49 protein-coding genes and 4 tRNA genes (1 of these 53 running past the window's edge) are annotated in these 57,671 nt (G+C 36.4%); 22 read left to right on the top strand and 31 right to left on the bottom strand.

Translation table 11 applies throughout. The annotated features are described in order from the left end of the window. The 12 genes from ACEYOS_RS10170 to ACEYOS_RS10115 form a co-directional block, all read right to left on the bottom strand. A protein-coding gene (locus tag ACEYOS_RS10170; protein WP_373710026.1) for a histone deacetylase crosses the window boundary here: on the bottom strand, nucleotides 1–2 show a 2-nt sliver of it. 901 nt of this gene lie to the left of the window's left edge; a 2-nt sliver of its 903-nt coding sequence is all that appears in the window; the start codon is cut by the window's left edge — 2 of its three bases fall inside, at nucleotides 1–2; the stop codon falls past the left edge of the window. A 95-nt stretch (nucleotides 3–97) separates the two neighbouring features. Next, nucleotides 98–1,528, bottom strand: a complete 1,431-nt coding sequence (locus tag ACEYOS_RS10165; RefSeq protein ID WP_373710025.1) for an aspartate aminotransferase family protein — start codon at nucleotides 1,526–1,528, stop codon at nucleotides 98–100. Between the two features lie 239 nt (nucleotides 1,529–1,767). Next, the gene (locus ACEYOS_RS10160) at nucleotides 1,768–2,022 is read right to left on the bottom strand and encodes a carboxymuconolactone decarboxylase family protein (RefSeq protein WP_373710024.1); all 255 of its coding nucleotides are present in this window, start codon (nucleotides 2,020–2,022) and stop codon (nucleotides 1,768–1,770) included. Then, nucleotides 1,989–2,204 carry a carboxymuconolactone decarboxylase family protein gene (locus ACEYOS_RS10155; RefSeq protein ID WP_373710023.1) on the bottom strand — a complete coding sequence of 72 codons (216 nt, stop codon included), beginning with the start codon at nucleotides 2,202–2,204 and terminating at the stop codon, nucleotides 1,989–1,991. The genes ACEYOS_RS10160 and ACEYOS_RS10155 overlap by 34 nt, the downstream gene beginning before the upstream one ends. Before the next feature lie 112 nt (nucleotides 2,205–2,316). Beyond that, nucleotides 2,317–3,447, bottom strand: coding sequence for a chromate efflux transporter (chrA, locus tag ACEYOS_RS10150; protein ID WP_373710022.1), 1,131 nt, complete (start codon nucleotides 3,445–3,447; stop codon nucleotides 2,317–2,319). A gap of 8 nt (nucleotides 3,448–3,455) precedes the next feature. Next, the gene (locus ACEYOS_RS10145) at nucleotides 3,456–4,166 is read right to left on the bottom strand and encodes a VIT family protein (RefSeq protein WP_373710021.1); all 711 of its coding nucleotides are present in this window, start codon (nucleotides 4,164–4,166) and stop codon (nucleotides 3,456–3,458) included. A gap of 71 nt (nucleotides 4,167–4,237) precedes the next feature. Beyond that, nucleotides 4,238–5,155, bottom strand: a complete 918-nt coding sequence (locus tag ACEYOS_RS10140) for a metallophosphoesterase (protein WP_373710020.1) — start codon at nucleotides 5,153–5,155, stop codon at nucleotides 4,238–4,240. 53 nt (nucleotides 5,156–5,208) lie between these two features. Continuing rightward, complete coding sequence (locus tag ACEYOS_RS10135; RefSeq protein ID WP_373710019.1) at nucleotides 5,209–5,718, bottom strand: GNAT family N-acetyltransferase; 510 nt, start codon at nucleotides 5,716–5,718, stop codon at nucleotides 5,209–5,211. Nucleotides 5,719–5,824: 106 nt separating this feature from the next. After that, nucleotides 5,825–7,183, bottom strand: a complete 1,359-nt coding sequence (hemN, locus tag ACEYOS_RS10130; protein ID WP_373710018.1) for an oxygen-independent coproporphyrinogen III oxidase — start codon at nucleotides 7,181–7,183, stop codon at nucleotides 5,825–5,827. A 161-nt stretch (nucleotides 7,184–7,344) separates the two neighbouring features. Further along, nucleotides 7,345–7,716 carry a DUF2255 family protein gene (locus ACEYOS_RS10125; RefSeq protein ID WP_373710017.1) on the bottom strand — a complete coding sequence of 124 codons (372 nt, stop codon included), beginning with the start codon at nucleotides 7,714–7,716 and terminating at the stop codon, nucleotides 7,345–7,347. Between the two features lie 3 nt (nucleotides 7,717–7,719). Further along, nucleotides 7,720–8,736 carry a WD40/YVTN/BNR-like repeat-containing protein gene (locus ACEYOS_RS10120; protein WP_373710016.1) on the bottom strand — a complete coding sequence of 339 codons (1,017 nt, stop codon included), beginning with the start codon at nucleotides 8,734–8,736 and terminating at the stop codon, nucleotides 7,720–7,722. A gap of 94 nt (nucleotides 8,737–8,830) precedes the next feature. After that, nucleotides 8,831–10,516 carry an amino acid permease gene (locus tag ACEYOS_RS10115; protein ID WP_373710015.1) on the bottom strand — a complete coding sequence of 562 codons (1,686 nt, stop codon included), beginning with the start codon at nucleotides 10,514–10,516 and terminating at the stop codon, nucleotides 8,831–8,833. A gap of 236 nt (nucleotides 10,517–10,752) precedes the next feature. On the opposite strand from ACEYOS_RS10115, the gene ACEYOS_RS10110 reads away from it, so the two are divergent. After that, nucleotides 10,753–11,361, top strand: coding sequence for a Crp/Fnr family transcriptional regulator (locus ACEYOS_RS10110; RefSeq protein ID WP_373710014.1), 609 nt, complete (start codon nucleotides 10,753–10,755; stop codon nucleotides 11,359–11,361). 283 nt (nucleotides 11,362–11,644) lie between these two features. Next, nucleotides 11,645–11,956, top strand: coding sequence for a rhodanese-like domain-containing protein (locus ACEYOS_RS10105; protein ID WP_373710013.1), 312 nt, complete (start codon nucleotides 11,645–11,647; stop codon nucleotides 11,954–11,956). A 72-nt stretch (nucleotides 11,957–12,028) separates the two neighbouring features. On the opposite strand, the gene ACEYOS_RS10100 is transcribed toward ACEYOS_RS10105, so the two are convergent. The 3 genes from ACEYOS_RS10100 to ACEYOS_RS10090 all read right to left on the bottom strand — a co-directional run bounded on the left by ACEYOS_RS10100 (nucleotide 12,029) and on the right by ACEYOS_RS10090 (nucleotide 14,969). Next, nucleotides 12,029–13,876 carry a Xaa-Pro dipeptidyl-peptidase gene (locus tag ACEYOS_RS10100; RefSeq protein WP_373739024.1) on the bottom strand — a complete coding sequence of 616 codons (1,848 nt, stop codon included), beginning with the start codon at nucleotides 13,874–13,876 and terminating at the stop codon, nucleotides 12,029–12,031. Between the two features lie 392 nt (nucleotides 13,877–14,268). Then, nucleotides 14,269–14,478 (bottom strand): DoxX family protein, encoded by a 210-nt coding sequence (locus ACEYOS_RS10095; protein ID WP_373710011.1) that lies wholly within the window; start codon nucleotides 14,476–14,478, stop codon nucleotides 14,269–14,271. Between the two features lie 143 nt (nucleotides 14,479–14,621). After that, nucleotides 14,622–14,969 (bottom strand): DoxX family protein, encoded by a 348-nt coding sequence (locus tag ACEYOS_RS10090; RefSeq protein WP_373710010.1) that lies wholly within the window; start codon nucleotides 14,967–14,969, stop codon nucleotides 14,622–14,624. Between the two features lie 197 nt (nucleotides 14,970–15,166). Here ACEYOS_RS10090 and ACEYOS_RS10085 point away from each other — a divergent pair, with 197 nt between their 5' ends. The 5 genes from ACEYOS_RS10085 (at nucleotide 15,167) to ACEYOS_RS10065 (ending at nucleotide 21,715) form a co-directional block, all read left to right on the top strand. Further along, the gene (locus tag ACEYOS_RS10085; RefSeq protein ID WP_373710009.1) at nucleotides 15,167–16,465 is read left to right on the top strand and encodes a TolC family protein; all 1,299 of its coding nucleotides are present in this window, start codon (nucleotides 15,167–15,169) and stop codon (nucleotides 16,463–16,465) included. Nucleotides 16,466–16,688: 223 nt separating this feature from the next. Beyond that, the gene (locus ACEYOS_RS10080; RefSeq protein ID WP_373710008.1) at nucleotides 16,689–17,765 is read left to right on the top strand and encodes an efflux RND transporter periplasmic adaptor subunit; all 1,077 of its coding nucleotides are present in this window, start codon (nucleotides 16,689–16,691) and stop codon (nucleotides 17,763–17,765) included. 45 nt (nucleotides 17,766–17,810) lie between these two features. Then, nucleotides 17,811–21,050: an efflux RND transporter permease subunit gene (locus ACEYOS_RS10075; RefSeq protein WP_373797570.1), complete on the top strand. Its 3,240-nt coding sequence runs from the start codon at nucleotides 17,811–17,813 to the stop codon at nucleotides 21,048–21,050. Between the two features lie 125 nt (nucleotides 21,051–21,175). After that, complete coding sequence (locus ACEYOS_RS10070; protein ID WP_373710006.1) at nucleotides 21,176–21,481, top strand: hypothetical protein; 306 nt, start codon at nucleotides 21,176–21,178, stop codon at nucleotides 21,479–21,481. A 27-nt stretch (nucleotides 21,482–21,508) separates the two neighbouring features. After that, a complete protein-coding gene (locus tag ACEYOS_RS10065; protein ID WP_373710005.1) occupies nucleotides 21,509–21,715 on the top strand; it encodes a DUF2892 domain-containing protein in 207 nt (68 codons plus the stop codon). A gap of 400 nt (nucleotides 21,716–22,115) precedes the next feature. On the opposite strand, the gene ACEYOS_RS10060 is transcribed toward ACEYOS_RS10065, so the two are convergent. Together ACEYOS_RS10060 and ACEYOS_RS10055 are read right to left on the bottom strand one after the other, a co-directional pair. Beyond that, nucleotides 22,116–22,439, bottom strand: a complete 324-nt coding sequence (locus tag ACEYOS_RS10060) for a GIY-YIG nuclease family protein (protein WP_373710004.1) — start codon at nucleotides 22,437–22,439, stop codon at nucleotides 22,116–22,118. 376 nt (nucleotides 22,440–22,815) lie between these two features. Next, nucleotides 22,816–23,394: a DUF3365 domain-containing protein gene (locus tag ACEYOS_RS10055; protein ID WP_373710003.1), complete on the bottom strand. Its 579-nt coding sequence runs from the start codon at nucleotides 23,392–23,394 to the stop codon at nucleotides 22,816–22,818. Nucleotides 23,395–23,578: 184 nt separating this feature from the next. On the opposite strand from ACEYOS_RS10055, the gene pnuC reads away from it, so the two are divergent. From pnuC to ACEYOS_RS10030, 5 genes are all read left to right on the top strand, one after another. Beyond that, a complete protein-coding gene (gene pnuC / locus ACEYOS_RS10050; RefSeq protein ID WP_373710002.1) occupies nucleotides 23,579–24,259 on the top strand; it encodes a nicotinamide riboside transporter PnuC in 681 nt (226 codons plus the stop codon). Between the two features lie 36 nt (nucleotides 24,260–24,295). Beyond that, on the top strand, nucleotides 24,296–24,892 hold the full coding sequence (locus ACEYOS_RS10045) for a hypothetical protein (RefSeq protein ID WP_373710001.1): 597 nt from the start codon (nucleotides 24,296–24,298) through the stop codon (nucleotides 24,890–24,892). 197 nt (nucleotides 24,893–25,089) lie between these two features. Continuing rightward, nucleotides 25,090–25,866: a diaminopimelate epimerase gene (gene dapF, locus ACEYOS_RS10040; RefSeq protein ID WP_373710000.1), complete on the top strand. Its 777-nt coding sequence runs from the start codon at nucleotides 25,090–25,092 to the stop codon at nucleotides 25,864–25,866. A 15-nt stretch (nucleotides 25,867–25,881) separates the two neighbouring features. Next, nucleotides 25,882–26,919, top strand: a complete 1,038-nt coding sequence (gene mltG, locus ACEYOS_RS10035; protein WP_373739022.1) for an endolytic transglycosylase MltG — start codon at nucleotides 25,882–25,884, stop codon at nucleotides 26,917–26,919. Between the two features lie 117 nt (nucleotides 26,920–27,036). Continuing rightward, on the top strand, nucleotides 27,037–29,559 hold the full coding sequence (locus ACEYOS_RS10030; RefSeq protein WP_373709998.1) for a TonB-dependent receptor domain-containing protein: 2,523 nt from the start codon (nucleotides 27,037–27,039) through the stop codon (nucleotides 29,557–29,559). 72 nt (nucleotides 29,560–29,631) lie between these two features. Here the strand turns inward: ACEYOS_RS10030 and galE are convergent, their stop codons facing one another. From galE to ACEYOS_RS10010, 4 genes are read right to left on the bottom strand one after another with little or no spacing between them, the layout of a single operon-like run. Further along, nucleotides 29,632–30,648: a UDP-glucose 4-epimerase GalE gene (gene galE / locus ACEYOS_RS10025; RefSeq protein WP_373709997.1), complete on the bottom strand. Its 1,017-nt coding sequence runs from the start codon at nucleotides 30,646–30,648 to the stop codon at nucleotides 29,632–29,634. A 55-nt stretch (nucleotides 30,649–30,703) separates the two neighbouring features. Further along, entirely contained in the window at nucleotides 30,704–31,123 is a 420-nt protein-coding gene (locus ACEYOS_RS10020; protein ID WP_373781457.1) for a transposase, read from the bottom strand. A 12-nt stretch (nucleotides 31,124–31,135) separates the two neighbouring features. Beyond that, the gene (locus ACEYOS_RS10015) at nucleotides 31,136–31,288 is read right to left on the bottom strand and encodes a hypothetical protein (RefSeq protein WP_373784551.1); all 153 of its coding nucleotides are present in this window, start codon (nucleotides 31,286–31,288) and stop codon (nucleotides 31,136–31,138) included. Between the two features lie 47 nt (nucleotides 31,289–31,335). Then, nucleotides 31,336–32,463, bottom strand: a complete 1,128-nt coding sequence (locus ACEYOS_RS10010; RefSeq protein ID WP_373748042.1) for a DegT/DnrJ/EryC1/StrS family aminotransferase — start codon at nucleotides 32,461–32,463, stop codon at nucleotides 31,336–31,338. A gap of 390 nt (nucleotides 32,464–32,853) precedes the next feature. Here ACEYOS_RS10010 and ACEYOS_RS10005 point away from each other — a divergent pair, with 390 nt between their 5' ends. Beyond that, a complete protein-coding gene (locus ACEYOS_RS10005) occupies nucleotides 32,854–34,458 on the top strand; it encodes a S8/S53 family peptidase (protein ID WP_373747918.1) in 1,605 nt (534 codons plus the stop codon). A gap of 151 nt (nucleotides 34,459–34,609) precedes the next feature. On the opposite strand, the gene ACEYOS_RS10000 is transcribed toward ACEYOS_RS10005, so the two are convergent. Further along, nucleotides 34,610–37,153, bottom strand: a complete 2,544-nt coding sequence (locus ACEYOS_RS10000; protein ID WP_373709993.1) for a phosphoenolpyruvate carboxylase — start codon at nucleotides 37,151–37,153, stop codon at nucleotides 34,610–34,612. A gap of 91 nt (nucleotides 37,154–37,244) precedes the next feature. On the opposite strand from ACEYOS_RS10000, the gene ACEYOS_RS09995 reads away from it, so the two are divergent. Both ACEYOS_RS09995 and ACEYOS_RS09990 read left to right on the top strand, forming a co-directional pair. Next, nucleotides 37,245–38,579, top strand: a complete 1,335-nt coding sequence (locus tag ACEYOS_RS09995) for a PDZ domain-containing protein (protein WP_373709992.1) — start codon at nucleotides 37,245–37,247, stop codon at nucleotides 38,577–38,579. After that, complete coding sequence (locus ACEYOS_RS09990) at nucleotides 38,569–39,108, top strand: hypothetical protein (protein WP_373709991.1); 540 nt, start codon at nucleotides 38,569–38,571, stop codon at nucleotides 39,106–39,108. Before ACEYOS_RS09995 ends, ACEYOS_RS09990 begins: the two co-directional genes overlap by 11 nt. On the opposite strand, the gene ACEYOS_RS09985 is transcribed toward ACEYOS_RS09990, so the two are convergent. The 4 genes from ACEYOS_RS09985 to glgB all read right to left on the bottom strand — a co-directional run bounded on the left by ACEYOS_RS09985 (nucleotide 39,093) and on the right by glgB (nucleotide 44,914). Continuing rightward, on the bottom strand, nucleotides 39,093–40,055 hold the full coding sequence (locus tag ACEYOS_RS09985) for a L,D-transpeptidase (protein ID WP_373709990.1): 963 nt from the start codon (nucleotides 40,053–40,055) through the stop codon (nucleotides 39,093–39,095). The genes ACEYOS_RS09990 and ACEYOS_RS09985 overlap by 16 nt on opposite strands. 172 nt (nucleotides 40,056–40,227) lie before the next feature. Next, nucleotides 40,228–41,220, bottom strand: a complete 993-nt coding sequence (locus ACEYOS_RS09980; protein WP_373739207.1) for a DMT family transporter — start codon at nucleotides 41,218–41,220, stop codon at nucleotides 40,228–40,230. Between the two features lie 157 nt (nucleotides 41,221–41,377). Then, on the bottom strand, nucleotides 41,378–42,784 hold the full coding sequence (locus ACEYOS_RS09975; RefSeq protein WP_373709988.1) for a glycogen synthase: 1,407 nt from the start codon (nucleotides 42,782–42,784) through the stop codon (nucleotides 41,378–41,380). 30 nt (nucleotides 42,785–42,814) lie between these two features. Next, nucleotides 42,815–44,914, bottom strand: a complete 2,100-nt coding sequence (glgB, locus tag ACEYOS_RS09970; RefSeq protein WP_373709987.1) for a 1,4-alpha-glucan branching protein GlgB — start codon at nucleotides 44,912–44,914, stop codon at nucleotides 42,815–42,817. Nucleotides 44,915–45,151: 237 nt separating this feature from the next. Between glgB and ACEYOS_RS09965 the strand changes: the two genes are divergently transcribed. After that, nucleotides 45,152–46,288, top strand: a complete 1,137-nt coding sequence (locus ACEYOS_RS09965; RefSeq protein WP_373709986.1) for an alpha/beta hydrolase-fold protein — start codon at nucleotides 45,152–45,154, stop codon at nucleotides 46,286–46,288. A 9-nt stretch (nucleotides 46,289–46,297) separates the two neighbouring features. Here ACEYOS_RS09965 and ACEYOS_RS09960 read toward each other — a convergent pair whose 3' ends face one another. Beyond that, nucleotides 46,298–46,708 (bottom strand): hypothetical protein, encoded by a 411-nt coding sequence (locus ACEYOS_RS09960; RefSeq protein WP_373739208.1) that lies wholly within the window; start codon nucleotides 46,706–46,708, stop codon nucleotides 46,298–46,300. Nucleotides 46,709–46,913: 205 nt separating this feature from the next. Between ACEYOS_RS09960 and ACEYOS_RS09955 the strand changes: the two genes are divergently transcribed. Next, nucleotides 46,914–49,055, top strand: coding sequence for a S46 family peptidase (locus tag ACEYOS_RS09955; RefSeq protein ID WP_373707656.1), 2,142 nt, complete (start codon nucleotides 46,914–46,916; stop codon nucleotides 49,053–49,055). 151 nt (nucleotides 49,056–49,206) lie between these two features. After that, nucleotides 49,207–49,725: a transposase gene (locus tag ACEYOS_RS09950; protein WP_373797569.1), complete on the top strand. Its 519-nt coding sequence runs from the start codon at nucleotides 49,207–49,209 to the stop codon at nucleotides 49,723–49,725. A gap of 205 nt (nucleotides 49,726–49,930) precedes the next feature. Here the strand turns inward: ACEYOS_RS09950 and ACEYOS_RS09945 are convergent, their stop codons facing one another. From ACEYOS_RS09945 to ACEYOS_RS09930, 4 genes are all read right to left on the bottom strand, one after another. Further along, complete coding sequence (locus ACEYOS_RS09945; protein WP_373707654.1) at nucleotides 49,931–51,355, bottom strand: hypothetical protein; 1,425 nt, start codon at nucleotides 51,353–51,355, stop codon at nucleotides 49,931–49,933. A gap of 93 nt (nucleotides 51,356–51,448) precedes the next feature. Then, a complete protein-coding gene (locus ACEYOS_RS09940) occupies nucleotides 51,449–54,364 on the bottom strand; it encodes a M16 family metallopeptidase (protein WP_373707653.1) in 2,916 nt (971 codons plus the stop codon). A gap of 54 nt (nucleotides 54,365–54,418) precedes the next feature. After that, a complete protein-coding gene (gene aspA / locus ACEYOS_RS09935) occupies nucleotides 54,419–55,822 on the bottom strand; it encodes an aspartate ammonia-lyase (RefSeq protein WP_373707652.1) in 1,404 nt (467 codons plus the stop codon). 114 nt (nucleotides 55,823–55,936) lie between these two features. After that, nucleotides 55,937–56,953, bottom strand: coding sequence for an N-acetylmuramoyl-L-alanine amidase (locus tag ACEYOS_RS09930; protein ID WP_373707651.1), 1,017 nt, complete (start codon nucleotides 56,951–56,953; stop codon nucleotides 55,937–55,939). Nucleotides 56,954–57,085: 132 nt separating this feature from the next. Between ACEYOS_RS09930 and ACEYOS_RS09925 the strand changes: the two genes are divergently transcribed. The 4 genes from ACEYOS_RS09925 (at nucleotide 57,086) to ACEYOS_RS09910 (ending at nucleotide 57,634) form a co-directional block, all read left to right on the top strand. Then, nucleotides 57,086–57,172 (top strand) — tRNA-Ser (locus ACEYOS_RS09925). A 22-nt stretch (nucleotides 57,173–57,194) separates the two neighbouring features. Continuing rightward, nucleotides 57,195–57,269: transfer RNA gene (locus tag ACEYOS_RS09920), tRNA-Pro, on the top strand. Between the two features lie 80 nt (nucleotides 57,270–57,349). After that, nucleotides 57,350–57,423: transfer RNA gene (locus ACEYOS_RS09915), tRNA-Arg, on the top strand. 136 nt (nucleotides 57,424–57,559) lie between these two features. Then, a tRNA-Pro gene (locus ACEYOS_RS09910) sits at nucleotides 57,560–57,634 on the top strand. The last annotated feature ends 37 nt before the right edge of the window (nucleotides 57,635–57,671 follow it).

Here is a 57,671-nt window from a genome sequence, read left to right as displayed (position 1 = left end):
ATTTATTTTTTTATATTTTCGAATATTCTGATTTGTCAAAACCTCGTTTCTAGGCGAATAGTTAAAGATTAAAATTTTTAATCTAAGTATATTTTGTTTAGCAATTTACTTTCGCCAAGCAACGCTGAATCATTTCTACAGCTTCATCAACGGTTTCTTTTTTAGTTCTAAAAGCCAAGATAGCGATCCGAATAACGAAACGATTATCGATAATAGAGGAAGATAAAAATACAGAACCGTCCGCGTGAATTGCATCCATCAGCTGTTTATTATTTTCATCAACATCATTTTCAAAAGGATACCAAAAATAACTGACCGATAAATCCGGTTCTGGTCCTAAACAAAAACCAAGTTCAGCCAATTGATTTCTAAAATAATGAACCAGTAATAATTTTTCTTCCAGACAGGCGATGAACGGCTCAATCCCATGCATTTGCAATGGCAACCACACGCGAAGTCCTCGGAAATGTTTGGTTAGTTCTGGAGAAACATTAGCTGGACTTTTCAACATTTCTTCTTGCGCTCCATCTTGCATATAATTCGCCGTGTAATAATTAGAGTGCAAAACCGCAGCACTGTCTTTAATCAAAACCGCGCCAACACCGTAAGGAAGAAACAATCCTTTGTGTGGATCGATAATCATGGAGTCTGCTTTTTCAATTCCTTTGAACAGTTCTTTTTTGGAAGTCATGATAAAAAAGCCACCGTAAGCTGCATCCACGTGAAACCACATTTTGTAATTTTTTGCGATGCCGGCAATTTCATCTAAAGGATCGATCGCTCCAGTATCGGTAGTTCCCGCCGTTGCCACAACCATGAAAGGTTGAAGTCCGGCGGCGATGTCTTTTTGAATCAATTCTTCTAAAGAATCAGTTTTAATTTTATGATTAGAGTCCAGAGAAATATAGCGAATCACAATATCTTCCAATCCAATAATGCGTAAGGCTTTTTGGGTAGAATGATGAACCTGCTCACTTAAATAAACAACATTTTTTTGAACGAATTCATTCTTCACTTTGTGATGATCCCGTGCCGCAATAAAGGCAATTAAAGTCGAAATAGAACCTCCTGACGACAAACATCCAACCGAATTTTCAGGAAATGAGAACACGCTTTTCAGCCAGTTAATCACTTCATTTTCAATCATCGCAGCACCGGGAGAGGCATAATGAACACTGGCAAAAGGATTGGTAATGGCAGCGATAAAATCTGCAAGAGCCGCAGTAAAAACTCCACCACCTGGAATATAACCCAAATGCTTTCCAGACGCTGCGTTGATTCCTGTTTCAGCAACTTGCTTTTGATATAATTCCAAAAGTTCTGGGAGCGATCTTTTCTCGTTGGTAATTTCTAATGACGTAGCTTCTTTATCTTGAAAAGCTTTAACCGTAGAAAGTCCAGCTATAAATTGATTCGCATAATCAGTTACGGTATCAATCATTTCCAAACGCTCTGGTTCGGGCGTTTCGAGCAGTTGACTGGATTTATTTAATTCTGTTAGTTGTAAGAGAAGTTCTTCGGTGTTCACAATATGAATTGGTTATTCAGTGAAATAAATTAATGGATTAAAAAGATAATTTTTTTTACCGCAAAAGAGACAAAAGTTTTACTTTGAAATAAGCAAATCAAAAGGATGCAAAAATACTATAAATGATAGTTCTATCATTCTGCATCCTTTTGAAAATCTTTTTATTTCAATTATCTTTTGCTGCTTTTGTGGTTAAAAAATTAGTACATTTTAATTTTTAAAGTAAAATGAATCTTCCTTTAATCTAAAGGCATTCGCGTCGTAATCGCAATTCTGTTCCAACCATTTATGGCAACCACTGCCATGATGACGGCGGCTAATTCATTGGGTGTTAAATGAGCTTCCGCATTTTTGTAAACCTCATCTGGCACATGACCGTTGGTAATTAAAGTCATCGCTTCCGTCAAGGCTAAAACGGCTTTCTCTTTTTCGCTAAAAAGTTCTGTTTCGCGCCAAGCGTTTAATAAAAATAACCGTTGCGCAGTTTCACCCAATTCCTTGCATCTCGGGTATGCATATTAATGCAATAAGCGCAACCATTGATTTGGGAAGCTCTGGTTTTAATCAATTCATAAAGGATTTTATCCAATCCACTTTGAGCAAGATATTTCTCTAAGCCAATCATGGCTTCGTAGGCTTTGTGATCTACTTTTGAGACATTTATTCTGGATTCCATTTTGGAGTATTTTTAGATTTTTTGATCAAAAGATCATTGAGGTTTCGGACCCGTAATTTACAAAAAAGGGAAGCATTAAAAATCAATTAATGATATTTTACAGTTTTCAACTTTATAATAAATTCAACAAATAACCTACGACAGAACCACCCAAAACGATAAATGCACTGTTTATTTTCCGATATCTAAAAGTTAAAGCAATACTTACAACTGCAATAAAAACCGTACGCCAGTCGGTAATGGAGTCTTTTCCCATGGCAAAACAAACTGAAATAATGATGGCGACAGAGGCGATATTTACCGCATCAAGAAACGCTGAAAATAATACAGAACTCCGCATCTTTTTAACCAAAGGATTTAGAAAAGCCACAAATACAAAGGAAGGAAGGAAAATGGCAATGGTCGAAATTACAGCACCAGATAAGCCGTTGACTTGATAACCAATAAATGTTACAGAAGAGAAAACGGGTCCGGGCGTAAACTGTCCGACTGCGATCGCATCGATGAGTTGTTGTCGGGTAATAATTCCGGTGGAAACCAATTCAGTATCAATAAAAGCAAATAAAACGTAACCGCTGCCGTAAAGGATGGCTCCGATTTTCAGAAATATCCAAAAGAGTTTTGAATTAGTCGCCGACAGAAAACCGGTGTTGACTATTTCTAAAAACGTAAATGGAAGAAAACCGTGGATGTTTTTCAACTTATTATTTCTAAAGTATGCTAAAATTAAAGCCAGAAATCCGGCTCCAAACATTAAGTAAATTTCATAGAAATTGAAGAGGGAGCCGATTAAAACCACTACTCCAATTACTCCCAGTTCTATTGATTTTAAAGATCTTTTTGCTAACGGATAAACTGCGCTTAAAATAATTGCGATAATAGCCGGTTTTATTCCATAAATAAAAGGTTGAACTTCTGGGATTTGACCATACTCTTTATAAAGCCAGGCAAAAACTCCGGTGATAAATACGGCAGGTAAAATAAAGCAAAGTCCGGCAATGATCAATCCTTTCCAGCCGCCTTTTTCGTGGCCGATGTGAATCGCCATTTCGGTACTGTTGGGACCTGGAATTAGATTGGTCGCCCCAATTAGATCCAGGAAATGCTGTTCAGTCAACCATTTTCTTTTGACCACCACTTCATCCTGCATCATGGCAATATGAGCTGCTGGACCACCGAAACCGATGATTCCGAGTTTCAGAAAAAGTTTTGCAATTTCCTTTAAATTTCCTTCAGCCTTCATCAAAAAAACTAAACATTAACACCAAACAGATAACCTACAAAAGCAGATAATCCCATCGCAATCGTGCCCCAAACCGTCACGCGTAAAATAGCTTTTGCGACACTTGAACCACCGGTCTTTGCAGCAAGAGCGCCCAAAATCATCAGTGAAATAATCGTGAAACCATAAAGCCAGTATTCCATTCCTGTAAGTGGCGCGAAAAGCACCACCAAAAGGGGCAAAACACCACCAGCGACAAAAGAACTTCCCGAAGCCAACGCCGCCTGAATCGGATGTGCCTGACTAATTTCATTGATTCCTAATTCGTCGCGAATATGTGCTCCGAGAGCATCATTTTCCGTAAACTCTAAAGCGACCTGCATGGCAGTTTCTTTTTTGAGACCTCTTTTTTCATAAATCTGAGCGAGCATCTTTAATTCTTCTTCCGGCATATCTTTCAGCTCCTGCTTTTCTCTCTCAATATCTGCCTTTTCAATGTCTGTTTGCGAACTAACTGAAACATATTCTCCCGCTGCCATAGACAAAGCTCCTGCAACCAAAGCGGCAACCGTTGCCAATATAATTGGTTCCGTTGTTTTACTCGCAGCCGCTACCCCAATGGCTAAACTGGAAACAGAAATTATTCCGTCATTCGCACCAAGAACTGCAGCTCTTAACCAATTGCTCCGGTGAATGTAATGGGAATCTAAATAGTTGTCAATGGTAAGATTTGTTTTCATATTTTGAAATTGGTGAATCAAGTTTCATTATAAAAAATGATATCTAAATTTACGATTATAAAACAGAGAATTTAAACATATTTTAAATTTTCACTCACTAATTTAGTTTCTTCATCAAAAGTGTAAGCAACTAAATATCCTTCTTTCGCCACACTATAATCCAAGCAGCAAACATTTTCTCTGTTTAACAAAGGTTTTCCTTTGAGCCAGTAATGTCCGAAGAACACTGGTTTATTATCTTTGCTGTAAAAGTCCGTGTTTTTTAAAACCGTTAAATCTACTTTGGTGTCAGGAAGATTTTTCAATGGTTCAACACTAAGTTCTCTGTAACTCATTTCTGCAGGATCTTCCCACCATTTTATTCTGATCTCCGTTCGTACATTGCCATCTTTATCTTTAAAATCTAATCCGGCCGGCATTTTAATTTCTTTACCTTTTAAAGTTTCTTCGATGGCTTCATGAAGTTGAGTTTCTTTTTGTACAGATTCATAAATTAATTCATCTGTAAGTCGATGATCAATTAATTTAGTTTTTAAAAAAGCGATCGTCTTATCATCCCAACAAGCATGAACGGCTCTTAATTGTTCTGTCTCATAAAAGAGTGGCAATGTTTTAAACCACTCTAAATACTCTTCATATTCGTCCTGTCTGTTTTGAAACTGCTTTAAAGTTTGGTAATGCTGAATGATATTTTTAATAAGATGTTTTCGAAGATGTCCACCATCAGTTTCCTGAAAATGAAAACAAAGCGCATTGTACTCATGATTGCCCATTAATGCAATTGCACTTCCGTTATCAACCATTGATTTTACAATTTCTAAAGTCTCTCTTATTTTCGGTCCTCTATCAATATAATCACCAACAAACAAAACTTTTCTCTGCGGATTTGAATGAACGTAAAAACTGTTTGGTTTTGAATAACCCAACTTTAAAAGCAATTCTTCCAATTTGTCTGCGTGTCCGTGAACGTCACCTATAAAGTCAATCATCTGTTTTGTAATTTTTGTTAAGATCAATTTTTTGGATAAAAACTTTTAATCTGCTAAAGTTCGATCTCAAAAAAACAAACATCAGCATTTTGATAATGCAACTGCAGTTCGGACGAATCTTTTAATTTTTTCATTCCAAGAAAATTAAATCCACAATTCTTATAATGATTAATTAAGCGATCATTTTGGCCGCAGGTATCCATCCTGATGAATTTCTTATTTTCCTTTTTACCAAAATCTTTGGACCAGTCAGCAATGACTTGAACGAAATTATTTCCTCTAAAATCTGGATTGGTCGCAATACGATGGATATAGATCGCATCATTATTTTCACGCTCTTCCCAAATATCTGCATCGTTATAAGTAATCGCCCAAATACAGGCAATTTTATTATCAATGACTATTTTAAACTGTCTGTTTTCAAGAACTTCTGTGGGGATAAAGTCTTTATCAAAATCCGGCCACACGTTTCCAGGAAATGCTACTTTTTGATAATCGGTAGCGAGATGATACAATCTGAAGATTTCTGGAATATCATCAAGAGTGCTGTTGGTAATGTTCATAGAAAGAAAATTTTGTAAATCTTTATTTTTCTAAAGATAACTAAATCAGATTAAAATCTCAAAACTAAACCAATAAAAAAGCGACTCTTTCAAGTCGCTGTCTTTATTATATTGTCATCGAGAAAATCCTCGTTTCGGGTTTATTCCGGAGCATTCTTAAATCGAAAGTCATGGCGACATTTCTTGTGAAAGCACGACCTTTATCGGTGATTTTTATGGTGTTATCAGAAATTTCAACCAATCCATCGGCTTCCATTTCCTTTAATGATTGTAAGGCGTTTTCAATTTCCGGAAAACTGGTTTGTAAATCCCAGGAAGTTTCTAAGCGACACATCAAATTTAAAATATGTTGTCTGATAATTAAATCCTCTTCATTTAGAATATGACCTTTCACTACAGGAATAATTCCTTGATCTACAATTTTCTGATATTCTTCAACACTTTTTTCACTTTGTGCAAAAACATACCACGAATCGGAAATTGAAGACATTCCCAACCCAACCATCAATTTGGTTTTGCTGGAAGAATAACCCATAAAATTTCGGTGAATATCTCCTGACATCATCGACTGATAAAGATCATCGTGTGGCAAAGCGAAGTGATCCATTCCCACTTCAATGTATCCTAATTCTTCTAATAATTTTTTTCCGTTGGTGTAAAGCTTTCTTTTTTCCTCACCACTTGGCAAATCATTTTCATCGAAACCTCTTTGTCCAACGCCTTTAATCCACGGCACATGAGCGTAAGAATAGAAAGCCAAACGGTCCGGTTTAAGCTCTAACGTTTTGCGAATGGTATATTCCATTTTCTCCCAAGTATGAAAAGGAAGTCCAAAAACCAAATCGTGAGAAACGCCTTCGTAGCCAATTTCTCTGGCCATATCTGTTACGCTTTTAACATTCTCAAAAGGCTGAATTCTGTTAATCGCTTTCTGAACTTGTGGATCATAATCCTGAACACCGAAACTGGCACGACGGAAACCTAAATCATACAAAGTCTGTAAATGCTCTCTGGTCGTATTGTTCGGATGTCCTTCAAATGAGAACTGTGGATTTTCGGCGATTTCGGCTTTTGCGTAAATGCCTTCCAATAAAATTCTTAAGTTTTCGGGAGAGAAGAAAGTTGGCGTACCGCCACCTAAATGGAGTTCCTTAATTTTCGGAGTTCTGCCGAATAATTTCACATATAAATCCCACTCTTTCAAAACCGACTCTAAATAAGGTGTTTCTACAGAATGTTTCTTGGTGATCCTTTTGTGACAGGCACAGAACGTACACAGTTGCTCACAAAATGGAAGGTGAATATAAATTGAAATCCCTTCGGAATCATTGGTTTCATTGAAAGTTTTGATGACTGACTGCTGCCATAAATCGCTGGTAAAACTCTCATTATCCCAAAAAGGAACGGTTGGATAAGAAGTATAACGCGGCCCGGGAATATTATATTTATCGATTAAAGAATTCATTTCTTACTTTTTTTTTACAAAGATTTCTGAAATTCATTTTGAAATTTCATTCTGCAAAAATACGAAATTAGTTAGGAGTGGTCGAATGATTATGTTATTGAAAAACTGACAGAAAACATAATTATTAGAAAGCAAATTAAAACGTATCTGAAAAATCGCGTTTACAAAACAATAAATTCCATTGTTTTTTCAATATGAGCCTGTTCAATAATTCTGTCAGCATATTTTTTATTATGCGCGGTCGAACTATATTTGGATAAGTAAGCTTGATTAATTTTATTCATCAAATCGTCTTCATCAACGGGAACTTCGGCTACAATTTTAAAAATTTGATCGCAACATTTTATTTCACCAATAGGGTTTTGAAGAAAAGTATTGTACCAGCTGCGTTCCGCGAAACCCCAAGATCGAGCAAAAATACGATTGTCCACAACGACCATCCAGATTTCTAAAAAAGTTTCTCTTTCTGTGCCGGCTTTTATTCCGATGTGATTATTGGATTTGATATATTTAATAGCGGTCTCTTTATTCATCTCTTAATTGAATTTCATTTTAATAATACGATTCTTACCAGCGAATACTAAACTATTTTCATCAATCCATTCACAAGCGTATAATCCTTTTTCTTCAGAAATGGTTTTCCAGGTTTTTCCGTAATCATCGGAGAATTCAATCTTTTGATCACCAACCGCGATGATATCTTTTCCTTTTGATTTCGGACGGAATTTCACGCAGGTTTTATAGCCGCCGTTTTTTCCGGAAGCCTGAATTTGCCAAGTTTTTCCGCCATCATTTGTGGTTGCGATGTTGCTGATATTTTCTGCTTGTTTGGTGTAATCGCCACCGACGGCAATGCCGAAATTTTTATCATAGAAATCGATCGAATAAATGCCTGTTGAGGCTGTGCCCTGAATGAACGGAGTTTCGAAGGCTTCCCATTTGAAAGGATTGTTCCAGGAAAATTTAAAAATTCTGGCTTTCATTCCGCCAGTTGCAATCCAGACTTTTCCATCTTTTGTGGCAATATTGGTATTGCTGGCAGCAAAATGGGCTTCACCGGGAAAATATGTTGGGAAACCAGACTTATCTTTCGAAGGTCTACCAGAATAAAAAATTAAAGGATTTGCACTACCCGCTTCATTGGGATCACTAATTGCAATTCCTCTATCGAATTTATCGAAAATAAAAGTATCGAAAAAAGCGGTTTTTGTAGTATATGTTTTTTGAATTGAAAATTTGAGTGTCCTTTTATTAATTTTAAACAAGTAAGCTGGACTTAAAATATTAATGGTATAAAAATATTTACGGTCTTGCGCCAAAGTTCGAAACTCTAATTTCCCTTTTGAAAGTTTTATCTGCTTTTTATCTGCAGAATCCTTTAAACTAACATACCCAAATTTAGAATCGGTGCCTGTATACCAAACTTTTCCATCGTAAAGCTGCAAGGCGCGAATGGAAATATCATCTTTTAATAATGTTTGATACTGTACTTTTTGAGAAAAATAAAGATTTAAACAGAACATGAAAAGAAGGAAACCGAAAGTTTTTTTCATTGAGATTTAATTTAATCAAAAGTAAAGAATTTAAAAATAGAAGTAAAAAAAATTCCCGCCAAATCTGACGGGAAATATATTGTTTTATTAAAAATTACTTTCTGTATTTGATGAAGTAATAACCATATAAAATGGTGTGAATAATAATCATTACTACAGAGAACATGATCAATCCACTGTCATCAACCTCAGCATTCTGATGGTGTAAGTATGCCAACACGGCTAGAAGCACGGTTAAGAAAACACCAGAAATAGCAGTTACAGAATAGTTTTTAGGATCATTAGTCGTATTGTTTGCTTTCCCTAAGAATGAATTTTTAATTCCTCTGTACAGGTAAACATCCAAACCGATCATCATCCAACAAACTAAACGGATCCAGGTATCAAACGGTAAGAAAACCATCATTCCCAAACATACCAGAATTCCTAAGACCGGAATTAATGGAACAAGCGGTGTTCTAAATGCACGTGGCGCATCTGGCTGTGTTTTTCTCATCACCAAGACTCCAGCACAAACTAAAATAAAGGCGAATAAAGTTCCGATACTGGTCATTTCTCCTACGACTCTTCCCGGTACAAAGGCCGCAAATAAACTAACGAAAACCAAAAAGAAAAGATTCGATTTATAAGGAGTTCTAAATTTTGAATGTACTTCGCTGAATACTTTCGGCAACAAACCATCTTTACTCATGGAGTAGAAAACACGACTTTGTCCCATCAACATTACTAAAATTACAGAAGCATATCCTAAAAGAATTGCCAAAATAATGGTGGTATTCAACCAAGGATAGGCTGGAACTACCGTTCCATTAACAACGTCACCCATTGCTTCAATCGCGATTGCAACTGGTGCCAAGTGATCGCCACCTCCACCGGCTGTAAACGCTTTATAATTAACGACACCTACCATTACGTACGCGAAAATGATATAAAGAACGGTACAGATGATCAGCGATCCCATAATTCCTATCGGCATTGCTTTTTTCGGATCTTTGGTTTCCTGTGCAGCTGTTGAAACTGCATCGAACCCGATATAGGCAAAGAAGACGACGGCGGCGGCCCTTATAATTCCGGACCAACCGTATTCTCCAAACTTACCGGTGTTTGCTGGAATAAGCGGCGTAAGATTTTCTGCTTTTACATATTTCCAACCTACAACGATAAATATAATAACGATAGAGACTTTAAGAATTACAATTAAAGTATTGACGAAAGCTGACTCACTCGTTCCTTTAATTAAAACCAAGGACATCACGGTCACAATAAAAACCGCCGGAAGATTCATCATTCCGGTATGCGTCACGCCATCTACAATATAACTGTCAAAGGGCGTCATCATTAAACTATGCGGTAAGGAAACTCCAAAACTGGACATAAACTTACTGAGATAACCAGACCAACTTGAGGCCACGGTGGCCGAGCCAACGGCGTATTCAAGAACTAGATCCCACCCGATGATCCAGGCAATAAATTCACCCATCGTCGCATAAGAGTACGTATAAGCACTACCTGCAACGGGAATCATAGAAGCGAATTCCGCGTAACAAAGCCCGGCAAAAGCACACCCAATGGCGGCAATAACGAACGAAATCATAATTCCAGGTCCGGCATAATTTGCGGCGGCAATTCCGGTGATCGAGAAAAGTCCGGCGCCGATAATCGCACCGATTCCCAATGCTACCAAAGAAGCGGCAGACAATGTTTTTTTCAATCCATCTGAAGTCTCGTCAGATTCTGACAATAGTTGACTCAGGGGTTTGGTTCTCCAAAGATTTGACATTTTTAATTTTTTAAGATTTTCAAAAATATAAAAATTAAGTAATTATCAACTCTTTTTAATCAATTTCTTTTTAAAAAACTCTTTAAAAATTGCTAAAAAACTGAATTCCATAGCGAAAACATAATTTCTCTTAAACAATTTAAATAAAGCAGGCAAGTAGTCTCCCAATTAAAAATTAAATCGTTCTAAAGAAAGTGTACTACAGATCAATTGATAATATTCGTTAACTTTGATTGATGATTCTAAAAGATATTTTCCAATCAGCTTTAGTACAGGAAATTGAAGATTCCGGGAACCTGAAACATTTCGCTGCGGGTGAAACCATTGTGAATATGGATTCTTACATTAAAAATATTCCGGTTGTGCTTTCCGGGAGTATCAAAGTGATCAGAACAGAAGAAGATGGTCGTGAGATCCTACTCTATTATTTAACTCCTGGCGAAAGCTGTATCGTTTCGATTCTTTCAGGGATGAAAAATGAAACTTCTAAAATCAAAGCTATCGTCGAAGAAGATGCAGATATTATGTTGATTCCTGCTGATAAAGCTAAAGAATGGGTAAAAAAATATCCAGACTGGACGGAATTTATTTTTGACCTCTATCAAAAACGATTTGAAGAACTTTTGGATGTTGTGAATTCTGTGGCTTTTCAAAAAATTGATACACGCCTACTCCATTTGATCAAGCAAAAAACGCAACTTTACCATTCTAAAGAAATTTCTGTGACGCATCAACAACTGGCTGATGAACTGGGAATAACACGCGAGGCAACAAGTCGCGTTTTAAAACAAATGGAAAAAGAGCATTTGGTAATTCTTTCCCGAAATAAAATTGAGCTTCTGTGAGTTTTACCTTAAAAATTTTAAACATAGAAGAACAAATCGCTTTTAAAGTAAATAAAAAGTTTAAAAAAGCTAAGTGTAAAAGCATTTCGCTTTTGAATACATTTTTATAACTAATTATTTACATTATGTTTAAATTTCTACTTCTTTTCGACAGACAGATTTGTGGTTAAAGAAATTGCGATCTAAATTTTCTCACAAAAATGAGTTCTGTGATATAAGTTACTGTCGCAGAATTTCCACTGACCTAAATTTGCAGTATTAAATCAATCAAATACGCAAAATTATGTTAGATACTATTAATAACCTTTTCGGATTCAAAAAAACAGATTACGCAGACCTTGTAAAAAACGGCGCAGTTATCGTGGACGTTCGGAGCAAAGGTGAATTCGCGGGTGGGCATATTAAGGGTTCCATCAATATTCCGGTGGATCAACTTGCGAATAACTTATCCAAATTGAAAGATAAAAATAAAACCATAATCACCTGTTGCGCTTCTGGAATGAGAAGTGGTTCTGCGAAAACGATGCTTTTAAAAAACGGCTATACCGACGTTCACAATGGTGGCGGTTGGGGAAGTTTAAACGGCAAAATCTAAACACATCACTATATTCTATACAATAAAACCTCGATTCTTCGAGGTTTTATTGTATTAAGCGCTTTATCAAATTTAGTTATTACTGATGGCATCCGAAAATACTTTTTCACCACCCACAATTGGTAATGTAAGTTGAGTTCCTTCAAAATCAACTGTTAATTCTGTACCCGGTTCTGGATGCAAAGTAAATTCTTTATCACTTGAAAAAATCATTAATCCAATCTGTTGACCTTTTTTAATGATTTGATCATCGGGCTGCAAATCGAAAGAAACTTGGTAGAATTTCCCTGGAATCATGGCTTCCCCTTTTCTTGAAGAAGCATGGTTTTGTGGATCGGCCCAACCACGAGTTATAATGTTATCGGTGATTTTTGTCGCTCTTCCTTCATTCCAAGGCAGTGAAACCAACCAAACCGATAAGTTTGCCGCAGGTTTGCTGCTGGCTAATTTAATGGTGATTTTAGGAACTCCCGATAGATGAACATCTTTTGTAAGTTTTGGACTCACATACAATAAACGGTGATCGGTGTTTTCGGCTCTGGCTAAACTTTCACCCGCAAATGAATAATTATCCACTAGCTTTTCTTTCCCTTGACTGGATGATGCAATAGTCGATAAGCCTCCAACTTTTGGTGCCCCTTTCGTTAAATAAAAGGACACTGGTTTCGCTTCTGGATTCGGATAATCTTTATAAGTCGTTGGATTGCTTAGATCATCATTTTCCCGAACGATAAAGGCTTTATTCTCTTCTTTTTGAATTCCATTATCAATTCCAAATAAATAATGGGTGAACCATTTATTCATCATCTCAAGCGGAGGTTGTCCGCCGTGACCATTTTGATGGTAGTATATTGCAGTTTCTAAACCCATTTCTTTGGCTTTCTTATAAATGCGGTAACTGTGCTCCGGCATTACATTCCAATCGTTAAAACCATGAGCCATTAACATCGCAGCTTTCATCGGTTTCATATGATTAAGGTAATCACGTCCTGCCCAAAAATCGTTATAATCGCCCGTAATTCTATCTTGCCCGTTTTTCATTTCGGCGTCCCGAATTGTTGCATTGCTGTAAGCGCGTTTGGATTCATCTCCGCTGTGAATAAAATCATACAAAACATCGACGTCCTCTCCTAAATATCCGCCTGGTGAACGAACCAAACCGTTGGAACGGTAATAATGATAATAAGAGGTATTTGGTGCAATAGGAATAATTACTTCTAAACCTTTTACGCCGGTCGTTGCTGCAGCAAGTGGAATGGTGCCGTTGTAGGAAGTTCCGGTCATCCCTACTTTACCGGTGGTCCAATAGGCTTTCACATTTTCATTTCCGTCTGCTGACGTATATCCGTTTGCCCGACCGTTCAGCCAATCGATGACCGCTTTTGGAGCTAAAGATTCGTTCTCTCCTCCAACGGTTGGTGAACCCTGCGATAAACCGGTACCCGGAGAACAGGAATGAACAACGATAAAACCTCGCGGAACCCAAGTTGCAGTCTGGGAATTTGAAATAATTGGACGTTTACCGGTTCGGGTAACTTCTGCGTGAACGCGCGCTTTTCCTGCTTCACCCAATTCGTGATTAACATCCCAAAAACCACCTTCTACATCAGGTGCGACGCCTGAATAATAAGGACTTGATTCATAAATTACGGGAAGCTTTAGTCCTTCTGTTTCGGTTTGAAAAGGTCTGGTCACATCAACATACATGCGGTCTTTTTTCCCATCACCGTCGGTATCAAAATTGGTTTCGACCCAAAGATCAGTTCTTATCCATTTTGCTGCATCTGTAAATTCAGGAACGATCTGGGCTTGACCATTCTCAAAAACAGGAGTGGTTTTCACCTTCGTCTGAGCATTTGCAGAAAGAAAAGGAATCGTCAGAATTCCTAAAAAGAGACTTGATCTAAGGTGTTTATTCATGATATTTTTTGTCATTTTAAAAATTACTATTTCAAAAGTTTCCACAGTTCTAGAAAGTGTTCAAACTTTGGAAGATTTAAATTGATGTTAAAGATATCACTTCCTGAGAAATGCAAATAATGATTTTTAATATTCTTTCAGTATCTTCTCTACACTTTGAAATGTTGAGATAAATAGCAAAGCCTTTGATATCGGACACGATGCCGAAATTTTCAGAATAGATACGCTTTTAGATGTTTATTTTGCAGAAAAAAAAGCTGATTAATTCCCAACCTTATAAAATCGAAAATTATTATAAATACCATCTGCGCTACATTTTAGAAAAGCTACACTGTTCTAAATTCAAAAAACCTCGACTTTGCCGAGGTTTCTTTATTTTGAAATGATAGTTTTCAAGCAGTTTTAGTGATTGCTAAATAAAATATAAAGGCATTTAAAAACATAAAAAATAAGGCTGGCGTAGAAATTAATAAACTATCCTTTGTTTTAATTCTTGTAATTACTCCAAAAAACATCAAGAAGGCAAGTCCTGCAGATGACAATAATAAAAGAGGTCGATAAAATAAACCTACGAGTAAGCCTACAGCTCCCAGGATCTCCAAGATAATTACATAAATACCGAAACCCTATAAGTCAAATCGCTCAAATTCTTTTTTCATATTCGGCGAAACAAAATAGGAAACAGCATATCCCGCAAAAGACAGGCTTGAAAGTAATACACAGGCAATCAATAAATAATTCATATTTAAATAATATCCATAGCAGTTAATGCGATGAAGATGCACAGAATCAGTAATACGAGTGAAGGCAAATGTTTAATGAAAGGATTTTTAATTTTGAAATGAAAAAATTGCGCGGCTACCATAAATAATCCCATCACAATTGCGGGAATCGCAACTAAGGCAGGAAACCAAATTCCGGCGACTAATAAAGTTGCGACGGAAATCTTTGCTGCTCCTACAAAAGTTCTGGTTAAATCACTAAGAATGAATTGTTTAAATTCTTTTATGATTACGTCATATCTGAAAATCCAAACGTAGAAAACGGAGGCTGCTACGATAATTTGTGCTACAAGAACAAGAGTTGTCATCATTTTTTTTTTGTTATTGAATGTAAAAATAGTGCTTTTACTTCCATTAAAATTTATTATTATTCTTTGTGAGATATAATTATTAAAAACCAGATTACGATTTTAGTTTTTCCCGTTATTTTCACTGCATCATTCTGTGTAACCTTTGTCACTGTGCAGGATTTTTTACTGCAATACTTTTGTCATCAAATTAATAACACATGAAGAAAGTATTATTTCTACTATTGATATCGACACAATTTTTCGCGCAGGATACCATTCAAATTTCTAAAAGAGATTTAGAAACAAAAATTGAAGGTCAAAATCTTTCCGTACGATTAGCGAATGATGAAGTGAATTCTGCGCAAGCCGGTTTGCTACAAACCCGAGCAATGTATTTGCCCAACGTAACTGCTTCCTATACTGGAACTGCGACGAATAGTCCCTTGATGGCTTTTGGGTCAAAACTCAACCAATCAAGAATTACGATGATGGACTTCGATCCAGCGCAACTCAATAATCCCGATAACATTTTCAATTTCGCGACAAAATTAGAAGTCCAGCAACCGATCTTTAATAAAGATGCAGTTTACCAAAAGAAAGCAGGCGAAGTGAAAGTGGATGTTTTGAAAATAAAAGCAGAACGAACCAAAGAATATCTTAAGTATGATTTAAATAAAGCCTATCTGCAATTGCAAATGGCGTATAAAGTGGTGAAAGTTTTGGAAGAAGCAAAAAACACAACACTTGCCAACAAAAAAGTGATCGACAATTATTTCAAAAATGGCATGATCCAGAAATCTGAAGTTTTGTATATGGCGGTAAGAGTTTCGGAAATTGAAAGTCAAATTCAATATGCGAAATCGAATGTGAGAAATGCTTCAGATTACGTCTATTTTTTATTGAATGAAGATTCGGAAAATAAAGTATTTAAACCAATGGATGAATTTTCTTATCAGGAAAATATCCTGGAGCAAAATCCAAAACTCAATGAAAACAGAAAAGATCTGCAAGCGTACGAGAAAGCTTTGGAAGCTTACGATTATATGATGAAATCTGCCGATGCGAAATTTTTGCCAAAATTAAATGCCTTTGGAAGTTTTGAATTCAATGATAATAAAGTCTACAAATTCAATGGTAACGGTTATTTACTGGGACTTCAATTATCCTGGAATGTATTCGATGGGTATAAAGCCAAAAGTGAAAAGGAACTTTACAAAGCAGATCTCTCTAAAGCACAGACTGAAATTCAGCAATATCAAAAACAAAATCAGTTAGAATTGAATAAGTCTTACCGACAGGTTTTAGATGCGGACAACAAAGTTTCTTTGACCAAATTATCCTGGGATCAAAGTGCAGAAGCCTACCGAATCCGTAAAAACAGATATGATCAAGGTTTAGAAAAATCTTCTGATTTGCTTTCCGCAGAAACTCAAATGTCGCAAAAAGAACTGGAACATCAGCAAGCGATCTTCGAATATAATTCGGCGCTGGAATACTTTAAATTTTTAAAAAATTAAATGCTTTCTTAACGCAAAGACGCAAAGTTTTCTTAACAAAAATACTGTTCTCTACAACCTTTTAAGGACGCAAAGGCGTTTCACTTAGCAATGTTCGCAAGAAAATAATGAAATTACTTTAGTTCAAATTATAAAATGAAAATAGATGAGAGACGAATAGATCATAGACCAAATTCTAACCATCTATCAGTCTATTATCTATCATCTTTAAAAAAAAATCAACATGAAAATATTAGTTTACTCCGTCCTGCTTTTAGGATTAACCATGAGTTGCTCGGCAGACCAAAAAGAGGCAACACTCCAGCAGACGCCAATTCAAGTAACGGTGAATCAATCCGCCAATAATTCTGAAGGAGCGTACGCTTCTGCAAGTGGAAAATTAGTGGCGAAAAATTCAGTAAATGTCAGCACCAGAATGATGGGCTACATCACCGGAATGAAAGCCGAAGTTGGACAAAATGTTCGTGCCGGACAATTATTAGTGAGTATCAATTCCACTGATATTCAGGCAAAAGGTGGACAAGCCAATGCGCAAATTTCTCAAGCACAGGCAAGTTATAATAGTGCGAAAAAAGATTACGACCGTTTCTCCAATTTATATAAAAATCAAAGTGCGTCTCAAAAAGAACTCGATGATATGAGAGCGCGTTACGAAATGGCTCAAGCAGGGTTGCAAGCCGCTCAAGCGATGAAAAGCGAAGTGAATTCCCAATATCGATATACAAATATTACCGCGCCAATTTCCGGAGTGATAACCGAGAAATACGCTGAACAAGGCGATATGGCAAGTCCGGGAATGCCTTTGTTGACCATCGAATCTCCGTCGGCTTTGCAAGCGCAGGTTTTGGTTTCTGAGCAGAACATTACTTTAATTAAACAAGGAATGGCGGTAAAAATCACTTTGAAATCTACGAACCAAGAAGTGGCTGGAACGATTGCAGAAATCAGCAGATCCTCCGCAAACACGGGTGGTCAATATATGGTGAAAGTAAATGTTTCCAACAGTGCCAATTTGTTATCTGGAATGTTTGTCAATGTTCAGTTTCCTTTTAAAAATACGGGAAAAGTAAATCAGGATTTCCAGGAAGGTGTCATAATTCCGAAATCGGCGTTGGTAGAAAAAGGTCAGTTAACCGGAGTTTATACCGTAAGTTCACACAATACAGCCATTCTTCGTTGGGTAAAAACAGGGAAAGATATTGGCGACCAAGTGGAGATTTTATCTGGACTGAATGCCAAAGAACCGTATATCGTTTCGGCTCAAGGAAAACTCTATAATGGAGCAAAAGTAAAACAATAATCCCCTCCTAACCTCCCCAAAGGAGAGGAGTAAAAAACGAATATTATGCAACAAGGAATATCAGGACGCATTGCCGAAGTCTTTATCAATTCAAAACTATCGATCCTCTTGATGGTCGCTTTAATGGCGATTGGGATGTACAGTTCGACTTTAATACCGAGAGAAGAAGAGCCACAGATCATTGTACCAATGGCCGACGTAATGGTTGGTTATCCCGGCGCAAATCCCACGGAAGTAGAAAATCGTGTGGTGAAACCTTTAGAAAAAATCATTTCTAACATCAAAGGTGTAGAGCATGTTCACAGTATGGCAATGAACGGAAAAGCGATGATCATCGTTCAGTTTTACGTGGGCGAAGATACCGAGCGTTCGTACGTGAAACTCTACGATGAGATGATGAAAAACAAAAACATCTTTCCAAAAGGAGTTTACGAACCCTTAATTAAAACCCGTTCCATCGATGATGTCCCAATGTTGGGATTGACACTTTGGAGCGAAAAATACAGCGATTTTCAGTTAAGACAAATGACCGAAGAACTTGCTTCTGAAGTCAAAAAAATTAAAGACGTTTCCCTAACCAACGTGATTGGCGGAAGAAGTCGACAGTTGCAAGTGATCGTGGACAAAGATAAAATGGCGGAATCCAATGTGGATGCGTTGGGAATTATGCAGATGATTCAGGCCAATAACGGAAGTTCCCAATCTGGAAGTTTTACAAGCAATGATGAGGAATATTTGGTAACGACTGGTGAATTTTTAAACTCAGCCGAAGATGTTGGAAACCTGGTGATCGGAACTTCTCAAAATATGCCGGTTTATTTAAAACAAGTAGCCAAAATTGAAGACGGTCCTTCCTCTACAAAGAACTATGTGAACTTCGGTTACGGAAATGCCACAGAAAAAGGCAAGAGTTTTTTATCTGAATATCCTGCCGTAACGCTTTCTATTTCGAAAGTTAAAGGTGCCGATGCGATGCATATTTCAGAGGAAATTTTAGATCAGGTTGAATCTTTAAAGAAAACTTTAATTCCAAATGACGTGCATGTAGAAGTGACCCGAAATTACGGTGAAACGGCTTCTCATAAAGTATCTGAATTAATGTCGCACTTAGGAATTGCGATTGTTGCAGTTACTCTTTTGGTGATGTTGGCAATGGGATGGAGAGGCGGATTAGTCGTGTTCTTCTCGGTTCCCTTAACCTTTGCCTTAACGCTTTTCGCCTATTATATGTTGGGCTATACGCTGAACAGAATTACCCTTTTCGCCCTGGTTTTTGTAGTGGGAATCGTGGTCGATGACAGTATCATTATTGCAGAGAATATGCACCGGCATTTCCACATGAAGAAGTTGCCATTCAAACAAGCCGCTATTTTTGCTATTAATGAAGTTGGAAACCCGACGATTTTAGCAACATTCACGGTAATTGCAGCGATTTTACCCATGGCATTTGTATCCGGAATGATGGGACCTTACATGTCTCCGATGCCTATTGGTGCTTCGATAGCAATGTTGCTTTCTCTTTTTATTGCTTTAACAATTACGCCGTATTTAGGTTTCCATTTATTAAAAGTAAAAGAAAGCGAGGAACATAAAGAAGAGCAAGGTTTAGAATCCGGTTTCATCTATAAAATTTATAAAAAAGTAGAACAACCTTTATTAGATAGTGGTAAAAAAAGATGGACCATGCTGGGTATTACGGGAGTTTTGCTAATGATCTCCATGTTTGCTTTCGCTGCAAAATGGGTGGCGGTGAAAATGCTTCCTTTTGATAATAAAAATGAAGTTCAAGTCGTCATCGATATGCCTGATGGAACGACGCTCGAAAGAACTGCGGCGGTCACTCAAGACATTGCACAGTATCTGAAAACCGTTCCGGAAGTGGTGAATTATCAATCATATATTGGTTCCGCTTCGCCGATTACTTTTAATGGTTTGGTTCGTCATTACGATATGCGTGGAAGCAGCAATACGGCGGATATTCAGGTGAATCTTTTGCATAAAGAAGATCGGGATAATCAAAGTCATGACGTGGCTAAAATAATTCGTCCTGAAATTCACAAGATCGCGAAAAAATATGGAGCGAATGTAAAGATCGTAGAAGTTCCGCCTGGACCACCGGTTTTATCAACGATCGTTGCTGAAGTTTACGGCCCAAATTATGAAGAGCAAGTTCGAATTGCAGATGAAGTTCAGAAAATCCTGATCAATACAGACGATGTGGTCGATGTAGATTGGATGGTAGAATCTCCGCAAAATGAATTTAAAATAGTAGCAGATAAAGAAAAGGCAATGCTGAACGGTGTTGCACCTCAACAAATCGTGGGAAATCTTACTTATTTGATTGGCGAACATTCGGTCGGAAACTTATTCGATCCAAAATCTAATGATGCGGTTGATATCGTAATGAAATTAAATGACGGTGATAAAACCAGCATTTCCGACCTTACTGATTTAAAAATTAAAGGTCAGACAGGCATGGTTCCGGTAAGTGATATTGTAAAAGTTCGCCGCGAAACTTTAGAAAAATCAATTTACAGAAAAGACCAAAAACGTGTTGTTTATATTCTGGCAGATATGGCGGGTGGATTAGAAAGTCCGGCGTATGCGATTCTGGGAATGGATGAAAAACTGAAAAACATCAAACTTCCAGCGGGTTATTCCTTGAACGAATTGTACATGAATGCCCCGAAAGACGAATCAGATTACACTGTGAAATGGGATGGAGAATGGCAAATTACGTTGGAAGTGTTCCGGGATTTGGGCGTCGCTTTTTTAGTGGTGATCCTGATTATTTATATGTTGATCGTGGGTTGGTTTCAAAACTTCAAAACGCCAATTATGATGATGATCCCTATTCCACTTTCGTTGGTTGGGATTGTACTCGGACACTGGTTGTTAGGCGCTTTCTTTACCGCAACTTCCTTTATCGGAATGATTGCCTTAGCCGGAATTATGGTAAGAAACTCAATCCTTTTGATTGACTTTATAGAAATTCGTTTGAAAGAAGGAGCACCCATAAAACGAGCAATCATAGAAGCCGGAGCCGTAAGAACAACCCCGATCTTATTAACAACCGGAGCGGTTGTAATCGGAGCAGTCGTGATCTTATTCGACCCGATTTTTCAGGGATTGGCAATCTCGTTGGTTTTTGGAGCAATCGTTTCTACGCTACTGACTTTGGTTGTGATTCCATTGATTTATTATATGTCTGAAAAGAAAAAATGGCTTCACAACGAACCTGTAGAACCAGAACCAATTGTCCTCGAAGAAGACCTTCAGGATTAATTAATAAACAAAATTTGTCATTCCGCAGTATGTCATGCTGGAAGCATCGCTGCGTTGAGATTCCTTCGGAAATCGAAGATTCGGCGAAGTCAATGACAAATAATTATCAAAATAAATAACTTCTTATGAAACTATTACTCATCACAGCGATCAAGGAATTTGAAAGCGAAGTCAAAAATATCTTGGTAAAATCGGGTGCAAAATCCTTTACCTATAATTCGGTAAATGGTTATAAAAACTGCAGCAATACGAATCTCTCAGCCAATTGGTTTGCCTCTTCCTTCACCGAAACCGATTCTTTATTGTTCACGGTTTTTGTACCGAAAGAAAACACACCTTTGATCCTAAAAAAGATTGAGGAATTTAATGCAGAACAGGAAACGCTTTCGAAAGTCCATATCGCTTTAGTCGCTTTGGAGCAGCAATTTTAATTAAAAATAACTATCAAAATAAATAATATGAAAACTAGAATAATACACGCATTTGCAGGAACCATGATTTTGGCAAGTATCCTTTTATCCATTTACGTCAGCCAAAATTGGTTGTGGTTGACTGGATTTGTAGGAATTAATTTACTGCAATCTTCACTGACGAACTGGTGTTTACTGGATAAGATTTTAGGAAAATTGGGCTATACGAATGAAGGGGGTTCTTGTGGGGTTTAACCGAGAATTTGAAAATGATAAATCCCTGCAATTTAATTTGTAGGGATTTTGTCATTCCTGAGGAATCTCTGTCTTGTTTTATGTGGAGACGCTTCCAGCGTGACAAGCTCTATGGATTAGAAGTACTGTATTCCACTTTTGTTATTCCGGAGGAATCTGTGTCTGGCTAATTGTGAAGACGCTTCCGGCGTGACAAACTTTATGTACAAGAATTATTATTTCCCGTCTTTGTCATTCCGGAGGAATCTTTTACTTAGAGAAAGAGACGCTTCCAGCGTGACAAACATTGTGGTTTTGCAGCGGTCATTTTTCATTCCGGATGAATCTGTGTCTAGCCTATTGTGGAGACGCTTTCAGCGTGACAAACTTTATGAATTGGAATTATTATATTCCACCTTTGTCATTCCGGAGGAATCTCAAAATGCCAATTCAAAAACTGAAGTTCAGGATTAAAATTTCTGATCAAATCCAATTTTAATTCTCTTCGCAGATCTTTGATTTCTTTGTCCCTTGCAATGGCAAGTTGAATCCAACCAAAATGTTCGTAGTAAATTAAAAATTCGACATTGTAACGAGCAGTAAAACTTTTTGGATTTTTTTTTTCTCGATGCTCCTTTAACCTTCGTCTTATATCATTTGTTACACCGGTATATAAAACGGTCTTGTTTTTATTGGTTAAAATATAAACGTAAAAATCATAAATCCCTTCTGTAAATTCGATCATAGGTTATGTTTTCTACTAAATTAATGCATTACGGGGAAGTGGCAAGTATTTATCGACACCATTTTTATCTCCTCTTTTTATTATTTAAGAGAAATCTTTACTGAGAGACGCTTCCAGCGTGACAAAGTGTGTGGTCTAGATTATTGTATCCTACTTTTGTCATTCCGGAGGAATCTCTGTCTTTCTTGATTTGGAGACGCTTCCAGCGTGACAACTGCGTGGATAACGATTATTATATCCGTTCTTGTCATTCCGGAGGAATCCGCGTCTGGCTTATTGTGGAGACTTTTCCAGCGTGACAAAGTGTGGATGACAAAAAATAAACCGCCACAGAAATGCGACGGTCTATCTTAACAAATAAAAATATGGAAATAAACTATTTAGTTTTAATACTGATCAGTCCACGGACCTCGTTTTCTTTGTAACCTAAGGCTAAATCATTTGGATATAATTCTGCAATTTTCGCGGCTACTTTTGGTTGGATATTTTTTCCGGGTTCGCCGTGACATTGTAAACACATTACATTTGTAACCAATGGTTCATAATAATGAGTTTCGGTGCGAATTGGTTTTAAAAGTTCACCTGCTAACAATTGCTTTTTATATTGTTCAATCAATTGCAACTCTTCTGCATTAGCACCATTTTTAGGATTGCGCCTTTTATCAGAAACTCTGGAAATAGTCAAACCATGTTTATCGGACATCGATTTTGTTAAAGGCATTGCCTCTATATTACAAAATTCTAAAGCCGATTCCGGTCCGCCTTTCTGCATTTGTTCGCCTACATTTTTCATCAAAAGTTTCTTGGTTGCTGTAGCGTAACTGTGAAGTGAATCAGAACTGATTTCTGATTTTTCTGGTGCGATTACTTTGTTCGAAACTTCTGGCTTCATCACTTTATTTCCACATTGCATAAACAATATGGCAACGCCTACTAATAACAAAACTTTTTTCATTTGTAGATATTTATTTTTTTAAGGTCAAATGGTATCGCTCATTTTTAGTAGAATTTATTTACCAAATTTGGAAATGGTGATTTCATGACCTTTAATTTGATTCAAAGATAAGAATGGTTTTCAACACCATCTGTGACCGAAGTCACACATCTATTTTTTCATCGAAATTCTTATCTTTGTAAACATGAATTTCTACGATCTTTTCCTCAAACCTTACGCAACCTATGAAACCTATCAAATCGTTTTAGAAGTGATTGCTACAATATTTGGTTTGTTAAGTGTTTTCTTTTCCATTAAAAAAAATATCTGGGTTTATCCGACAGGAATCGTTTCAACCGTGCTCTACGTTTATATTCTTTATAAATTCGGACTGCTTGGTGACATGATGATCAATTTCTATTATACGGTGATGAGTATTTACGGTTGGTTTCTTTGGTCGAAAAGTTCTGAAGACAATATCCATGTTGAGGTTTCTTGGGCGACAAGAAAAGAATGGATCTTCTCTGGATTATTATTTTTCATCAGTATATTCCTTGTAACTCTTGTCTATTATTACAAACCTTTTATCGACAACCATTTCTCCATGGAAAATGTGCAACTTGGATTGTATCATCTGGATTGGGCGAACTGGTTAGATGTTTTTGTGACGGCAATTTTCCTCGTTGGAATGTGGCTTATGGCAAAACGCAAAATTGAAAACTGGATCTTCTGGATTGTGGGCGATATCATTTGTGTCCCAATGATGATTTACAAAGGTTTGGGAATTACCTCAATTCAATACTTTGTATTTACGGCGATGGCAGTTATCGGTTATTTAGAATGGAAGAAAGGACATCGACTTCAACATTCTGATGATGCAATTTAACACGAAATTGCTTCTAAAAATCAAACACTTCACGATATGAAAATTCCTATTTTAATATTAGCAGTTATTTTCGCGACCACAGGTTGTTACGAAAAATCTTCAAAAAACCAATCTTCTTCCAAGGAAACGAAAATCTTAAAGGATACCGTAACGGTTGTTAAAGAGAAAAATATTCTTAACACGATTAATAATCAGTTTCCAGATGTATCATACAAAAGTTTACCGATGGCAGATTCCACCAATTTTGATAATTATAATCACCAACAAGGAATTAAAAATGATATATTTTTTAAGAAAATTGCATTTAAAAAAGATCAACCTGAAGTAGAAAATAGCAGATTGAGATACCAACTCGATTTTTCAGAAAGATTTCAGTCAGTTGTAATTTCTTACTATCAAGGAGAACACGAACTCTTTACCACGCTAATCATTATTGGCAAAAATGATCAAATTATCGATCAGTTAGATATCGCTTATGATGAGATCGCTGAATCTGCATTTAGAAAAACGAGTTCTATCGATCAAAACAGAATAATAGTTGAAGACTGGAATTACATGACCGATGAACCGACCAAAACAGTAACTGCTTACCAGATTTCGAAGGAAGGAAAATTCAAACTAATTCCTCAATAATCATTCATTAAAGAAAGTCTGACCGATAGCTATTTTTTCACCTAAATTAAAATGAGAAATCAAAATTTATTTTTAATGGAAAAAAGCCATCAACTCCATCACAGCAAATGATACAAACTATTAGTGAGTTTAACGTATCATAAAGATTTAAGTATCTTTGCAGTCCCAAAATTATGAGGATAAAAACCTTTTATTTTATGCAAAATACCATCGACTTTTTCAAGTATCAAGGAACAGGAAACGATTTCGTCATCATTGATAATCGTGATCTTCAGTTTCCAAAAGACAAAAAAATCATTGAATCACTTTGCGACCGTCGCTTCGGTATCGGTGGCGATGGATTGATTTTATTGGAAAATGATCCCACGGCTGATTTCAAAATGGTTTATTATAATTCCGACGGAAACGAAAGCACCATGTGCGGCAACGGCGGTAGATGTCTTGTGGCGTTTGCTCATTTTCTCGACGTCTTCGAAGACCAAACAACCTTTACGGCAATCGACGGTTTACACGAAGCCGAAATTCATAATGGAATTATTAAACTGAAGATGATCGACGTGGATTCCATTAAAAATGTTGATGCCGATTTTGAATTAAATACCGGTTCTCCGCACTACGTAACCTTTGTAGAAAACGTAGATCAATATAAAGTTTTCGAAAACGGTAACAAAATCAGAAATTCTGCGTCTTATTGTCAGGAAGGAATCAATGTGAATTTTGTCGAAGAAATTTCTGAAAATGAAATCTTCATCAGAACGTATGAAAGAGGCGTTGAAGATGAAACTTTCAGTTGTGGAACAGGAGCAACAGCCGCGGCTTTGGTTTTTCTTAAAGATAAAAATCAACCTTCAGTAAACGTAAATGTCTTGGGCGGTAAGTTGAAAGTGTATGCAGATCAAGAGGGAGAAACTTTCAAAAACATCTGGTTAGAAGGTCCTGCAAAACAAGTTTTTAAAGGTAAAATCAATTTATAAATCGGTACTTAGAATATGAATAAAAGTAAAGGAATTATCGCAGTAATTGTGTTTCTACTTTTTGCCATCGGAAGTTTTTTCGGATATCAATATTATCAGAAATTTTACGGAAATAACGTAGCAAAAGAAGGTTATGTTTTGATTCCACATTCTGCTGATTTCAATTCTATTTTAGATTCTATTTCGCCTTACGTTAAAAACAAGGAACAGTTTTCCGAAGTTGCGAAGAGCAAAAACATGGATAAATTTTTCAGTGCTGGTCGATACCGAATTAAATCCGGAACGAACAATACCGATTTAGTTAACATGATCAAAGCCGGTAACCAAACTGAAAACACTTTTAGAATTGGCGATTTCTTCACCGTTTACCAAATGGTTGGGAAAGTCGCTTTAAAGACCGAACTTGATTCAATAAGATTCGCCACCGATTTAAATAAAATTGCAACTACCAAAGGATTGAACAATGCAGAAGATTTAAAAAAATATTTCTTTATTGACACTTATAATTTTTTCTGGACGGTAACGCCACAAGAATTCTTTAAGAAATTCGAAGACGATTACAATGGATTCTGGAATGCCGAAAGAAAAGCGAAAGAGCAAAGTCTGGGATTAAGTCGTGATCAGGTTTACGCTTTGGCTTCCTTAGTTTATAAAGAAACGGGAGGAAAACCAGATGAAATGAAAACGGTAGCTGGCTTGTATTTAAACCGTCACCGCAAAGGAATGAAACTGCAAAGTGATCCAACGGTGATCTATGCAGTAAGCAAAGCGAATAATTTTCAAGGCGATCCGATCAAACGGGTTTTCTTCAAACACCTGCGAGAGCCATCACCTTATAATACTTACTATTCCTCCGGAATTCCACCTGGACCAATTTGTATGGTTGACAAAAATTCTGTGGATGCAGTTTTAAATGCACAATCAAACGATTTCATTTATATGTGTGCAGATCCTGCACGATTTGGCTTTCATAAGTTTACCGCAAGCGCGGCCGAACATGCAGTGAATGCGAAGAAATATCAGGATTGGCTGAATTCTAAAAACATCAAATAAGAAACTTGAAAACATCCTGAATGCAGAATTTGGGATCTTTTAAAATTAAAAATATTAAATAAACATTTAATTTAACTTTTGTTAAAAAAAGCAATCAGTATAGCTTAAACTAAAATTATGACGAACAAAATTGAGATTTCATCAATTATTAAAAAAAGGACTTTAGGACTTGCCTTCGTTCTGGGTGCTGCGAGTTTAGCGTTTGCCCAGCAGAAAATGAATGTAAGCGGAAAAATTGTTGATCAGCAAAACAATGCTGTTCCTTATGCTTCGGTAACATTCAGCAACAAAGCAAATAAACTTTTCAGTGATGCCACATTAACGGATGATAAAGGGAATTACCAATTGGCTCTGACTCCGGGAAATTACGATATTACTATTGACGCGATCGACTTTAAGAAATCGACTTTAAATAAACAAATTTCAGCGGGTGGAAGTCTTGGAAATTTCACGGTAGGATCGGAAAGCTCTGCAACAAATGGCAGAACCAAAGATATCGAAGGTGTAGTGATTACGGCAAATGCTGTAAAACCTTACCGTGTAGAATTAGACAAAAAGGTTTACGATCCTTCTACCGATCTTATCAGTAAAGGTGGAAATCTGCAGGATGTTTTAGCAAACGTTCCTTCCGTTTCTGTAGAAACCGATGGTACGGTGTCTATGCGTGGGAACTCCAACGTAAAGTTTTTAATTAACGGAAAACCCTCTTCTATGTTGGGCATCGACAGCGGCGCCAATGGATTACAATCTATTCCAGCAGATCAAATTGAGAGAATTGAAGTCATTACCAATCCATCTTCAAAGTTTGAAGCCAGCGGAACGGCAGGGATCTTAAATATTATTTTAAAGAAATCGAAAGGAATGGGCTTCAACGGAAGCGTTACCGGAAGTTTAGGATATTTACCAAGCACCAATTTAAACACGAATCTTAGCTGGAAAAAAGGAAGCTGGACGTGGTTTTTAAATGGTGGCGGCGGTTACCGTGAAGGTGAAGGAAAAAGCGATAGTGACACTCGATTCTTTGATACTACTTCTGGAGCAACAACAAGATATTTCGAACAAAATTCACGTAATAAAAGCGAAAGTAATTTCTATAATGCAACTGCAGGTTTTGCAGTTGATTTAACCGAGAAAACTTCGATCAACTTATCGGGAATGGTTAGAAATTTTTCGAGTGAGAGCAATAATAGAGTTGATAACAATAATTATGATGCTTCGAGAATTTTAACTACCAATTCGCAAACGGCAGCTTTAGGAACCAGTACCAATCTTTCTTTGCAAGGTGATGTTGGATTAGATCATAAATTTAATGATGCAGGACACAACATCGCATTATCATTAAGTTTACAAAAAAGCAATAACGAATCAACAGAAGATTCCAGAGAGTACGATCAGTCCTATTTTAGATACGGAACTTTAGGAGATAACAGCACCATTAACAAATCAATCATCGGTAAAATCGATTATGAATTGCCCATCGGTGAGAAATCAAAAATTGAAGCAGGTTATCGAATTGATAACAATACCAATGATTACGATTTTCTAAATCGCGAAACTGATGTGAGTGCAAATTACGGAATCGTAGATGCTTACAGTGGAAATACGGTTTATGATGAAACCATCAATGCTGCTTATGCTCAATTTAAAAGTAAATTTGACAAGCTAGGTTACCAATTAGGTTTAAGAGCTGAAAATTCACAGATCAATGTTGAATATCTGAGTTTAAGCGGAAATACTTCTAACAAAAAGAAAGAATATACCGGCTTTTTTCCAAGTGTATTTTTGAGTTATGATTTAGGAAGTTCTAATAATCAATTATTATTGAATTATTCCAGAAGGATCAACAGACCTCGTTCTTGGTTCTTGATTCCTTACCCAACTTCTTTGGCAAACCGTCAGAATTTATTCCGTGGTAATGAAGATTTAGATCCATCTTACATCGATTCATTTGAATTAGGATATGCTATTCAGAAGAAAAAATTCACTATTAATCCAACTTTGTACTATAGAAAAACAACCGACGATGTGAAGTTTGTATTGTTGAGTCAGGCGATTGGATCAGATGTTTTGGTGACAAGTCCTTATAACGTCGGAAATGAAACGAGTTATGGTTTAGATTTAAACTTAACTGCAGATCTTTTCCCTTGGTATAAAATTATGGCAAGTGCAGATCTTTTTGGTTACAAATCAGAAGGCTCTTACTTTGACCCCAACAGAATGGTTGAACCACTCTCTTTTGATGGCGAAGGTTTTTCTACAAGATTAAGATTAACCAACAGTTTTAAAATTGATAAAACATTGAGCATGCAAGTTCAAGGTTTCTACAGAGGCGGTCAAAAAACGGCCTCCAGTGAAAGTAAGGACATGTATGTTTTAAATTTCGGTGCCAACAAAACGATTTGGAATAACAATGGAACCATCGCGTTTAACATCCAGGATATTCTGGGAACGAGAGGTAGAAACAGCACCAGTTTCGGTCCAGGTTATGAGAGAGATTCTTACATGCGTTGGAGCCCAAGAAGTTTCAATGTATCTTTAACTTACCGATTTAAACAAGGTGAGAAAATAGATGCACCGAAACGTAAAAAAGACATTAATGCGAATGATGCAGGTGGAGACGACCAAGGTCCACCAATGTAATAATCTTAGACTTTAGAAAAGTAAAAAATCCTGAAAATTAATTTTCAGGATTTTTTTGTCTTCATTAAAATTTTACTTTCTGGTTTCCAGATATTTCTGCCATTCCCAGGTCGTGCGCAAAGCTTCTTCCAAAGGAGTGTCGGCTTTCCAACCGAGTTCTCTTTCGGCTTTGTCAGCATTGGCATAAGCGACGGTTATATCGCCATCACGCCGGTCACAGATTTGATAAGGGACTTTTACATCGTTCGCTGTTTCGAAAGCTTCAACCACTTCTAAAACTGATGAACCTTTTCCTGTTCCCAAATTATAAATATCAATTACGGTATCTGACGTTTCCGCCATCAATTTCTGCAAGGCTTTAACATGCGCTTTTGCTAAGTCTACGACATAGATATAATCACGAACAGCGGTTCCATCTTCAGTCTCATAGTCATTTCCGAAGATCGAAAGTTTTTCCCTAATTCCGGCTGCCGTTTGAGTTACAAAAGGCACCAAATTGTTAGGTATGCCAATTGGTAATTCTCCTAACAAAGCTGTTGGATGTGATCCGATTGGATTAAAATACCGAAGTAAAGAAACTTTCTTTTGATACGCTGTGGCGAAATCTTTTAGGATCTCCTCGCCCATTTGCTTGGTTTTTCCATAAGAAGATTCTGGCATTTTCAGCGGCGTATTTTCATCAATCGGCTGTTGATCAGCCTGACCGTAAACCGTACAGGAAGAACTAAAAATAAAATTTGAAATATTTCTATTTTTAAATTCCTGAAGTATATTGATCAGAGAAAATAAATTATTTTCATAATAATCCAACGGTTTTTCCTGGCTCTCTCCTACTGCTTTAAAAGCAGCGAAATTAATACAGCCATCGATTTCATAGGCATCGAAAACCTGAGAAAGTAATTCTTTTCTTCTCAAATCAAAAGGAAAGAAAACGGGTCTTTTTCCGGCCACTTTTTCAATATTATCGAGGATAAATTTTTCCGAATTCGACATATCATCAACAATGATGACTTGAAAATTATTTTTTAAAAGTTCTACCACCGTGTGGGAACCGATGTAACCGAGACCGCCGGTAACGAGTATTGTCATATTTTTTTATTTGTACTTTGTCAAAGTTTAAGACTTTGACAAAGTTTTTTAGATTTTAAATTTCAAATTGGCTCCTATCAATCTTCTTTTGATGACAACTTATAAAATTTTCTTTATCATCAAATAATGCAAGAATCTCATTCCTCGAAATCGAAGTTTCAACGTTAGAAATAACTGCTTTATAAGATGAAAATTTGTAGTTCTGAAAATCTTTAGGATTTTGATGAATATAAATAATCAAATTTCTCAGATATTCTTCAGAACCAATTCTAATTCTCTTAAAAGGCGACTCCAATAAAGGACCGCTTCTACTATAAACTTTATTAAATGCCTGTGTATAACTGCTGAATAATCTAGCTAATGACTTGCTGTAAACAGATTCCTCACAATGCAGACCTTTGATAGAAGTATTAACTTTTGAACTTATTAAAATATTGGATTTAGGTCTCAAAATAAAATGAAAATGATTTGGCATTAAACAATATCCTTAAATTTCGAAAAAAGGTAAAACATATCGTTCCGTTTTTTTCAAAAAGAATGACATATTTTCCTTATTGAAGAAGATCAAATTGGAGTTTACTCCTCTATTAAAAATATGATAGAGATAATCGGTTTCCAAGATGTCTTCTCTTATTTTCATTTTTAAACTTTGTCAAAGTTCTTAACTTTGACAAAGTAGATTCAAAATTACTTATTCATAAACTCCAAAACCGCGTCCGAAATATATTTCAATTGCTCATCATCTAATTCGGTATGCATTGGCAATGAAATAACTTGTTCTAAAAGTTTGTCGGTATTTACAAAATCAGCATCATTACTATCCTGGAAATAAGCTTTTTGTTTTCTTAGAGCAACAGGATAATAGATCATCGCGGGAACTTCCTTATCGGTTAAGAATTTCTGCAAATCATTTCTTTTTCCGCCGAGAATTCTCAAAGTATATTGATGAAAAACGTGCGAAGAATAATCTGCTCTTTTCGGAGTTAGAATTTCTGCACTATCGGCAAATGCTTCATCATAATAATCAGCTGCTTTTCTTCGCGCTTCATTATAAGTATCTAATAAAGTCAGTTTTTTTCTTAAAACCGTCGCCTGAATACTGTCTAAACGGGAATTCACGCCTACTTCATCGTGGTAATATCTTTCGTACATTCCGTGATTCACAATTCCTCGAATTTTATGAGCAAGTTCATCATCATTGGTGAAAATCGCACCACCATCACCATAACATCCTAAATTTTTAGAAGGAAAAAATGATGTAGTTCCCAAAATTCCCATCGTTCCGGATTTCTTCACGGTTCCGTCTGAAAAAGTAAATTCTGAGCCAATTGCTTGCGCATTATCTTCAATAACGTGAATGTTATGTTCGTAGGCAATACTTAAAATTTCTTCCATGTTGGAACATTGTCCAAAAAGATGAACCGGAATGATCGCTTTCGTTTTCGAGGTAATGGCCGCTTTCAATTTCTCAGTATCCATGGTGAAAGTGTCGTAATCTACGTCGACTAAAACTGCTTTCAATTTTAATAAATGAATTACTTCTACCGTCGCTGCAAAAGTGAAATCAGCGGTGATCACCTCATCACCTTCCTGTAAATTCAGAGCCATGAGTGCAATTTGCAAAGCATCCGTTCCATTTGCACAAGGAATTACATGTTTTACATCAAGGTAAGTTTCTAATTCGGACTGAAAAAATTTGACTTCAGGACCGTTGATAAAGGCGGCCGTGTTCATCACATTCAGCACTGCATTATCAACATCAGGTTTTATTTTATAATATTGACTTTGAAGGTCAACCATCTGAATCTTTTTCATATGAAAATTTTATTGGATTTTATTGATCGTACGCAATCACCCATTCTCACCTCTGTTTTTGACAGCATTTGATAATAGCGATTTCATAAACCAAATATTTCCTCAAATTTACTAAAATTAAGTTTTTTAAAAAATTAAAAGAGCGTAATGTTTATTTTAAGTTGAGTCGAACTCTTATCAATTTAAAGAATATTAAATAGGGAATAAAGTTTTGATCAATACACTTTAAGTATAATTAAAAAGAGTCATTTTATTCCTTTATATAAGGAATTTAAATTATTAAAATATATTTAGATTAATTATTTCTTTATTAAATTGAAAATAAACAAATCAAAATAATATCAATTTTAGACAAATTGTTTATTTTTGTTATACTTTAATAATTTAAAAATGAGAAAAAATCTATCCCTATTTATTCTTTTTCTGTTTGCGCTCACCAATGCACAAACGGAACTTGTTTTTGTCTTCTTTAAAGACAAGCCGAATAAAGCAGCATTTTATGCAAATCCACTTTCTGAATTAACTCAAAAATCTTTGGATCGACGGACAAAATATGGTATCACCTTAAATGATCAAGATGCACCAATCGAACAAAGCTACATTCAAAACATCACCAACCTGGGTTATACGGTCAAAGATTATTCAAAATGGATGAATGGTGTAGCGGTGAATGCAACTACTGACCAAATCGCAGAGCTTCAAACGCACCCCTATGTTCTTTCGGTAGAACGATTTATCAAACATCCTGATGGTGGAAAAGTCACGGGTAAAAAGGTCAATAAATTTGAAGAGTTCAATAACACTTTAGGTAAAACGACTTTTAATTACGGATCGGGTTTAGCGCAAATCGATCAGGTGAATCTTCGTCCGCTGCATATTGCAGGTTTTACTGGAACTGGAGTTACGATTGCAGTAATCGACACTGGATTTCCAAGAGTAAATACCGGTTCAGTTTACGCAAGAATCAGAAATAATGGTCAAATAAAAGGTGGTTATAATTTCATCAATAAAAGCACTGATATTTATAGCACTTCATTAAATAACCACGGCTCCTACTGTTTGGGTACGATTGCCGCTTACGTTGAAAACAGTTTTGTTGGAACTGCGCCAGATGCCGATTTTTATCTATATGCCACTGAAGACGCAGAAAATGAAATCCCGGAAGAACAGCTTTACTGGACCGAAGCTGCCGAAGAAGCAGACCGTAAAGGAGTTGATGTCATCACTACTTCTCTTGGTTATTACGATTATGATGATCCCAGATACAATATGGTGTATGCTGATATGACGGGAACTTCTTCGTTTATCGCGAGAACTGCACAGATTGCTACTGAGAAAGGAATTTTCGTTCTGGCAGCTGCCGGAAATGAAGCTTTAAAAGCCTGGCATTACATCATTACTCCAGCGGACAATGCGAAAGTATTTACGGTCGGTGCGGTGACTTCAACTGGAGCAAGTTCTTCGTTTTCTTCTTTTGGACCTAACGCGGTTGGACACATCAAACCTGATGGAAGTACGAGAGGAAGTTCTACCTATATGGGATATAATAATTCGGTAACAAGCAGCAGTGGAACTTCATTTGCCACACCACTCGCCGCTGGTGGTGTTGCCTGTCTTATTCAGGCTTCTCCAACAAAACCTGTAGATGAGCTCAGCAATTTGTTGCGTCAAAATGCATCTCTTTATCCAGCCAATGATCCACAAAAAGGATATGGAATTTTGAATTTCGGCAAAGCCTGGAATACAACTTTAGCCACGACAAATCCCGGCACAAAATCAATGTTGCAGATTTATCCTAATCCTGTCGCAAAAACATTTACCATTAAAACAGACGAGAAAATTATTTCTGTAGAATTGTATGATACTTTAGGTCGAAAAGTTCAATCACTAAAAAATGAGAAAATCAATAATATCGAAAGATGGTCCAGTGGAGTTTATTTTGTAAAAGTACAAACCGACAAAAACCAATACATCGAAAAATTGATTAAAGAGTAAGGATTTTATATCACCAAAAGATTATTTGGATATTTCTATTTCTGTAGGAAATCTTAATCCTCTTAACTCCTTAACAAAACCTTAATGGTTAAATTTAAAAATATAAAACCTTATAAAAAAGACCTTCATTTTCCGAAGGTTTTTTTTTGGTTTAAGCCGAATTTCGACTTGCATTAATATTTCCAAAGAGTGATCGCATGACGAGCTTTTCGTAAGCCGAACGATTGCCTTCTTCTTTTTGAATTTTAATTAAAGCGTATTGTTGTATACTCAAAAGTGGCAATACAATCTTTTCCCGAATCTTTACTGACATTCTTGAAAGCGGTTCTTCTTCCATCAACTCCTGGAATCCAGTCAGTTCGAGCATCATTGATTTTGAAAGCTGATATTCATCAAAAAGGATCATCCAAAATTCGCCGAATTTTTCATTTTTCTTCATGTAAGAAGTTAGTGGGAAATAAGATTTATTCATGCTCATCATTGAATTTAAGACCAATGTTTTAAAGAAGTCTGAACCTTTGTACAAACTTTTGACCTCATCAAATCGACCTTGACTTTTCAACTCTTGCAGTGCAAATCCGAACCCGAAGAATCCTGGAACATTCTGCTTGAGTTGACTCCAGGAACCTACAAACGGAATGGCACGTAAATCTTCAAATTTGAGTTCGCCACCTGCGCCACGTTTCGTTGGCCGACTGCCGATATTGGTTTTTCCGTAATATTCGAGCGTACTCATTTCCTGTAAGTAAGGAACAAATCGTGGATGTGCTTTTAAAGCTGAATACTTTTCATAGCTGATTTCAGCTAATTCTTCAATCAGCTTTCTTTCTTTTTCTGTCAAATCTTTTTTAGCATTTTTAAAAACGTCATTTTCAATTCCAGCCGTCAGCAACTGTTCGAAATTATATTTTGCCTGATCTTTATTTCCAAAGACGCTTGTGATTGTTTGTCCCTGAACCGTCAATTCAATCTGATGATTGGCGATCGTTTTCCCTTGTGAAGCGTAGAAATCATGCGTTTTACCACCACCTCTTGCTGGCGGTCCACCGCGACCGTCAAAGAAAATAACTTTAATTCCGTACTCGTCAGAAACCTTGGTGAGCTGTTCTTTGGTTTCATATATTTCCCAGTTCGCTTTCAGATAACCGCCATCTTTTGTTCCATCAGAAAAACCAAGCATAATTGTTTGGGCAGATTTTCTTCTTTCCAAATGTTTGTTATAAACCGGCATTTCATACAATTGTTTCATCACCTTTTGTGCGCGGTCTAAACCTTCCATCGTTTCAAAAAGTGGTACAATATCGATATTGATTTCCTCTTCTCGATAACCGCAAAGTCTGAATAATGTGAAAACATTCAACACTTCTTTAACTGCTTCTGAGTTTGAAATAATATAGCGATGCAGGCCACGTTCTCCGTTCTTTTGCTGGATTCCTTTTACATTACAAATGTTTTGTAAAGTATCTCTTGTAATTCCCTCAAAATCATTTGGATTCAGAATAACATCAGTGTTTATCAACCAATCTAATTTTTCCTGATCAGAAACCATATCGATATTTAAATCCGAATGTCTACTGATAATTTCGTCGATAATTTGCTGATGAACCCGACTGTCTTGACGGATATCCAAAGTCGCGAAATGAGTACCGAAAATTTTAACGCGATCTTTAAAATCTTCTAAAATATTTTTAAAAAGTCCGTTGTGCTGGTCGATAAGGATCTTTTCTGCAAGCTTTATTTTCGTTAAAATTTCATCTGAAGAAATATCAACTTCCTCTTTAAAAATAGCCTCGTACAAATCATCACTTAAACCATCTAAGATTTCAGAAACTCCACGGAAACTCAATCTTCTTCGGATCTTTTTTAAATGTGCATAGTAAGATTTTAAAATAGATAGATGTAGTTCCTGAGCAACCTGTTGCGTAATCTCAGCGGTAACAAACGGATTTCCATCACGGTCTCCACCAGGCCAAAATCCCATTTGAATTAAATCCTGTGCAGGCGTGAAAGTTTGCGTTTCGAAAGAGTTTTTTACTTTTTTATACAATTCACCAATGGTATCATAATAAACGTAACGAAGATAAAAAATAATGCTCAACGCTTCGTCTAATGGTGACGGTTTTTCTTTATTAAGAAATGGTGTTTTACCTAACTGCTGCAAAAGAGTATCAATTTCGGTAATCGAGTCATTGGTAATTGCAGTACGTAAATCGTGTAAGATCCTTTGAACAGAATTGGGATAAAACTGAGTCGGATGGGCGGTAAAAACAACTTTAATGGCAAAGTCTTTCAGCTTTTTTCTGGTCGCATCTAATTGATGTTCCTGGAGCGCGCGCTCATGAAGTTGAAGAACGGTCCCAGCATCGCTGTCAGAATGTAACTTTGGGAAAGCAGCGTCCTCAATACTGTCGTATAAAACTACTTGCCTTTCGATATACTGAATGATTTTAAAAAGCAATTCGGTTTTCAGCTCTTCTGTTTTCAGTTCGGTATGTTTGCTAAAAAAAGATTCTACAATTTCCTCGGGACTTTTGCCCGCTTCATAACCCACTTTACTTTCCTCATATAAAAAAGGGAGCAGCATGCCGATGTTCGACATTTTATCGTAAGGCAAACTCATGAAAAGAGAGTTGTAAATCTGGAACTTATTCTCGACCAGTTGGCGGAATTTTTCTTTTTTTTCTTCGTGTAGCATCCAACAAATTTAGGATTTTTTAATTCTTAAAAACATTTAAAAAGCAAATAAAAAGAAGTTCACTTTCAGTTGGAATTTGTATCTTCATTAGATGAAATTTCTAAAGATTTTCTTTCTTTTCCTATATAGCTTATCTTTTTCGCAAAACGGATTTGAAATTTCTCATCCTAAGAAAGCAGTGATCCCTTTTAAATTAATCAATAACCTGGTTTTTATTCCACTTAATATTAATGGAGTTGATCTGACTTTTTTACTGGATTCGGGCGTGAATGAAACGATTCTCTTTAGTTTAGATAATAAAGAAATTAACTTTAATGAAGTAGAAAAAATAAAATTCTCTGGTCTCGGTGAAAGTATGGATATAGAAGGATTGAAATCTGAAAAAAATATTGTCTCGATAGGGAAAGATTATAAAGATTCTCAACATATGCTATTCATTATTTTAGATGAAAGCATTAATTTTTCTTCGCATGTAGGCATTCCCGTGAATGGAATTATTGGTTATCATTTCTTCAAAAATCACCCGATTGAAATCAACTTTACGACAAAAAAAATTACCGTTTACAATGATGAAAAAACGGTTAATAAAAGACAAAAAAGATTTACAGAATTCCCAATGACCATTGAAGGAAATAAGCCCTACCTCATGGCAGAGGTGGAAATGACCGACAAAAAAGTGCCGTCCAAAATGCTGGTCGATCTAGGAAATAGTGATGCTGTTTGGTTGTTCCCCAAAGTGATTGAGGACTTCGAATACAACCGCCCGAATATTGAGGATTATTTAGGTCGTGGTTTTAACGGAGATATTTTCGGAAAGAGAAGTAGAATTCACAGTTTGTCTTTGGGGAAATTTAGTTTTAAACAGCCGCTTACTGCCATGCCTGATGAGTATTCCATTCAAAATCTAAAAATTGTTCCCAATCGGAAAGGATCGATTGGGAGTGATATTTTGCGTCGATTTACAGTCATCTTTAATTATCCTGATAAGAAGTTATTCTTAAAAAAGAATCAAAATTATAACGATCCTTTTCAATTCAACAGCAGCGGTCTCGACATTCAGCAAGATGGGATGACCTGGGAAAAAGATATGGTGATTATTGAAACTAAAAAAACCCTTAGAAGTCTTGACGGAACTCCAATTTCAGAATCACCTGAGAAGTTTCAATATAATTTTGTGCTCAAACCGAAATTCACGGTGGCAGGTTGCCGGAAAGATTCGCCATGTTATGTTGCAGGCATTCGTAAAAATGATCAGCTAATATCGATTGATAAAAAAACCGTTGGTGACATGAGCATGCAGAAAATAAATGATTATTTTAAAGAAGATGACGGTAAAAAAATATTCATACAAGTAGAGCGTGAAGATCAGATTCTGAACTTTATCATTACCTTACAAGACCCTATTCCCTACCAAAATGCAAATTGAAGAAACCACCATCGATCATATTCGCTCGAGACCGCGATTTAAAATATTCACCGATATCTCTCGGGAAGAATACACCGTTTATTTAAAAAGTTTTCTGAAAGAACGGGACCAAGAATTTAGCGGAAACATCAACAATGAAGCTTCTCTGATAACAGTAAAAACTACAGAGGATAATTACTGGAAACCTAATCTTGCATTAAGAACGGAGATCGACGCAGAAGAAAATAAAACGGTTATTCGTGGAATTTTTGGTCCCTCAGCTGCGGTCTGGACTTTCTTTATGTTTCTGAATTTCATTTTTGGAATTTCGTGGATGCTCGGGATCACGATTTGGTATGTTGAAAAACAGATTAAAAGCAACGATTTTCCCTGGGCATTTAGTTTCTCAATCATTATGCTGGTTTGCCTGGCACTCACTTTTACAGCCGCACGTTTCGGAAAATGGAAAGGTAAAAAACAGATGCAGCAGCTTCGCGAATTTGCGGAGGAATCAATCCGGAAATTTGAAACCTATCAAGCCGAAGGTTGAGTGGTATTTTGAGCCGATACCACTGTATTTCTTTTTGCCTGCTCTTCCAGAATTTTAGCCAGATCAGGTTTAATCACAGCATTCATTTCTTCCACAGAAATGTTGTTTGATTGTGCATCGTTACTCAGATTTTTCCAAGGTTTTTTTCCGCCCCATTGATAATCGCCAAAAACAATTACAGGAGTTCCATTTGCTTTCACTGTGGCGCCACCTTTATTTAAAATCCACTGATCTGCCCACTTGTACAAAAATTTCGCATCGTCCATCGTTAGTCGTAAACAGGAGTGTGAAGCTGGATATCCTGGTAAATCATATTGATGCCAACCTATTCCTAAAGTATTATGAACATTAAAATTGTACGGTAATTTCCAATCGCTGTCTACGGTCGAAATCGCAAGTTCTTTTTTCCAATTGGTAAACATTAGACCTCTTTTGGTCTGAGCCGTTTTGTGTCCCATACTGGTCGGTCCCCATTTAATTAAAGCACCATTTTCATACAAAGCATAGGCTTGAATGGGATAGGAGAAGAAAACGATTTTGCTGACTTCTTTTAATTGGTCTAAAGTTCTTGGGAACGGAGAATAGGACATTAATGTTGCATCGATCTTATCTGGAATCATCAAAGTATCTGCACGCCATTTATTCTTTAAATCGAGACGGTTCAAGGATAAAATTACAGTTTGCTCCTCTTTTGAAAACTGGTCGTTAAAAACGGCCATCGCCGAATCTCTTTTGTTTTTTGGAAAAATAAAAGGTTGATAAACAATGGTGTTTTTCTTAATAGAATCCTGAATTAGAGAATCTTTTTTAACAAGCGCTAAAGAATCATTCTTTTTAGTTGGAACATCTTGAGTCTGAACTTTGTCTTTTTCACATTGTACTGCAATAGAAATGGTCAAAACCAAAAGGGTTAGGTTGACGAGCTTTTGAGGAGAAAGTTTGAACATGGTTAATTTTAAATCGGCAGGTAGTTTACAATAAAAGTGCCATCAGCAAAGGTACTGAGTCTATTTTAAAGTAAATATTTAAAATTTAATTAAAACCAATTTACATTTTTTTTCTAAATGACTTAAAACGAGGAATCTTCGTCCATCGTAATTTCGTCAATTGAATTTCAAATTACTTTTCTATTCTAATATAATCAGGCTGTAAATCCTTTTTCTTTGAAGGTAAATTCATCAAAACGATTGCAAAAAGTATTAAGATAATTCCCATCCACTGAATTAAAATTACCTGCTCACCCAATAGAATAAACGCCATAGTTACGGAAACCGGAAGTTCAATGGATGAGATAATACTTCCCAATCCTAAACCTGTTTTCGGAAATCCAAGATTGAATAAAGTCGGTGGAATAATCGTCCCGAATAGCGCCAGGATAAAACCGTACGTATAAAATATCGAAAAATTAAACGGTTTGATGTGGGCCGTATTATCGGTAAAATTTAAATAAAATTCTTTTAAAACATCAAAATGCAAAGGACCAATTTGGGCGAAGAAAAGGAAAATAAATATGATGACTGCTCCACCAGAAAGCATAATCAAACTTTTCTTCAATACGGGAATGTGAGTTGCAATTTTGTTTGAAGTGAACATCGTGATGCTAAAAGAAGATGCTGCCATTAATCCCCAAAAGATTCCGTGCAGATCTAATTTAACATCTAAATTAATCATATTGGTGGCGAAAAAAGTTCCAATCAAAACAATAATGGTAGCCACGACTTTCTTAGCATTCGGAAACTTTTTCGATATCACACTTTCGACCACAACACTGAACCAAACCGACTGCATCAATAATACGATCGCAATCGACACATTGATATACTGCACACATAAATAATAGAATAAACTCGTACAGCCTAAAGAAGTTCCGGCCAACATCAACATTTTAATTTCTCTGGAAGTTGGTTGAGCAAGTGGTTGTTTAGAGGTTTTTCTTTGTATTAAATTTAAGATCAACAAACCTGTTAATCCTAAAACAAATTGTGCGGTAGTTACTTCTGAAGTAGTGTATCCATCTTGATATGAAAGCTTAACAAAAGTAGCCAACATGCCGAAAATACTTGCACCCAGCGCAACATACAACACCCCTTTTAACATATTTTTCTTCTCCATATTTTTTTTCAGCTCGCAAACTTACGAATTTATAAATTTGCAGACTTACTTAATAGGAAAACTATAAAGTTTCTATCAAAAGGTTCCGTGGTCGATAGACCGACTTTTCGAAAAAGAATTTATCTTTACGATCGTCACTGTATTGATGTTAAAAAAACTAGCTTTTGTAAAGATCCAGATACTTCTGTGCCGACTGTTCCCAGGAGAAATCAAAACTCATATTGGAGTGAACCAAACGACTCATCAAACCTTCTTGATGATAGATATGCAAAGCCCGATGCATGGCATGAACCGCCGCACTCGCACTTGCCTCACCAAAATTAATTCCACTTCCACCGGTAGAAATATCTTCTACAGTATCTCGCAAACCACCTGTATACCGTACAATCGGAACGGTTCCGTAGCGCATAGCGTACATTTGATTCAGTCCGCATGGTTCAACACGCGAAGGCATTAAAAGGAAGTCGGATGAAGCATAAATCTTATGAGACAAATATTCTTTGTAACCCAAATCAACTGCGAAATTAGAATAGACTTGCGACAATCCTGCTAATTGATTTTCAATATTTTTATCGCCTGAACCAAGAATAATAATATTCAAGGCGCCATAAGTTTCCTGAATGCTTTTCTCAACAATTTCGGGCAAAAAGTCAGCACCTTTTTCTCCGGCAAATCTTCCGATAAAACTGAAAAGTGGTAAGTCAGGATTTAAACCATACTCTTCGCACAATTCTTTTTTGTTTTCCCATTTTCCAGCGTCGGCATTTTTTTTATCAAAATTAAAAGCCAAAAAAGGATCAACTTCTGGGTCCCAAATTTCAGTATCTATTCCATTAATAATTCCGTTTGCTTTAGCGTGTTCCTGTCGGACTAAATGTTCTAAACCACGGAAGTTTTCGAAAAGCTCATCCATGTAACCGCCAGAAACAGCGTTGAACGCATGACAACATTTAATCATGGTTGTGAGTGGATTGATGTAGCCATTCCAATCGAGAAGACCCCATTTTCCACCATCGAACCAAGGAAAATAATTCGCCATTTCCCATCTCATCTGGCCTTGATATTCACCATTATGAATCGTACCAATGGTTTTAACGCCTTTCAGAAAACTAAACTCAGGACAATTTTCAATCATGAACGGAACTAAACCAGTATGATAATCGTGACAATGTAAAATATCAGGACGAATCTGCATCGCCGTTAACCAATGTAAAACGCCATGTTGAAAAGCTAAGAATTGCTGACTCTCATCCCAATAACCATAAGGATTATCGCGATCTAGAAGTCCTGGGATTTTCACCAAATACAAATCGAATCCTAAAACATTTGAGCGTTCTTTCATTACCGTCACCTGAAAAGTCTCGTTGTGCTGATGAATCCAACCATCAAAAACCAGTTCGAAACTGTGATCATGCACGAAAGGTTTATTGTACCACGGCATAATGACACTGGCTTCTACACCCTCGATTTTATTTAAATATTTGGGTAATGCTCCCACGACATCGGCAAGTCCACCGACTTTTGCAACGGGATAACATTCGATCGAAAGGTTAAAAATTTTCATATAAAAATTCAGATTTGAGGTTGGACTTTATTATTTTTTATTCTTTTTGACAGAAGGTTTTTCTATTTTCTTTGAAACTGCTATTTTCTGTTCATCACTTTTCAATGTTGATGTTTTCTTCACCGCTTTAGGTTTTTCTTCTACTTTTAAAGCTGCGACTTTCTTAACCGGTTTTTTTGGCGAGGCTTCCTTTTTAACAACGATTTTTTGGATGACTTTCTTCTTCGTTTTCTTTTGTCTTAAAATAACTCCAGCAAGTGGTGGTAATTTTAAGATAATCGCATTCGCTCGATACATCCACTCATCATCTTCTTCATCTACAATTTCTGCCTGTACACCACTTCCTGCAAATTCTTCATCATCTGAATTTAGAATTACTTCCCAATTCGTTCCTTCATCTACTCCGATTTTATAATCAAAAACTCTTGGCGTTAAATTTAAAACAACCATTAAAACATCGTCATCTTTTTTCCCTTTTCTTAAATAAATATAAATGGAATTATCGGCATCATTGGCTTCTACCCATTCCATTCCGTCGGGTGAGAAATTATTTTCGTAGAGTGCGGTTTCGTTTCGGTATAAATGATTTAACTTTTTAACAAAATCCTGCATTCCTTTATGAACAGGATATTTAAGTAAATGCCAGTCGAGACTTTGGGTAAAATTCCATTCGCCGGTTTGTGCAAATTCATTTCCCATGAATAATAATTTAGCACCTGGATGCGTAAACATATAAAGATACAGTGCCCGAAGATTTGCAAATTTCTGCCATTCATCTCCCGGCATTTTATAAATTAAACTGGCTTTACCGTGAACGACTTCATCGTGGGAAAGTGGCATCATGTAATTTTCATTAAAAACGTACATAGATCCGAAAGTCAACTTGTTATGCTGATATTTTCTGGTGTCGGGCTCTTCTTTAAAATATTTCAAAGTGTCGTGCATCCAACCCATCATCCATTTCATTCCGAAACCGATTCCGCCATCGTAAACCGGTTTGGTCAGCATTGGAAAATCTGAACTTTCCTCAGCAATAGTAATGATATCCGGGAATTCTTTGTAAACTGCTTTATTAAAATCCTGCAGAAATTTCTTGGCTTCTAAATTCACATTTCCGCCATAAATATTTGGTTCCCATTCACCTTCATTTCTGGAATAGTCCAAATGCAGCATCGAAGTTACGGCGTCAACGCGCAATCCATCGGCATGATAGCGATCCAGCCAGAACATCGCGTTGCTTATTAAAAACGATTTCACTTCAGGTCTTCCGTAATTGAAAATATAGGATTTCCAGTCAGGATGAAAACCTTTTCGTGGATCTTCGTGTTCATATAAAAACGTTCCATCAAAGAAATGCAGTCCATTGGCATCGCCTGGAAAATGAGACGGAACCCAATCTAATAAAACCCCAATATCGTTATTATGCAATTCATTAATTAAAAACATTAAATCCTGTGGTGAGCCAAAGCGAGAAGTTGCGGCGAAAAACCCAGTCACCTGATAACCCCAACTAGGATCATACGGATATTCCATCACTGGCATAAATTCAACATGGGTAAATCCCATTTCTTTAATATATGGAACTAATCGTTCTGCAATTTCTCTGTAAGTAAAGTACTTTTCGGGATCATCGGTGCCGCGCATCCAGGAACCGAGATGCATTTCGTAAACAGACATGGGTGCTTTCAGTGAGTTTTTATTGGCTCGGTCAGACATCCAACTTTTATCATTCCATTCAAACCAAGTGGTTGAGACTAAAGAGCCCGCCTGTAAATTCTGTTCCCAGCTGACGGCAAAAGGATCGCCTTTTTCGAGTAAAACTCCTTTGTTGGTGCGAATGCCATATTTGTAAACATCGCCCCATTTCAAGCCGGCGATAAATCCTTCCCAAATTCCAGATTCGTCCCAACGTGGTAATAATTTGTGGGTTTCAGAATGCCATTTGTTAAAATCTCCAATCACAGAAACCTCTTTTGCAAATGGTGCCCAAACAGAAAAATAGACCCCTTCTACTCCATCGATTTCAAGAGAATGAGCCCCAAACTTTTCATACAATTTATAGTGATTGCCTTCTTTAAAAAGGTAAATATCATGGTCGGTAAATAAAGAATGAGCGAGCACAGTTTGCATGATCTTAGAGTTTTCTAGTTTATTTTTGATAGGAAACACGGTTCCGCATTTCCTCCCTCAAATATATTTAAAATAAAAGTAAAAGGAGAACCATATCCTGTAAAAGTGAGAATAGCTGTCGAATGTTTCTCTCTTGTAATCATTTACTTAACAATAAATTTAAAGAGTCGTAGATTTCCTCAAATTCGTTCTTAATTAATTTCCTATTTTTAACCCTGAAAAATACAGAAAACACCTATGCGATTTACGCTACAATCTAAGGAAGACGACACAAGACCCGTTTTTATCACCGGAAATTTCAACAAATGGAATCCACGGGATTTATCGTTTGAACTGACTGCGACAACGGATAACATTTATTTCATCGAAATTGAAGATGAAAAACTTCCGGAACTGATCGAGTATAAATTTACACGCGGCGGTTGGGGAAATGTAGAAATTGATCGATTTGGAAATGTTACCCCCAATCGGAAAATTGAAAAAAAAGAATTAGAAACTGAAGATGAAGTTGAAAGATGGCGGATTAATTGGGGACCTTTTAAACAGGAATTCTTTCCAGTTGTTGAAATAATTTCTGAGAAGTTTTTTATTCCACAACTCAACAGGACTCGAAAAATCTGGGCACTTTTGCCTTATAATTATCATAAAACAAAAAAGGATTATCCTGTTCTTTATTTACAGGATGCGCAAAATCTTTTTAATGAAGGTTCGGCTTTCGGGAACTGGGAAATCGATAAAAAAATGTCGATCCTGGCGGAATATGGTCGAGGCGACGTGATTATTATTGCAATTGAAAATGGCAGTGACGATCGAATTAAAGAATACGTCTTAGACAATGATTCCATTACGGAAAATGCGGAAGGAAAAAAATATGTCCGTTTTCTGGCAGACACTTTGAAACCTTACGTTGATTCAGTTTATAGAACTAAACCTGAGAGAGAATTCACCGGAATTGGTGGTAGTTCTTTGGGTGGATTGATCAGTATTTATAGCGGTTTTCTTTATCCGGAAGTATATTCAAAATTAATGATCTTCTCACCTTCACTTTGGTTAAATCCTGAGAATAATTTTCCTCAAATGAACTTTAAAAATCCTTATGATATTAAAGTTTATATGTACGGCGGCGAACAAGAAGGTTCAGAAATGACGGAAAGAATTCAACTTTTTGAAAAAACGATGGAAGGTTGGGAAGATGCAACGTCGATGCAATTTGAATTCAAAGTTAGCATCAACGACGAAGGAAAACACCAGGAATTTTATTGGTCTCAAGAATTTCCACGAGCGATGGAATGGTTGTATTTTGATACGCAAGACGATCCAAAGGAATTGGCCATCAAAGCCGAAATCGTAAAAAATGAAACCTCGGAAATTTAAATCTTAGAATTACTTTTCATCAATTTCCTCTTTGACTTCATGCCATTCATTGTCTTTTAACTTTGCTTCTATCTTTTCTGTTTTAAGATTTTGTCTTAACAGGCCGAACAAACTCATGTAAACATTCGCGATAAAAACAACGGCAAAGAACGAAATTAAATAACCTCGCCAATCTTCAAAAAGCAACTGATAACCCGTAATGAAAATAAATAAAGCCGTCACATAATGGCTGAAACAATATTCGCAGGTAAATAAATAATAAAATTTTCGCTGTAAAATACTGTTACATTCTTCTGATTTTTTATTACAAAATTCTCTCGGCTCCCGAAAAATTTCTTCATGGGTGACGGTCCAGGCAATACATGCAACCGGAATTGCAATAATAAAAAGCTTTAGTAATTGAATAAAAATGGACTCCATAATTTGTTGATTTAAAAAAAAGAAATCAAATAATATTCCATCTGAAATAAGTTGATCAAGGCTTCACGAACATTTCAAATTATAGAGCCACTTAATGAACTGTTCCCATCAAATTCAAAGCAAAATAGTGATACGTCCTTTATTTCAGACCGTTGTATAAGGCATATTATCATAAATTTTCTTATTTTTAGGGCAAATTTTAAAAATGAATAGAAAGAATATTTTGCTATCGGCAATACTTTTTCCAGCAGTGATGGCTTTTGCCCAACAGTACGGCGGAATGTGGATTCCTACCGAACTTAACGAAAAGGAAATGAAGGATTTGGGAATGAAAATTTCTGCAAAACAAATTTTCGACCCTTCAAAACCGAGTATTAAAGATGCAGTAGTTCAGTTCAATGGTGGTTGTACGGCCGAAATTATTTCTCCACAAGGATTATTATTGACCAATCACCATTGCGGTTACGGTCAGATTCAAAAACATTCCTCGGTTGAAAATGATTATTTGAGCAATGGTTTCTGGGCAAAAGATATGAACGGAGAATTGCCCAATCCCGGAGTTACCGTAGATTTTATCGCAGATATCAAAGAAGTAACTGCACAAATCTTAGCTGGTACGCAGAACTTAGATGATAAATCTTCTCAAGCCATCATCAATAAAAATATGGACGCAGTGAAAGCTGGTTTCAAATTAGAGCCATGGCAAAAAGTAGTTATCAAGCCAGTTTATTACGGTAATAAATATTACGCTTATATCATTGAAACTTATAAAGACATTCGATTGGTAGGAGCACCACCGAGCTCAATTGGTAAATTCGGTTCTGATACTGATAACTGGGTTTGGCCAAGACACACCGGAGATTTTTCAATGTTCAGGATTTATGCCGACAAAGACAATAAGCCAGCGGAATATTCAAAAGATAATATCCCATACAAACCAAAATATTTTCTACCAGTTTCCATTAAAGATAAGCAGGAAAATGATTTCACGTTTGTTTTTGGATTCCCAGGAAGAACGACCGAATATTTACCTGCTATTGCCGTAGAAAAGGTAATGACCGAAACCGATCCTGCAATGATCGCTGTTCGTGAAGTAGCCCTGAAAACTTTAAACGAAAAAATGCGAACTGATGCGGAGACAAGAATTAAATACGCTTCTAAATATGCTTCGGTAGCCAATTACTGGAAAAAATGGATCGGCGAAGTTGAAGGATTGAAAAAATCTGACGCCGTTGGTAAAAAGAAAAAATACGAACAAACTTTAATGGCTAAAAATCCAGCGATTAAAACTACGATCGAGCAATTGAACAATTTGTACAATGAGCAATCGCCGTATTCATTAAACCGGTCTTATTATTCAGAAGTTGTTAGAAATGCCGAAACGCTTTCATTGGCAAATCAATATCTGAATTTCATGAGCAGCTATGAAGCTGGAAAAATTAATGACCAAACATTAACCGCTTTCAAAAATAGATTATCGGGAATTTATCAAAATTACAATGGTGAACTGGATGCAAAAGTAACGGCTCAATTGCTGGCACTTTATGCTGAAAAAACTCCTGAGAAATTTCTTCCTAACAATTTCAGTCAGCTGAAAGATGTGAATAGAAATATAGAAATGGTAGAAGGTTGGTCTAAAAATTCTGTCGTGACCGGTCGAGGATCTTTCAACGGAGCCACTGCTGCAACAAACATTGATAAAGTTTTTGCTAATCCAGCAGAGTTGATCAAAAACTTAAAAAATGATCCGATTATTCAGTGGGCTTCTGCAATGAAAGATTCCTACATGAAAACAACAGAAGGGAAATATTCAGAACTTCAGGATAAAATTGATGTGCTTCAGAAGAAATTTATGGCACAACAAATGGAAACCGATAAAGACCGTAAATTCTTCCCAGATGCCAACTCTACACTTCGTGTAACTTACGGACAGGTAAAAGGTTCTAATCCGAGAGATGCTGTTTCTTACGGTTACCAGACCCATTTAGAAGGCGTGATGGAGAAATATGTTCCTGGTGATTATGAATTCGATGTTCCGAAGAAATTGGTGAATCTTTATGACGCCAAAGATTACGGAGTTTACAAAGATAAAACCGGTGATGTTCCTGTCAACTTTACGGCAACCAATCATACTACTGGTGGAAACTCTGGAAGTCCGGCTTTGGATGCTTATGGAAACTTAATCGGTTTGAATTTCGACAGACAGTGGGAAGGAACGATGAGTGATATTAATTACGATCCGCGTTTTAGTAGAAATATTATGGTGGACACGAAATACATTCTTTTCATCGTTGATAAATATGCGGATGCGAAGTGGTTAATAAAGGAAATGAAGATTGTGAAATAATTTTTATTAAAATATATTGATTTGTAGGAGCGCGCCTTAGAGGCGCGTTCTTCTATTTTAAAAATTAATCAAGTATAAAATATATTTCCTAAATTTGATTACCTCTATTTTCAATATATTATTAATTAAATATTGAATACGCCTCTAAGGCATGTTCCTACGAGAATGGCATACCAATATCATAAACAATATCGTTTGCCTGGATTTGATTATTCGTCCAATAATTCCTATTTCATCACCATTGTTACGAAAGACCGAAAACATCATTTTGGTGAAATTTCAAATGACGAAATGTCTTTTACAGAAATTGGTTTTTTTTGCAGAGGAGCTTCTTAAGAATGCAACGTTAAAATTAGCACATTTAAAAATTGACCATTTTGTGATCATGCCGAATCATGTTCATTTTATAGCTACTATTTTTAAAGTAGATAATGATTTTAAAACTCCAAAAAATGGGTTAGCGCCACTAGTTCCTTGTTCTATTTCATCATTTGTGAATAGGTTTAAAGGACGATTAAAGAAATGGTGCAACGAAAAAAATTACGAATCTTTTGAGTGGCAAGCTAGATTTCATGATCGAATTATCAGGAATGAAAAAGAATATGATTTGATCGTGGCTTATATTCTGAATAATATTAAAAATTGGGGATCAGATTCTGAAAAATCATAAACATCAAAAATACCTTCCAAAAAAAAATTCCGGAAAATTCCGGAACTTCTGTTTTCACAGTTATCAGTTTAGTTTTTTACAATTAGATAGTACAAGAATATTGCTATGTATTGCATTACAAAGATGACCTTATTTCTTCAAATACAAAAGAGTAAAATCACCCAATTCTCTACTATAATCCACTAATTGACTGCAGTTTATTCAATTAACAGTTACAGTTTTCTCGTCGATGTCGCTTCATTTCATTATCCCAAAAAGGATACAATTTGATCGCGATATAAAAATCACCGGAGTGTAGTCTTTTCTGTTTAAAGATGAGGGGGAAAAGATTTTCACTTCCAAGAATTAAAGGTCCAATGCGTAGATAAGCTCCAACTTGAAGACTTCGGTATTCATACAACGATACAGAGCCACCATAACCGACAACTGGCTTTTGCACCGTGTAAGAAACATTAAAAATATTGGAGCGCTTAAGAGAATTTTCGAAGACAGGAATTCGCTGAATCCAATCGGCATTAAGATAATGGTGTTCTCGAATATTCTTGCTTATATTAAAATGAAGACTCGTCGGCAAACCGATCTTAAAATCAGTTCCCTGTAAAGAAGCATTTTCGTCGCCATAAACTTCATTACTTAAAAGCTGCAGAAATTGGTGTGGACTTTTAAACTTCGTGTTTTTAAAGGTTGGATTGTTTTCAAGTTCTACGGGCGAACCTTTTAATAAGTGATTTTCTCCTTCAAAACTAACGGATCCGATATCCAATACGTTAAGACCTGCTTTCAAATTATAATCCTCGGCGTTTGAATCGCGATCAACAAAAGTTAACCCAAAGTCGAACCCCAATCCGTTTCCGCGTTGCTGATATTCGTATCGATCGGTTTCAAAATTATAATTGGTAACAAAACTGGCCGCAATATCATAATCAGAAGCGACGATTGATTTTACATCTACTTCATCATTAGATCTGGTCAATTGAAACGGAACTTTGCTTTCTACATTCAAAGCATCTAAGCCGATCTCATATTTTATATTGCCGCCAATGATCCATTGATGATCTGAATAAGGAAAAATTGCTGTGGCGACATTTAAACCGATTTCGGCCCAATTCATAAAATTGATCTTCAAAGGTTTTAGGGTGTAAAGTTCCGGTTCTAAGAGATCCTGATTTCCAAATCTTAAATAATTATCAACGTTCACCGCTGAACTTTGAGTCCGCAATCTGGAAAACAATCCAACTGCAAAATCCTTTTCTTTGAGCTTTATTTTTAACTGAAAAGACGGACCCAGAATATCGGAACTCAAATGATAATTCCCGAGTTCTTTATTGTAAAAGTCAAAAACATCAGGAGTATTATCGCCCGTTATATTTTTCTTAATACTGGCTGATTTAATCTCAGCATTGATGAGACCGATAAAACTTTGCTGAGAAATAAATCCATAATCATTTTGAACAAATACATCTTCAGCGATAATAGTGATATCCCACGGATTTGGGTTAAGAAACGCTTGTGCAGGCGAAATCATGACCGAACTGATGCCGCTATACTGATCATTGCTAAACAATATAGATTCCTGTGCCTGAATCAAATAAGAGAATTGAACACAACAAAAAGCGACTAAATATTTCACCTTCTTAAAACAATTTTTTTTTAATTTTAGTATTGAACAAAAAAAAGTGAAACCGAAGTCTCACTTTTTTAATATTTTGAATTGAATTTTAAATTAGTATCCGAAGATCTCTTCTAAACTCACTTCCTGGAATTTTCCTATTTTATTAAGAGCATCCATATCTAAGTTCTCTTTTTTACCAATGATCGCCGTATTGTATTTCATCGGTTTCATCTGCGAATCGTAGAAATTGGTTAAATCTGCTAAAGATAATTGTTCAACTTCTTTGTAAATATCTTTTCTCAAATCATAATCAACGCCTAATTTTTTCAGGTTCAACTGATTGAAATAAATATTCGTTCTGTTAATTCTACCTGAAGCAATTTGTTTCAAAGCTGCATTTTTAGCATTATTAAACTGAGCTGGAATTTGCGGTAGATTCGCCATCAACTCATCCATTGCAGTAACTGCTTGCGGCAATTTATTCGCCTGAGTTCCGATGTAAGTCGTCACATAATCCGGACGATTCAATTCACTGCTTGAAGCATAAGAAACATACGCAGAATACGCTAAACTCTTACTTTCACGAATTTCCTGGAACACGATTGAAGACAATCCTCTTCCAAAATACTCATTGAAAACACTGATTTTTCCAAGGTTAGCTAAATTTACATTTGGTCCCTTTGCCACTTTCGCCATCTCGGTTTGTACCATGTCGTAATTGGTAAAATAGACGTTTCCATCGGTCGCTGGTTCAGGATAGTTTTGTTTTGCCGCAACTTTCATGGTTTCCTTTTCTACGAAAGGTTTTGCATATTTTTTAAAGGCGTTGAAATCCTGCCCGTAAAAGAAAATCTCGTAAGGCATTTTCAATAAGTTCTGTACTTTGTTGGTCATGTCTACGGAGTTGATCGCTTCTAACTGATCTTTAGAAAGTACATCGGTGAAGCGGGAAACCTTACCATATTTCGCATAATTTGACAAAGCAGCCATAATTCTACCCTTGTCTTTTTTAGCAACTTCACGACCTTCCAAAATTGTTTTCACATTCTCGGCGTAAACTTTCTGATCTGGTTTTGCGTTCTGCATCCAGTTTTTCAACAACTCGATTGCTTTCGGCATATTTTCTTCTAAACCGCTTAAAGAAATTCTAAGCTGATCATTTGAAGTCCTGAAATCATTAGAAATACCTAATTTGAAGAATTCTTTTTTCAAATCTTCAGCAGATAATTTGTCGGTTCCCAAATATTGTAATACCTGAGTAGCCAATCCTAATTCTTTGTCATTATCACTTCCGAAAGGGAACACAAAATGAGCTTGCGCAATATCGTTGTATTTATTATGAACGAAACTTACTTTTTTATCACCAATTTTATCGGTTTTAATCACTTTTGCGTAATCGATAAATTCTGGTTTAATATCAGAAGATTTCTGAGCTAAAATTCCTTTTAAAAATGGAGATTGCTCTTCTCTGTTCAATTTAATTGGAGTAATTCCCGGATTTTCTACGCGAACAAGTTTGTCGTTAACGCCTTTTTCTTTTTTAATGATAACATAATTATCTTGAAAAAATTCGTTGGCAAATTTCACGACGTCAGCTTTCGTAATTTTCTCGTATTCGTTGATCTCATTCAGTTCCTGTTCCCAAGTTCTGTCATTGATATAAGTTCCATATAAACTGCTTGCTAATCCATCAGCAGTTTCAAATGTTTTCATTCGCTGAATCTTCATATCATTAATGATCGCCGGAATTAACCATTCCTGGAATTCTCCTTTTTTCACTAAATCAATTTGATCTAACATTAACTTTTTCGCATCGTCAAAAGTCTGGTCATTTTTCGGAACAATAATTAAGGAGAAACTTCCGTATTTTTTAAATGCTGATTCGTAAGCCATTGCTCGCAAAGCTTTTTGACTTTGATTAATGTTTAAATCAATCAAACCAGAATCTCCGGAGTTGGTCAGGATATTTCCGACGATATCTGCCAATCTAGCATTTTGAGTTCCGTAAGAATCAGATCTCCAAGACATTTGCAATCTTGGTGTAGAAGGACTTTTTACAGTTCTTTCTACGATTTTAGTCATCGGATCTTCGGTGATCATTTGTTTTTTCGGCAATTCTTTATATTCAAAATTCCCGAAATATTGATCAACCATTTTGATTGTTTTGTCGAAATCTAAATCTCCCACCAAAACCATCGCGTAGTTGTTCGGCACATAATATTCGTCAAAATATTTGTGAATAGCAACCATTGAAGGATTTTTCAAATGCTCCGATTTTCCAATAGTCGTCTGCTGACCGTTTGGATGTTTTGGAAAAAGAGCGTCCATTAATTCATAATTTACCAAACGGCTATCGTTATCCTGAGAACGGTTGAATTCTTCGTAAACCGCTTCCAGTTCAGTATGGAATAATCTTAAAGTTAATTGAGAAAATCTTTCTTTTTCAACTTTCAACCATTTCTCCAATTCGTTGTTGGGAATATTGTTTTTATAAACCGTTTCATCTAACCAAGTATGCGCGTTAGTCCCCGAAGCTCCAAGCGAAGAGATCGCTTTGTCATATTCGTTAGCAATTGCATATTTACTGGCCTCCTGAGAAACTTCGTCTATTTTTTTATAAAGTGCTTTCTTTTTTTCTGGATCCTGCTCTGCTTTATGCTGTTCGTATAAGCTGGAAATCTGATCTAAAAGTGGTTTCTCTTTTACCCAATTTGCACTGGCCAAATTTGAAGTCCCTTTGAACATCATGTGTTCCAAATAATGCGCTAGACCTGTATTGTCAGCTGGATCATTATTACTTCCCGTTCTCACAGGAATGTAAGTCTGAATTTTTGGTGCGTCATCGTTTTTCGCCAGGAAAACTTTTAAACCATTTTTTAAAGTATAAACTCTTACACCTGTTTTATCATTGATGACGGTTTCATATTGATAGCCGCTGTTGTCAGTTGCTTTTTTAGTTTCAAATTTCTGCGCGTCAGCCAGCATGAATGCTCCGATCATTGCTATTGTTGTTAAAATTTTTTTCATTAATTATTTAAAATTATCCGATTATCTCTATAAGTCAGCTTTTATCGCTAAAAGTTACATTGGCTGATGGGGTTTCAACATATTTTCAGGATCCAGAATTTCGTTGAGTCGTTCTTCAGATAAAATCCCCCGCTCTAATACCAGATCATAAACACTTCTTCCTGTCTGCAAAGCTTCTTTGGCAATTTCAGTAGAATTTTTATAGCCGATATAAGGGTTCAAGGCAGTTACGATCCCGATGCTGTTTCTGACCATATTCAGACACGCTTCTTTATTGGCGGTAATTCCTACCACACATTTTTCTCTTAAAGTATCCATCGCATTTCCTAAGAAAATCATACTTTCCATGATCGAATGAGAAAGAACCGGTTCCATTACGTTCAACTGTAACTGTCCTGCTTCTGCTGCAAAAGTAACGGTTAGATCATTTCCGATCACTTTAAAACAAACCTGATTCACTACTTCTGGAATAACAGGATTTACTTTTCCTGGCATAATTGAGGAGCCCGGCTGCATTGCTGGAAGGTTGATCTCAAAAAATCCTGCTCTTGGACCTGAAGAGAGTAAACGAAGATCATTACAGATCTTAGAAAGTTTCACCGCTAATCTCTTTAAAGCAGAAGAATAAATGACATAAGCTCCCGTATCTGGCGTTGCTTCCACTAAATTTGGTGCAGAAACAATGGCGAAACCGGTCAATTGAGAAAGGTTTTTAGCACACAGATTGGCATAACCAACCGGCGCATTTAATCCAGTTCCGATGGCCGTTGCACCCATATTTACTTCAACAAATAGGTTGGCGTTTCCGTTTAATTTAGAGATATCTTCTTCCAGAGTTGCCGCAAAAGCTTCAAACTCCTGCCCCATACTCATTGGCACTGCATCCTGTAATTGGGTTCTTCCCATTTTGATCACGGGTGCAAGCTCTTTTCCTTTTTCACGAAATGCTTCAACTATTTTCTTAAGCTTCTCTACCAACTCAACATTCATCGCCAGTAAAGCCATTTTCAATGAAGTTGGATAAGCGTCGTTCGTCGATTGTGAAAGATTGATATGATCATTTGGAGAGCAAAACTGATAATCTCCTTTTTCTTTTCCTAATTTTTCTAAAACCCGGTTGGCAATAACCTCATTCGCATTCATATTCACCGAAGTTCCCGCTCCACCTTGAATCATATCGATCGGGAATTCTTCATGTAGTTTTCCAGCAACAAGTTCATCGCAGGTTTCTGCAATCATTTTGTAAAGATTTTCCTCCAGTAAGCCCAATTCATAATTTGTTTTTGCAGCTGCTTTTTTTACAATTGCAAGTCCTTTGATAAAATGTGGATAAGAAGAAAGGGTCTGTCCTGAAATTTTAAAGTTATCAATGGCCCGCTGGGTTTGAACTCCATAATATGCATTCTGAGGAACCTGTAAAGTTCCTAATAAATCGCTTTCATTTCTGAAATTTTCCATAAAAATAATTTTGTTGAGAAGGTTAAGATTATTTACTGCTTTATTAAATTGATCTAAAAAGTATGTAAAAAATGAGCGATTTTTATCGCCCACTTTTAGAATTGTAAAGATATTTTATTTATTTGGATACTTCAAGTTTAAGGCTTGTAAAATTGCCCATGTTTCAGCGTCCATCATCCCAGAATAATTCTGCGGTCGGAAATGATATTGAAAAGTTTCAATCGTTTTCTTAGTAGTATCATCATACTCACCAGTCGGATTGATATCGTATCCGAAATCCCGCAATGCACCTTGAATTTTAAAAATAAACGAAGGAACCGTCATTTGCATGGCATAATCGTCTAAAACTGCGGTGTCGTAAAAGTTTTGTTTGGTACTTTCATCATACCACATTCCAATCTGATACTCATCATATAATTTTTTCCACGGAAATTTTGGTCCTGGATCCTGCTTTCTGGTCGGCGCGACATCAGAATGTCCGAGAACATTAGTGGCGGGAATCATGTATCTGCGGGCAAGATCTTTCACCAAGGCGGCAACTTTTCTTACCTGTGCTTCCGGATATTCAGGGAAAATTTTAATTCCGCTTGCGTCTGTTTTATAACCAGCATTCACGATCTCAATTCCGATAGAGGTATCGTTTAACATTTTATCTTTTCTCCAAGCACTTATTCCAGCATGATAGGCTCTTTTATTTTCATCAACTAATTGATAAATTTCATTATCACCAAAATCATTCACTAAATAGTGAGCACTTACTGATTGCTGCGTTAAAACAGTCACCGACTTGTCATCATCTAAAGCTGTATAATGCAGAATGATATATTTCTGACGAAAATTCTGACCTACGGAAGGGAAAAAAGTTTTGACCACTTTGTATCCTGCAGGATTTGCAGAAACGATAGAACCATAGCTGGCCGTATTATCATTTTTGGTTGCATCGGCGATATTTTCTCTGAAAAAATCGACTCCATGCTCGTTGTGAACTTTCGGTTTTTGAACGGAAACTACAGGTTTTACAGGTGAAACTTTGGGCATTGTTGGTTTAACCGCGGCAGATTGAATATTTTTTTGCGATCCGCAAGAAATAATTAGTAATCCTAAGGATATGATAGATAATGTATTACGCATGTAATTTGAAATAATTTAAAATTAGAGTCAAAAATACGAATATTTTTTAGGAATTTATTTTGGTTTATAACAAAAACTCTTTTATATTTGCACTCGCAATTACAGAACAGACGCTCTTATAAATATTGCACTGGAGAGTTGCCTGAGTGGCCGAAAGGACTTGTTTGCTAAACAAGCGTATGGGAAACTGTACCAAGGGTTCGAATCCCTTACTCTCCGCAACTTTCGCCAAAAAATTATTCGGGGCGTAGCGTAGTCCGGTCATCGCGCCTGGTTTGGGACCAGGAGGTCGCAGGTTCGAATCCTGCCGCCCCGACTTTGTAGAAAACTCTTTCGAGAGTTTTCTTTTTTAAAAAATTCATCTTCCCAACGATGAGTTTGAAAATCCCAAAAATTGGGTGCGTAGCTCAGCTGGATAGAGCATCTGCCTTCTAAGCAGACGGTCACAGGTTCGAATCCTGTCGCGCTCACTGAAAAAGACCGAGAATTTTCTCAGTCTTTTTTTTGTTTAATTGTAGAAAAGATTTTTTGATCTGTATCAGAATCTTTGGTAAAATTATAAATTTGACTCTCTGCACTCTCTGCAGGTTTAGTTAAAAAATTACTCGGGGCGTAGCGTAGTCCGGTCATCGCGCCTGGTTTGGGACCAGGAGGTCGCAGGTTCGAATCCTGCCGCCCCGACTTTATAGAAAACTCTTTCGGGAGTTTTCTTTTTTTT

Origin of the sequence: Kaistella sp., from assembly GCF_041824135.1 — a bacterium.
Lineage (GTDB): Bacteria > Bacteroidota > Bacteroidia > Flavobacteriales > Weeksellaceae > Kaistella.
The sequence above is the reverse complement of the archived record's forward strand: the minus strand, read 5'-3'. Positions and strand labels throughout refer to the sequence as shown.

Excerpts from the sequence above, each read along its gene's own strand:
- ACEYOS_RS09940 (WP_373707653.1), bottom strand. The coding sequence starts at position 54,364 with ATGAAAAAAATTTTAACAACAATAGCAATGATCGGAGCATTCATGCTG.
- ACEYOS_RS09980 (WP_373739207.1), bottom strand. The coding sequence starts at position 41,220 with ATGGAGAAGAAAAATATGTTAAAAGGGGTGTTGTATGTTGCGCTGGGT.
- ACEYOS_RS10125 (WP_373710017.1), bottom strand. The coding sequence starts at position 7,716 with ATGAATAAAGAGACCGCTATTAAATATATCAAATCCAATAATCACATC.
- ACEYOS_RS10060 (WP_373710004.1), bottom strand. The coding sequence starts at position 22,439 with ATGATCGAATTTACAGAAGGGATTTATGATTTTTACGTTTATATTTTA.
- ACEYOS_RS09995 (WP_373709992.1), top strand. The coding sequence starts at position 37,245 with ATGAAATTTCTAAAGATTTTCTTTCTTTTCCTATATAGCTTATCTTTT.
- ACEYOS_RS10015 (WP_373784551.1), bottom strand. The coding sequence starts at position 31,288 with ATGAAAATAAGAGAAGACATCTTGGAAACCGATTATCTCTATCATATT.
- ACEYOS_RS10070 (WP_373710006.1), top strand. The coding sequence starts at position 21,176 with ATGAAACTATTACTCATCACAGCGATCAAGGAATTTGAAAGCGAAGTC.
- ACEYOS_RS10135 (WP_373710019.1), bottom strand. The coding sequence starts at position 5,718 with ATGAACATTACCAACAGCACTCTTGATGATATTCCAGAAATCTTCAGA.
- ACEYOS_RS10090 (WP_373710010.1), bottom strand. The coding sequence starts at position 14,969 with ATGATGACAACTCTTGTTCTTGTAGCACAAATTATCGTAGCAGCCTCC.
- ACEYOS_RS09960 (WP_373739208.1), bottom strand. The coding sequence starts at position 46,708 with ATGGAGTCCATTTTTATTCAATTACTAAAGCTTTTTATTATTGCAATT.
- ACEYOS_RS10110 (WP_373710014.1), top strand. The coding sequence starts at position 10,753 with ATGATTCTAAAAGATATTTTCCAATCAGCTTTAGTACAGGAAATTGAA.
- ACEYOS_RS09990 (WP_373709991.1), top strand. The coding sequence starts at position 38,569 with ATGCAAATTGAAGAAACCACCATCGATCATATTCGCTCGAGACCGCGA.
- ACEYOS_RS10020 (WP_373781457.1), bottom strand. The coding sequence starts at position 31,123 with ATGCCAAATCATTTTCATTTTATTTTGAGACCTAAATCCAATATTTTA.
- ACEYOS_RS10065 (WP_373710005.1), top strand. The coding sequence starts at position 21,509 with ATGAAAACTAGAATAATACACGCATTTGCAGGAACCATGATTTTGGCA.
- ACEYOS_RS10075 (WP_373797570.1), top strand. The coding sequence starts at position 17,811 with ATGCAACAAGGAATATCAGGACGCATTGCCGAAGTCTTTATCAATTCA.
- mltG (WP_373739022.1), top strand. The coding sequence starts at position 25,882 with ATGAATAAAAGTAAAGGAATTATCGCAGTAATTGTGTTTCTACTTTTT.
- ACEYOS_RS10140 (WP_373710020.1), bottom strand. The coding sequence starts at position 5,155 with ATGATTGACTTTATAGGTGACGTTCACGGACACGCAGACAAATTGGAA.
- ACEYOS_RS10055 (WP_373710003.1), bottom strand. The coding sequence starts at position 23,394 with ATGAAAAAAGTTTTGTTATTAGTAGGCGTTGCCATATTGTTTATGCAA.
- aspA (WP_373707652.1), bottom strand. The coding sequence starts at position 55,822 with ATGGAAAATTTCAGAAATGAAAGCGATTTATTAGGAACTTTACAGGTT.
- dapF (WP_373710000.1), top strand. The coding sequence starts at position 25,090 with ATGCAAAATACCATCGACTTTTTCAAGTATCAAGGAACAGGAAACGAT.
- pnuC (WP_373710002.1), top strand. The coding sequence starts at position 23,579 with ATGAATTTCTACGATCTTTTCCTCAAACCTTACGCAACCTATGAAACC.
- ACEYOS_RS10120 (WP_373710016.1), bottom strand. The coding sequence starts at position 8,736 with ATGAAAAAAACTTTCGGTTTCCTTCTTTTCATGTTCTGTTTAAATCTT.
- ACEYOS_RS10115 (WP_373710015.1), bottom strand. The coding sequence starts at position 10,516 with ATGTCAAATCTTTGGAGAACCAAACCCCTGAGTCAACTATTGTCAGAA.
- ACEYOS_RS10030 (WP_373709998.1), top strand. The coding sequence starts at position 27,037 with ATGACGAACAAAATTGAGATTTCATCAATTATTAAAAAAAGGACTTTA.
- hemN (WP_373710018.1), bottom strand. The coding sequence starts at position 7,183 with ATGAATTCTTTAATCGATAAATATAATATTCCCGGGCCGCGTTATACT.
- ACEYOS_RS09950 (WP_373797569.1), top strand. The coding sequence starts at position 49,207 with ATGTTCCTACGAGAATGGCATACCAATATCATAAACAATATCGTTTGC.
- ACEYOS_RS10080 (WP_373710008.1), top strand. The coding sequence starts at position 16,689 with ATGAAAATATTAGTTTACTCCGTCCTGCTTTTAGGATTAACCATGAGT.
- ACEYOS_RS10045 (WP_373710001.1), top strand. The coding sequence starts at position 24,296 with ATGAAAATTCCTATTTTAATATTAGCAGTTATTTTCGCGACCACAGGT.
- ACEYOS_RS10010 (WP_373748042.1), bottom strand. The coding sequence starts at position 32,463 with ATGAAAAAGATTCAGATGGTTGACCTTCAAAGTCAATATTATAAAATA.
- ACEYOS_RS09985 (WP_373709990.1), bottom strand. The coding sequence starts at position 40,055 with ATGTTCAAACTTTCTCCTCAAAAGCTCGTCAACCTAACCCTTTTGGTT.
- ACEYOS_RS10155 (WP_373710023.1), bottom strand. The coding sequence starts at position 2,204 with ATGGAATCCAGAATAAATGTCTCAAAAGTAGATCACAAAGCCTACGAA.
- ACEYOS_RS09955 (WP_373707656.1), top strand. The coding sequence starts at position 46,914 with ATGAATAGAAAGAATATTTTGCTATCGGCAATACTTTTTCCAGCAGTG.
- ACEYOS_RS09965 (WP_373709986.1), top strand. The coding sequence starts at position 45,152 with ATGCGATTTACGCTACAATCTAAGGAAGACGACACAAGACCCGTTTTT.
- ACEYOS_RS10100 (WP_373739024.1), bottom strand. The coding sequence starts at position 13,876 with ATGAATAAACACCTTAGATCAAGTCTCTTTTTAGGAATTCTGACGATT.
- glgB (WP_373709987.1), bottom strand. The coding sequence starts at position 44,914 with ATGCAAACTGTGCTCGCTCATTCTTTATTTACCGACCATGATATTTAC.
- ACEYOS_RS09975 (WP_373709988.1), bottom strand. The coding sequence starts at position 42,784 with ATGAAAATTTTTAACCTTTCGATCGAATGTTATCCCGTTGCAAAAGTC.
- ACEYOS_RS10085 (WP_373710009.1), top strand. The coding sequence starts at position 15,167 with ATGAAGAAAGTATTATTTCTACTATTGATATCGACACAATTTTTCGCG.
- ACEYOS_RS09930 (WP_373707651.1), bottom strand. The coding sequence starts at position 56,953 with ATGCGTAATACATTATCTATCATATCCTTAGGATTACTAATTATTTCT.
- ACEYOS_RS10145 (WP_373710021.1), bottom strand. The coding sequence starts at position 4,166 with ATGAAAACAAATCTTACCATTGACAACTATTTAGATTCCCATTACATT.
- ACEYOS_RS10000 (WP_373709993.1), bottom strand. The coding sequence starts at position 37,153 with ATGCTACACGAAGAAAAAAAAGAAAAATTCCGCCAACTGGTCGAGAAT.
- ACEYOS_RS10105 (WP_373710013.1), top strand. The coding sequence starts at position 11,645 with ATGTTAGATACTATTAATAACCTTTTCGGATTCAAAAAAACAGATTAC.
- chrA (WP_373710022.1), bottom strand. The coding sequence starts at position 3,447 with ATGAAGGCTGAAGGAAATTTAAAGGAAATTGCAAAACTTTTTCTGAAA.
- ACEYOS_RS10005 (WP_373747918.1), top strand. The coding sequence starts at position 32,854 with ATGAGAAAAAATCTATCCCTATTTATTCTTTTTCTGTTTGCGCTCACC.
- galE (WP_373709997.1), bottom strand. The coding sequence starts at position 30,648 with ATGACAATACTCGTTACCGGCGGTCTCGGTTACATCGGTTCCCACACG.